The following is a 57,345-nucleotide window of genomic DNA, read 5'->3' as shown; positions in this document are numbered from 1 at the left end:
CGACATCGCGTTCCACCTCCTCCTCCACCGCTCGGTCCGCCGACGACAGTAGCGACCCGCACCCACTCAGGTGTGCACGAGAGTCGCTTCACCCGGGTGGACCACTCACCACCCGGATGCGCCGACCGACGCGGTCCGACCGGGTGACGCGAGCGCCGTCTCCTCAGGCAACGGCTCGCCCGTTCGACCGGAACCTCGGGAGGTGTCTGCCTCCCGCGCGGGCGACGACGGCTGCGGCGGTACGACGAGAGGCCGGTCGATGACGGCGACCCACGACCACGCGACGACGCGAGCGCTCCCCCGGGTGGGCGGGCTCGACACCCTGCCGACCCCGGCGGCGGGCGGCCACGACCGCCTTCCTGGTGCGGCGCCGACCACGGCCCGCCGGGACCGCGGTCTGGGCTTCACCGGCAAGATCCTGCTGACGGTGTCGATCGCGGTCGCGATGACGGGGCTGCTGGGCTGGGTGTCGATCCTGACCCTCTGGCAGAGCACGGACCGCACGGAGCGGATGTACTCCGAGCACGTCGCGGGGCTGACCCTGGCGAGCCAGGTGCGCTCGGAGCTCGGCGGTGCGCAGGAGCTCGGCACCGCGACCCGGATCGCGGTGGAGAACGGCGACCCGTTCAAGGCCGAGGGCCTGGCGTCGGACCAGCAGGACGCGGTCGCACAGGCGGTGGCGACGCTGGACGAGTACGCGGCGATGCCGTCGCTGACCGAGGACCAGCAGGCCGCGACCGCCCTGGTGCGCACGGCGCTGACGACCTACCAGAGCCTCGCAGGCGCCTCGGAGGCGGCGGACACCGCCGCGCAGGCCGCCGCGGACCGGATCGACGACCTCATCACCGCCCAGGCGGGTCTGGCGCGGGAGGCGGCGCGGGAGGCGACGGCGGCGGGCGACCGCAGCGTGCTGATCGAGTTCATCGCGCTGGGTGTCGCGGCCGTGCTGCCCGCCGTCGTGGGCGTGGTCGTGGCGCGGCGCCTGAGCCGGCGCCTGGACCGGGTGGCGACGACCGCGCAGGCCCTCGCGGGCGGCGACCTCACGGTGCGCAGCGAGGTCACCGGGGCGGACGAGATCGGCCGCACCGCGGCCGCGCTGGACACCGCGACCTCCGCCCTGCGGGACACGGTGAGCGGCATCGTGCTGACGGCGCAGACCGTCGCGGACGCCGCGGGCCGGCTCGAGGGCTCGGCGCAGCAGGTCGTCGCCGGGGCCGACCAGACGTCCGGGCAGGCCGGGGTCGTCGCCTCGGCGGCCGAGCAGGTCAACCGGGACGTGCACACCGTGGCCGCCGGTGCCGAGCAGATGGGCGCGTCGATCCGGGAGATCGCCCGGAACGCCGCCGAGGCCGCGCAGGTCGCGGGCCGGGCCACCACCGCGGCGGCCACGACCAACGAGCAGGTCGCGCGCCTGGGCGTCTCGTCGGCGGAGATCGGCAACGTCGTCAAGGTCATCACCAGCATCGCGGAGCAGACCAACCTGCTCGCGCTGAACGCCACCATCGAGGCCGCCCGCGCAGGCGAGGCGGGCAAGGGCTTCGCCGTGGTCGCCGGGGAGGTCAAGGAGCTCGCCTCCGAGACCGCGAAGGCGACGGAGGACATCGCCCGCCGCGTCGAGGCGATCCAGGCCGACACCGAGGGCGCCGTCGCCGCCATCGCGGAGATCGGGCACGTCATCGCGCAGATCGACGACTACCAGACGACGATCGCGTCGGCCGTCGAGGAGCAGACCGCCACGACCTCGGAGATGTCCCGGTCGGTGGCGGACGCCGCCAGCGGCTCCGGCGAGATCGCCACCACCATCACCGGTGTGGCGACCGCCGCCGCGACCAGCACCGAGGTGATCGGGCAGATGAGCACGGCCATCGCCGAGCTCGCCCGCGAGGCCGACGACCTGCGCAGCCGGGTGGCGCAGTTCCGGCACTGACCGCCCCCGGACACGACGAGGCCCCCGCACGCTCGGCGTGCGGGGGCCTCGGGGCTTCGTGGGCGGTCAGCCCTGCGCGGCGCCCGCCGCGGCGATCTGCGCACGGACGTCGTCCATGTCCAGCGCCTTGACCGCGTCGACGACCTGCTGCAGCGCCGGGGCCGGGAGGGCACCCGCCTGGTTGAACACCAGGACGCCCTCGCGGAACGCCATCAGGGTCGGGATCGACGTGATCTGCAGCTCGGCCGCCAGCTGCTGCTCGGCCTCGGTGTCGACCTTCGCATGGACGATGTCGGGGTGCTGGTCCGACGAGTCCTCGAAGATCGGGCCGAAGCGCTTGCACGGCTGGCACCAGTCCGCCCAGAAGTCGACCAGAACGATGTCGTTCTCGGTGATCGTCTTCTGGATGGTGTCGGCCGTCAGCTCGGTCGTGGCCATCAGTCGCCTCCTGTTGTCGTGATTGACGCCAGTAGAGCGCCCGTCCGCCCTCCAGTATTCCCGCTGCCCGCGCACCCCGCCGCCGGGGCCGCCCGCGCGCCCGCGCACCAGCCGGGAAGCGCCGTCCCGCGCGTCGGGGTGTCGCCGGGCCCGGTGACCGGGGTACAACTGCCAGGTGACCGACACGGCTGACCTGCCCCGCGAGCCCGAGCGCCCCTCCGGGTGGCTGAGTCCCGAGGGCATCGCGGCGGCGCGCCGCTCGCTCCCGCTGCTGTACGTCGACGCGGTCCCGGTGCGGGTGGACGACTCCGGCGACGTCGTCGCCGTCGGCCTCCTGCTGCGGGTGACGCCCGAGGGCGTCATGTCGCGGGCGCTCGTCTCCGGCCGCGTGATGTACCACGAGCGGGTGCGGGACGCCCTGCTGCGGCACATCGAGAAGGACCTCGGACCGGTGGCGCTGCCGCAGGTCCCGCCGACGCCGCAGCCGTTCACCGTCGCGGAGTACTTCCCGACGCCCGGCGTGACGCCGTACCACGACCCCCGGCAGCACGCGGTGTCGCTCGCCTACGTCGTGCCGGTGACCGGCGACTGCCGGCCCCAGCAGGACGCCCTCGACCTGGCCTGGCTGACGCCGGAGGAGGCGTGCAGCGAGCAGGTGCAGATCGAGATGAACGGCGGCCAGGGCCTGCTGCTGCGCCAGGCGATGGCGCACGTCGGCCGGATGCCCTGAGGATCCGGTGACCACCGACGCCGCTCCCGCGACCCCCGACGCCGTCGGCCGGGGCTGGACCGCGTCCGCCCGGGTGCTGCACGCGCTGCTGGCGCTCGCCGCGCTGACCGGCGTCGCCCTGGAGGTCAGCCGGGCCCTGGCGTTCGAGCCCACCACGGACCTGAGCGGCACCGAGCGGCTGGTCCGGCTGTTCTCGTACTTCACCATCCAGTCGAACCTGCTGGTGCTGGTCGCCTCCGCCCTGCTGGCCCTCCGCCCGGCGCGGGCGGGGCGCGTGATGGCCGTCCTGCACCTCGACGCGCTGCTGTGCATCGCCGTGACCGGCGTCGTCTACCACGCGGTGCTCGCCGACGCCGGGGCTGACCTCACGCCGTCGGGTGACCTCGCGAACTTCCTGCTGCACACCGTCTCCCCGATCGGCACGTGGGTGGTGTGGCTGCTGGTCGGGCCGCGCCCGCGGTTCCGCACCGCGACGGTGGCCTGGTCGGTCGTGTACCCGCTCGGCTGGATCGCGTACACGTTCGTGCGCGGCGGGATCACCGGGTGGTACCCGTACCCGTTCCTCGACGCGGGCGCCCTCGGGCTGGCGGCCGCGGCCCGGAACACCGCGCTGGTCGCGGTCGGGTTCCTGGTGCTCGCGCTGCTGGTGCGGCTGCTGGAGCGCGTCCTGCCCGCGACGCCGGGGCCGACCGGGCGAGGTCCCTCCGATCCCCGGGGGCGCGGACGGGGGTGACCGGTCGTCACCACCGGGCGGCGCACCCGCCACCCGGTGGCGGTGGTCCGGGCGCGGCGGTGGCGCGGCCCGCGGAGCCGCAGCCCGGACGTCGTGATGACGCACCGACCACCCGTCCGGGAGGGTCCCCTCGGGGTGGCCGGTGCGTCGTGCTCAGCGCCGGGGTCGGAGGACCGACCGTCCGACACGGAGGGTCGTCCCCGTCGTCACGAGCAGCAGAGCAGCAGCAGCGGCCAGCACGAGGCCGGTGACACCGGTCAGCGCGAGGACGCCACCGTGTCCGCCCGTGTCGACCCTGTCGACGCCGGTCTGCTCACCGGGGCCGCCGCCCTCACCGAGGTCGCCGTCCGCACCCGGGCCGCCGTCCCCACCCGGCTCACCGTCCCCACCCGGCTCACCGCCCTCACCCGGGCCGCCGTCCCCAGCCGGCTCACCGTCCTCACCCGGGCCGCCGTCCTCACCGGGGTCGGGTTCCGTGACCTGGTCGGCCTCCCGGACGACCAGGGTCGCGGGGAGCGTGGCGGTCCCGGCCGTGTTCTCGGCGTGGACGAGGAAGGTGAACTCGCCCACCTCGCCCGGGGTCCCGGACAGGACCCCCTCGGCGGACAGGTCGAGACCCGGCGGCACGACACCCTCGGCCACCGTCACCGACGGCGACGGCTCCCCCGCCACGTCGAACGCGAACCAGTACGCCTCACCCAGCACCGCCTCGACCGGCGTACCACCCAGCACCGGCGCGACCCCGACCGGCTGCGACCCGTCGACCTGCACCTCGATGCTCGTCGACAGCCGAGCCGTGCCCACCGAGTTCGTCGCCTCGACGTCGAACGCGAACACACCGACCTCGGTCGGGGTCCCGGTCACGCGCCCACCCGCGGACAGCACCAGCCCACCGGGCAGGTCCCCCCCGACGACCGAGACCACCGGAGCAGGAACGCCCTCGACGTCGAAGTCGAACGCGTACACCTCACCGACCACGGCCGCACCCGGCACACCACCCAGGGTCGGGCGGCTCTGCACGACCAGCACCACGTCCAGGTGCTCGGTCCCGACCACGTTCGTCGCCGACACCCGCACCGGGAACTCACCCACCACCTCCGGAGTCCCCTCCAGGACACCCTCCACCGACAGCGACAGACCCGCCGGCAGCACACCGGACGACACCGCCACCGTCGGAGCAGGCTCACCCGCCACCGCGAACACGAACCGGTACGCGTCCCCCACCACACCGGACGGCGGAGAACCCACCAGCGACGGACCCACCGTCGGCACCTCGGCCGCCCGGACCAGCACCGTCGCCTCGTGCGTGGCGGTCCCGGCCGTGTTCTCGGCGTGGACGAGGAAGGTGAACTCGCCCACCTCGCCCGGGGTCCCGGACAGGACCCCCTCGGCGGACAGGTCGAGACCCGGCGGCACGACACCCTCGGCCACCGTCACCGACGGCGACGGCTCCCCCGCCACGTCGAACGCGAACCAGTACGCCTCACCCAGCACCGCCTCGACCGGCGTACCACCCAGCACCGGCGCGACCCCGACCGGCTGCGACCCGTCGACCTGCACCTCGATGCTCGTCGACAGCCGAGCCGTGCCCACCGAGTTCGTCGCCTCGACGTCGAACGCGAACACACCGACCTCGGTCGGGGTCCCGGTCACGCGCCCACCCGCGGACAGCACCAGCCCACCGGGCAGGTCCCCCCCGACGACCGAGACCACCGGAGCAGGAACGCCCTCGACGTCGAAGTCGAACGCGTACACCTCACCGACCACGGCCGCACCCGGCACACCACCCAGGGTCGGGCGGCTCTGCACGACCAGCACCACGTCCAGGTGCTCGGTCCCGACCACGTTCGTCGCCGACACCCGCACCGGGAACTCACCCACCACCTCCGGAGTCCCCTCCAGGACACCCTCCACCGACAGCGACAGACCCGCCGGCAGCACACCGGACGACACCGCCACCGTCGGAGCAGGCTCACCCGCCACCGCGAACACGAACCGGTACGCGTCCCCCACCACACCGGACGGCGGAGAACCCACCAGCGACGGACCCACCGTCACCGCCTCCGCGGTGACGGTCACCGGGTCCGTGGCGGCTTCGCCGTTGGCGTTGCTGAACACGGCGCGGTACGTCTCCGTGCCGGTCGCGGTCAGGTCGAGGGCCAGCGTCGTGGTGGTGACCTCACCCTCGTGCGCCCAAGTCACCCGGTCCGCGTCCTCCTGGGGCTGCCAGGTGCCCGCGCGCTCGACCTCCCACTCGACCTCCGGCACCGGGTCACCCGACGCCGCCGCCGTGAGCTCGACGGTCTGCCCGACGAGCGCCCCGAGGGGCGCGACGGGGTGCTCACGCACGACCGGGCCGATCCCGAAGGTGTAGGCGTCCCGACCGTCTCGCGTGACCAGCGGGTAGCTCCCTGCTCCGCCCACCCGCAGCTCGACGTCGACGGTCCCACCCGGGTGCGCGGGGGTGACGGCACGCACGGTGCCGGCGTCCACCCGCGTCACGTCGGTCGCGGACGTCCCGTCGAACCGGACGTCGAGATCGGGCATGTCCACCGGGCCCCAGGGCGCGCTCTGCGTGCTCGAGATGACTCCGTTGCCGAGCTGACCGCTGTGCTGTGCGCCCCACGCCTGCACGGAACCATCGGGGTTCAGTGCGTACGCGGCGCCGGAGGACGCCGCGATCGGCAGGACGTGCGGGTTGCTCACGTCCGGCTCCGCCACGGCCGACGTCGTGACCCACTCCGGACGGTCGGTCCCCGTGCCGTAGTCACCACCGAGCTGTCCCTGGCGGTTGTCCCCCCAGCCGAAGACGTGCCAGGTCCGGGTCCCGGCGTTCAGGGCCGGGCCGACCGCCAGCGAGTAGTCGGCCCCGGCCACGACGGCCTCCACCGCGCTCAGCAGCGGCACCCCGGCCTGCGACGTCCCCAGCCGCCGGATCCGCACCGGGCTCTGCGCGGTGCCGCCGTCGGCGACCGACGCGTCATCTCCCAGCTGCCCGGACGAGTTGCTCCCCCATCCGTAGAGGTGGCCCAGGTCGGTCACGGCGAGCGTGTGCGTCCACCCCGCGGACACCTGGGTGATCCGGCTGTAGCCCTCGCCCGCGACGAGGGGCGCCGTGTCGACGATGCCGGGGGTGGCCTGGGAGTCCGTGGGCCGCAGGCCGAGGCCCGAGCCGAGCAGGTCGCCCATCCCCCAGGTGAACGGGACCCCGGAGGCCGCCAGGGCCACCGAGTGGAACTGCCCCGCCGAGATCTGCACGACGGTCCCGTTGGTGCTGCCCGGGCCGAGCTGCCACGTCGTCGCGACCGCCACCGGCGTGCGGGCCTCGGTGACGCCGAGATCACCGTTGCCGAGCTGCCCGTGCGCGTTGCTGCCCCAGGCGTACACGGTGCCGTCCTCCGCGAGCGCCAGCGCGTGCTGGTGCCCGGCGGCGATCTCGACCAGCCGCTTCCCGGTTCTCGCACCGGCCGCGACGGCCACGGGGACGTTCGAGCTCCCCGTCGCCCCGTTGCCCAGCTGCCCGGAGCCGTTGTCGCCCCAGGAGTAGACGGACCCGTCGTCCGCCAGCGCCAGGGAGAACCCGCCCCCGACCGCGGTACGGACGACGGTGACCCCGTCCAGGCCCACCACCGGGGTCGGGCTGGGGACGGAGGCCAGGGCGGAGCCGATACCCAGCTCGCCGCTGGTGTTGCTGCCCCACGCGTACACCCGACCGTCGGTGGTGAGGCCGAGGGCGTGGGCGGCGCTCGCGCCCGACGCGACGTGCGCGAAGCCCACCGGGCCCTCGAGGGTCACGACTGTTCCCCCCTGCGTCGGTCCGGAGCGGGGTGTGAGCGGCAGCTGCGTGTCGTCCGCCGCGGCAGGTGAGGGGACGAGCGCGAGCGCGAGCAGCGGGGAGAGCAGCAGCGCGAGCACGACGAGGAGGACCACCGTCCCGCGCGCGCGTGCTGGGAGGAGCGTTCTGAGGTGTGTGCTGTCGAGCATCTGTCAGCTTTCTGTGCGAGTGGACATGGGAAGGGTGGTCTCCGACCGCGGCGGCTCAGGAGGCAGGCACGAGCCCTGTCGCACCGGGCGACAAACCGTCCGGGCCCGCAGCAGCCGGCACCGTCGCACCGGGCGGGTCACCCGACGGCGCTGCGACCGGCACCACCACGATCGGCGCCTCGGACGTCTCCGCTGCGGGAGCGGTCGACGGGGTCTCGAGCGCCGCACCGTCCCCCGGGGCCTCGCACCCGTCGGCGCCGTCGTCCCTGGGGTCGGGGCGCCGGGGGAACGCCTCGTGGTAGAGGTCGTGGATCTGCCAGGACAGCTCTCCACGGTCGGCCACGGAGTGGCCGGTTCTCCGTGCCCACGCCCGGATCAGCGCGGCCGGGCAGTCACAATGTCGCGTCGCCATCTGCTCCTCGATCTCCTCAGTCCGTCACCGGCAGGGCGGACCTCCGTGCGCGCCGCAGATCGCGTCGAGCGGCGTTCCGGTCGACCTCCGGCCTCGGCCCGTCCGGGGCGGCGATCACGTCGGGCCCGCCTCCGCGACGCGCCCACGCATCCCGGGTGGCACTCCGAGCTCGGACCGGTCGGTTCACCGGCTTCTCCCCTCGTCGTGCCAGACCAGGTTCGAACCGGCCCGGTGGCGACCACGTGCGCAGGCGCACCCCCCAGCGCGCGCACGGCCGAGAATCAGGTACCGCTCGCGGAGAACAGCGCGAGTTCGCCGCGTCGCCACGCCGCACACCCGGGACCTAGGGCCTGCGGCCGACCCGTGCATCTCACGATGCGGGATCACCGCAGCGCCCCTGCGCCGCTCGTCGAGCCGTCCCCCGGGAGTGGCCGCCGTGCACGACCAGCTCCCCGACGCGCGCGGTCCGCGCCCTCGGCCGCCGGGACCTACGGCCCACGGGGCGAGCGTGCGCGACAGCGGGTGCGCACCTGGCCGCGGCCCCCGGCACGTGCGCATCGCGGAGTGGTCCACGTGTCACGCGTGGACGTGTCACTCACCCCCGGCGACCGTGGTCCAGTCTGTCGTTGACGTGCACCTGCACATCGGGCGTCCTGCCCCGCAACCACCGGCCGCGCCCTGGCGGCTGCGCCCCCGGTTCGGACCCGAGACCGGCCCGACCCCGCCGCTCGGGGGGGGCAGACCGCCACCCCCGTGGATCGACCTGGCGCCCCCGGTGCGGGTCCCGGCCGCTCATGCTCTCGGCGAAGGAGAAGCTCGTGCTTGGCGATGGAGCAAGGGGGTTCGCGATGCAGCCGCGTCCGCGCGTGTGGGGCCCACCCCCGGGCGGACTGGTCGGCAGGGACTTCGAGGTCGGGCGGGTCGTGGACCTGGTCGGCCAGACGCAGAACGTCGCGCTGGTGGGGCCGCACTGGTCCGGGAGGACCACCGTGCTCGAGGTGGTGTGCCGTGCGCTGGAGGACACCGGACGCCACACGCACCTGCTCCCGGCGTCCTGGCGCTGGTCGCGCCCGCGACCCACCCACGCGCCGCCGGCCGGGGCGTCGTTGGAGTCCTTCCTCGACCAGCTCGACGTCCGCGAGGTGATGGACCTGGGCTCCCCGCAGACCGACGTGCTGGTCGTCGACGACCTGGAGCACCTCGGCGCGCGCACGGCGCAGGTGCTCGGCAACCTCGCGCGCCGCACGGGGGTCCCGGTCCTCGTCTCCCGGCTGCCGCGGGACCCCGGCTCCGGGATGGAGTCCGACCTGAGCACGTCGTCCACCTGGGTCCAGGTCGACCTCGACCCCCTGGCCTTCGAGGACCTGCACCGTCTGCTCAGCGAGCGGCTCGGGGACACGCTGTCGCCGGAGGTCACGGCCGAGATCCTCCACGAGTCGGGAGGGTTGCCCGGGCTGGCCATCGCGGTGCTCGACGCCGCCCTGGCTCACGGGCGTGTGCGTCGCTCGGACGGCCTCTGGGAGGGGACCGCGGGGTGGGAGCGCGAGCTGAGCGCCATGTTCGCCCTGCTGCTCGACCCGCTGACGGCCGAGCAGCGCGGGGCCGCGGCCGTCCTGGCCCGGACCGGCGCCCTGCCCGCCGACCTCGCCGGGGAAGTGCTGACCCCGGACGCGGTCGCGGCCCTGCACGACCACGGTCTGCTGCACACGTCCACCGCGGTCGAGGGCACCCCGATCTCCCTGTTCCCCCCGGGCCTGGCGTCGCACCTCCTGAGCCAGGTCGATCCTCGCCTGGCCGTCGCGGCGTCCCAGGCGGCGCGGGCGGCCCAGTCCTCCGGTGCCGCTGACGTCCGCCGCGCCCGCGTCGCGGACCGGCTCACCAGCCCTGCGCCCCGACCCGCGCCCTCGCACGCCCACCACCCCTCGGGCATGCCGCTCGCGCTCACCGGGCTGGACACCGAGGGCCCGGTCGTCCGCCACGACCTCGCCTCCGCCGTCGAGGCCTGGCAGCGCTCGCACGGACTGCGCGACGCGCTCAGGCTGCTGCGCCTGACCACCCCGGACCCCCGCGGGGCGGGCATCGTCGAGTCCGTGTTCGCGAAGACGGACACCGCCACCGAGCGATCGGCATCCGCCCACGTCGAGTTCCGGTACGCCGCCGCCCGGTGGTCGATCATCCAGGGCGACGATCCCCACGCCGTCGCCGACCGGCTCCGCGAGGCCGACGAGCCCGAGGCCGCCGTCCGCGAGTCGCTGTGGCTGCTGGGCTACCTGCTCGACGTCGAGTTCGGCATCCTGCCCGAGGAGTACGAGCGCACGCTCGCCCCGTACGTGAGGGGACACGGTTCCGGGGCCGCGACGGCCCGCCTTGTCCTCGCGGCCTGCCACACGCTCGCCGGACGCCAGCCTCCCGCGCGGAGCCTGCTGGACGTCGACCGCTCGAGCTGGCCCGACTGGCTCGACCGGACCGCCCAGCTGCTGCTCGGCCTGTCGTCGTACGCCACGGGAGACCTCGCGGGAGCGATCGAGCACGGCATCGCCATGCGCATCCGCGCCAAGCGCGACCTGTCGACGTCGTCCTGGGCCCACGGCACCTACGTCGCCGCCCTCGGACTGGCCGCCCGCGGGTGGATGGACGACGCCCGGGGGCACCTGCTCGGCCTGCTCTCCGTCCCGCACTCGTGGACCGACCCGTTGCCCGCCCAGCAGGCCAGCCGCAGCATGCTCGTCCTGCTGTCCGTCCTGACGTCCCACAGCGCGCTCGCGCCGGGACTCGTCGAGAGCGCCACGTCGGCCACCCACCAGGGCCACGCCCTGCCCTGCAGCGGGAGCACGTTCTTCCACGCGATGAGGGCGTACGCGCAGGGCGACGTCGCCTCCGCCGCGACGGCTCTCCGACGCAGCGCGGACGACCTGCGCCGGGGCGGGCTGGTGCTCCCGGCGGAGACCCTGGAGCTCACCCGGCTCCTCATCGACCGGGAGGCGGCCATCCCCGACCCGACCGGCTCGGGCCCCTCGCGCATCGCCGGTCCCTACCTGCGGGCCCTGCTCACCGCCCGCACCGCGCTCACGCGCGAGGACCCCGAGATGCTGCTCTCGGCGGGCGCGCAGTTCGAGCTGCTCGAGATCCCCGTGGAGGCGGCCCGGTGCTACACCTCGGCGGCGGAGCTGTTCCACCACGCCGACCAGCCGGACCGCACCGCCCAGGCCACGGCCTCCGCGGCCGCCCTGCACCACACCGCCCTCGCCTCCCTGACCGCCCGCCCACGGCACCGGCTCAGCAAGCGCGAGACCGAGATCATCCACCTCATCGCCCAGGGCCGCACCAACCCCGAGATCGCCAGGGTGCTCTTCATCAGCGTGCGCACCGTCGAAGGGCACATCCGCCAGATCCGCCGCAAGACCGGCGCCACCGACCGCACCTCGCTCGGCGACCTCAGCGCGTTCTCCGCCTGACCCGCACGCGCGCCGACGGCGCGGAAGGGGTGGACGCCACGCCGCCCCCGAGCGCCGACCCCGGGGCGGCCGGCCTCAGAGGTCCAGCGTCGGCCAGTCCGCCAGGTCGGCGCGCATCGCCCGGTCGTGCGTGGCGACGACGACCGCCGCCGACGTCAGCCGCAGCGCCTCGGTGAGCGCGTCCACCAGCGCGATGGACAGGTGGTTCGTCGGCTCGTCCAGCACGAGCACGTGCGGCGCGGCGACCAGGGCGGCGGCGAGCTCGAACCGGCGCCGCTGCCCGACCGACAGCTCGCCGAGCGGCCGGTCCAGGTCGGTCTCCTCGACCAGGCCGAGGGCGGCGACGGGCAGCACGTGCGCGGGGTCGAGCGCGCCCGCCTCCAGCAGGTCGAGCGCGCGCCGGGCTGCCGCCTCGAACCCCGTCATCCGGCGGCGCTCGGGGCTGTCGTCGTCCTGCGTGAGGACGCCGAGGCGGACCCCGTGCGCGACGGCGCGGTGGCCGCGGTCCAGGTCGAGCCGTCCCGTCATCGCGGCGAGCAGCGTGGACTTGCCCGCGCCGTTGGCCCCGGTGACGAGCAGCCGCCCGGCCGGGGGCAGGTCGACGCGGACCCCGGCGAGGTCGAGGCGACCGGCGACGCGCGGGGCGCGGACCTCCAGCAGCGGACCACCGGTGTACCCGGTGGGGATGCTCGGCAGGTCCGGGAACGCGAGGGCCGGGGGCGGGACGGGGACCTCGACGGCCTCGGCCTCGAGCTTCTGCACCAGCCGGTCGGCGGCCTTGACGTGGATGCGCGCGCGGGTGGCGCGGCGGTGCTTCTGCGAGCCCTTCGCGGGCCGCCACTCGTCGGACAGCCCCTCGTAGGACTCGTCCAGCCGCCGGGCGAGCTTCTCGGCACGCTTGCGCTCCTGCGCGTACCGGGCGCGCCAGCGGCGCAGCGCCTGGTCCTTCGCGAACCGGTACGTCGCGTACCGGGTCGCCCCGTACAGCACCGGGCGGCCGTCCATCGACGGGTCGAGGTCGAGGATCGCCGTCATGACGTCGTCCAGCAGCCGGCGGTCGTGGGTGACGATCACGACGACGCCCGGCCAGTCCTGCAGCTGCGCGGTGAGGTAGTCGATCCCGGCGGCGTCGAGGTGGTTCGTGGGCTCGTCCAGCAGCAGGACGTCGGCCCGCTCGGCGACGTGGCACGCGAGCCGGGCGCGGTACGCCTCGCCGACGCTGAGCGTGTCGAGGCGGCGGTCCGGGTCGCGCGGGGCGCCGAACCGGGTCAGGGCCTCGTCCACGCGCCGGTCGACGTCCCACGCGGCCAGGTGCTCGGCGGCGGCGATGGCCTCGGCGAGCGCGGTGAGGTCGCCCGCGTCGTGGTCGAACCCGGCGACGACCTCGTCGAGGTGCTCCGCGGCCGCGCGCACGTGGCCCGCGGTGCGGCGCACGAGGTCGCCCACGGTGGTGCCGGGCTCGACGTCGAGCTGCTGCGGGACGACCGAGACGGTCCCGGCCCGCCGGACCTCCCCCGAGGTGGGCACGAGGTCGCCGGCGAGCAGCCGCAGCAGCGTGGTCTTGCCCGCGCCGTTCTCCCCCACCACGCCGACGCGGTCCCCCGCCGACGCGGACAGCCCGACGGCGTTGAGCACGGGCCGCCCCGGGTACCCGAAGGTCAGCGCGTCGGCGACGAGGTGCACCCGTCCCGTGGCGCCGACCGGGGCCGCGTCCCGGCCGGCCGGGGGCCGGGGGGACGACGACGGGACCGAGGGACCGGGCACGCCGCGCTCAGCCCCGCAGGGCCGCGACGACGACCGGGACGAGCGCGCGGAACGCCTGCCCGCGGTGCGAGATGCGGTTCTTCTCCTCGGGCGCGAGCTCCGCGCAGGTGAGCGCGCCGCCCGCCGGGACGAGCACGGGGTCGTAGCCGAAGCCGTGCTCGCCACGCGGCGCGGTCGCCAGGGTGCCCTCCAGGTGCCCGAGCTCGACGTGCTCGGCGCCGTCCGGCGTCACGAGCGCGGCGGCGCAGGTGAACCGCGCGGCGCGGTGCTCGGGCGCGATGTCGGACAGCTGCGCGAGCAGCAGGTCGAGGTTCGCGCGGTCGTCGCCGTGCCGGCCCGCCCAGCGGGCGGAGAAGATGCCCGGGGCCCCGCCGAGCACGTCGACGGACAGCCCGGAGTCGTCGGCCACGGCGGGCAGCCCGGTGGCGCGGGCGAGCGCCCGGGCCTTGATCAGGGCGTTCTCGGCGAACGTCACGCCGTCCTCGACGGGCTCCGGGGCGCCGACGTCGCGGGCGCTGACCACGGACTCCGGGTCCAGGCCCGGCAGAGCGGGGACGAGGATCGCGCGCAGCTCGCCGAGCTTGTGCGCGTTGTGCGTCGCGAGGACGAGCCGCGCGGTCACGCGTCCGACCCGCCGCGCACCGTGACGGGGCCGCCGACCGCGGGCAGGGCCAGGACCTCGTCCTGCACGCGCGCGAGCTCCTTGGTGCCGACCAGGGCGAGGTCGAGCAGCGCGTCGAGCTCGGTGCGGTTGAACGGCGCGTGCTCGGCCGTGCCCTGCACCTCGACGAAGTCGCCCGAGCCGGTGACGACGACGTTCATGTCCGTCTGCGCGCGCACGTCCTCGACGTACGGCAGGTCCAGCACCGGGTGGCCGTCCACGATGCCGACGCTGACCGCGGACACGGAGTCGCGCAGCACCGACCGGCGGCCGTCCACCGAGCCCTGGGCGATGCCCCACGCGACGGCGTCCGCGAGCGCCACGTAGGCGCCGGTCACCGAGGCGGTGCGGGTGCCGCCGTCGGCCTGCAGCACGTCGCAGTCGAGGACGATGGTGTTCTCGCCCAGCGCGGCGACGTCGATGACGGCGCGCAGCGAGCGGCCGATGAGCCGGGAGATCTCGTGCGTGCGGCCGCCGATCTTGCCGCGCACGGACTCGCGGTCGGAGCGGGTGGTGGTGGAGCGCGGCAGCATCGCGTACTCCGCGGTCACCCAGCCCTCGCCGGAGCCCTTGCGCCACCGGGGCACGCCCGCGGTGAACGACGCCACGCACAGCACCTTGGTGCCGCCGAACTCCACGAGCACGCTGCCCTCGCCCGCGTCCAGGTAGCGGCGGGTGATCGAGATCGGGCGCAGGGCGTCGGCGGCGCGGCCGTCGGCGCGGGCGGGCGTGCGGGCGGAGTCGGAGGTCATCCCCCGAGCCTAACGACACCACTCAGGTAGGCCCGCCAGCACCACTCAGCCGGGGCCGGACGGGCACCCTCGGTGGTCGCGGGGCTGCCACGCTGCGGGACGCGAGCCGCACCACCGGTCCGGTGCGGCCGCCGGCACCCCGAGGAGACCCCCGCATGATCTGGCTGCACCTGCTCGTCGTCCTCGGGGCGATCCTGCTCGGCGCGCGGCTCGGCGGCATCGCGATCGGCTACGCGGGCGGCCTCGGCGTCCTCGCCCTCGCGGTGCTCGGCGTCACGCCCGGCGACATGCCCCTCGACGTCGTGTCGATCATCATGGCCGTGATCGCGGCCATCGCCGCGATGCAGGTCGCGGGCGGCATGGACTGGCTGGTCGACGTCGCCGCGCGGCTGCTGCGGCGCAACCCCCGGCACCTCACCTTCCTCGCCCCCGTCGTGACGTTCCTCATGACCGTGATGGCGGGGACGGGGCACACGGCGTTCTCGACGCTGCCCGTGATCGCGGAGGTCGCGAAGGAGAACGACCTGCGGCCCGCCCGGCCCCTGTCCATCGCGGTGGTCGCCTCGCAGATCGCCATCACGGCGTCCCCGATCTCCGCGGCCGTCCTGTTCTTCTCGGGGCTCCTGGAGGAGAGCGGGACCGGGGTCGACTACCTCGGGCTCCTGGCCGTGGCGATCCCGTCGACGTTCTTGGCGTGCCTGGCGACGGCGGCGGTCCTCACCGTCGTCGACCGCGCCCGGGGCCGCACCCGGCTGTCCGACGACCCCGAGTACCAGCGGCGGCTCGCCGCGGGCACGGTCGTCCCGCCCCGACCCGCCGGGCAGGCGCGCGAGGTGCGCCCGGGCGCCCGGCTGTCGGTCGCCGTGTTCGGGGTCGGCCTGCTCGCGGTGATGGCGTACGCGACCCTGATCTCCGAGAAGGCCGGCGTCATCACGGACCCGGTCATGGGTCGGGACCAGGCGATCATCGCGATCATGCTGAGCGTCGCGGCGGTGATCGTCCTCACCTGCCGGGTCGAGCCCGCGCAGGTCCTCACCGCGTCGACCTTCCGCTCCGGGACGAGCGCCTGCCTCTGCGTGCTCGGCGTCGCCTGGCTGGGGCTGACGTTCTTCGCCGCCCACGAGGACGCGATCCAGCACGCCGCCGGGGACGTGCTCGCCGGGCAGCCCTGGCTGCTGGCGGTCGCCCTGGTCCTCGCGTCGGCGCTCATGTACTCGCAGGCGTCCACGGCCCGCGCCCTGATGCCGACCGCCCTGGCGATGGGCGTCGCCGCCCCCGCGGCCGTCGCGGCGTTCCCGGCCGTGTCCGCGCTGTTCGTGCTGCCCACCTACCCGACGCTGCTCGCCGCCGTCGAGATGGACGACACCGGCACCACGCGGATCGGGAAGTACGTCTTCGACCACCCGTTCCTGGCGCCCGGGATGATCGCCATCACGCTGTCCGTGGCGTTCGGGTTCGCGATCGGCGCCGTCGTGCTCTGACGGCCGCGTCGAGTCAGAGCGTGACGACCATCCCCGGCACGGCCAGGTCGACCGGCCCGCCGTAGACCGCGCGGGCCTCGTCCAGGCTCTCCTGCGGGTCGTTCCACGCCACGAGGTGCGTGAGCAGCAGGCGGCGCGACCCGCCGCGCTCGGCGGCCAGGCCCGCCCGGCGGCCCGTGAGGTGCACACCGCGCGGCGCGGCGGGCAGCGACTCCACGTACGCCGCCTCGGCGAGCAGCAGGTCGGCGTCGCGCGCGAGGTCGTCCAGACCGGGGCACTCGTCGGTGTCCCCGGTGTACGCGAGGGTCACGGTGCGCCCGGGCTCGACCGACGACGGCCCGGTGACCCGGAACCCGAACGCCGGGACCGGGTGCTCCACCGGCACCGGCTCGACCGTGAACGGCCCGACCCGCACGGCCTCGCCCGCCCGCCAGGTGCCCAGCGCGAGGTGCTCGGCGGTGTCGGTGGCCGGGTCGTGCCCGGAGAGCTGCGCGAGCCGCTCGCGCACGCCCTCGGGGCCGTGCAGCGGCAGCGGCTGCTCCCGCAGCCCGCGCGGGTCGTACCGGAGCATCACGCCCAGCACCACGACGTCGGCGACGTGGTCGGCGTGCAGGTGGCTGATCGCGACCGCGTCGAGGTCCGCGGGCGGCAGGTGCCGCTGCAGCGGTCCCAGCGCCCCGTTGCCCAGGTCGAGCAGCAGGTTCCACGTGCGGGTCCCGCCCGCACCGTCCGGCCCGTCCGCCTGCAGCAGGTAGCAGGACGCGGCGGAGTCCGGGCCCGGGAACGAGCCCGCGCTGCCCACGACGACCAGCCTCATCGGCACCTCTCCCCTGAGTCGGGCACCGACGCGGCGACGGTGACCCGGGTTCATGATGCCGTGCCCGCCCGGACCGTGCCGGGCCGTTGCGCCCGGCGGTGACGTGTCGCTCGTCACCCCGCCGGGCGGCGCGAGCGGCTCAGCGCAGCGCGCCGCGCGCCTCCACGTGCCGGACCTCGGGGCCCAGGAACCGGCGGGCGAGCGCGGCGAACGGCTCGGGGTCGCCGGTGGCGAGGAACCGGTGCTCGGGCGCCCCGGCGGCGGGGTCGCGCTCCAGGTCGTGCGCGACGAGCGTGCGGTAGACGTCCTTGGCGGTCTCCTCCGCGCTGGACACCAGCGTGACGTCCTCGCCCATGACGTAGGAGATGACGCCGGTCAGCAGCGGGTAGTGCGTGCAGCCGAGCACGAGGGTGTCGACGCCCGCGTCCTTGACCGGCGCCAGGTAGGTGTCGGCGACGCTCAGCAGCTCGGGCCCGGAGGTCACGCCCGCCTCGACGAACTCCACGAACCGCGGGCACGCCTGCGTCGTGAGGTGCACGCCGGGCGCGACGGCGAACGCGTCGTCGTACGCCCGGGACTCCACCGTGGCCTTCGTGCCGATCACGCCGATCCGCCCGGACCGGGTCGCGGCGACCGCGCGGCGCGCCGCGGGCAGGATCACCTCGACCACCGGGATGCCCTTGCGCAGCGTGTACCGCTCGCGGGCGTCGCGCAGCACCGCCGAGGACGCCGTGTTGCACGCGATGACCAGCATCTTCACCCCGGCGTCGACCAGGTCGTCCATCACCTCGAGGGCGTGGGCGCGCACGGCCGCCAGCGGCTTGGGGCCGTAGGGGGTGTTGAGGGTGTCGCCGATGTAGAGCACCGACTCGTGGGGCAGCTGGTCGATGATCGCGCGGGCGTTCGTCAGACCTCCCACCCCGGAGTCGAAGATCCCGATGGGAGCGTCGTTCACGACGTCGAGCCTAGACCTCCGGCGGGACCGGCACGTCCGGGAAGGTCCGGCAGGTCCGGACCGGCGTCGTCCGGCAGCTCGGGGAGGTCCGCGAGCAGGCAGGCCATCAGCGTCTCCTGCCACCAGCCCAGGGCCAGGAACACCGAGCCGAGGTACTGCCGGGCCTGCGCGGCGTGGTCGTCGGCGCCCGGGCGGGTCGCGACGACCTCGTCCTCCAGCCGGGCGCTCGCCTCCTCGTCGGTGACGCCGAGCCGCTCGCCGAGCACCAGGCGCACGTCGGTCAGCGTGGCCGCGAGCGCCGGCGCACGCGCGACGTCCACCCGGACCACCGCGGCGGCCTCGTGCCGACCCCGGGTGCGCCGCGACCGGCGCGAGCCGGCCGCACCGTCCCCGGCGTCCGCGCCGTTCGCCAGCGCGTCCACCGCGAGCGCGTCGAACAGCTCCGCGAGCCGGTCGATCTTCTGCTGCCGCAGGTCGTCCTCGGTCAGCCGCCGGAACTCCTGCGACACGGCGGCGTCGTCGCGCGACGCGTCGGGCAACAGCCGGTGCACGGCGGGGTCGTCGGGCGAGGGCAGCGGCTCCAGCCGCAGCCGCATCAGCAGGGACGCCTCGGCGTCGGCCGAGGCGTCGGCGCGGTGCGCCCGCCCGGTCTCCCGGGCGCGCTCCTCGAACCGGCCGCCGCCCAGCAGCTCGGCGACGTCCGCGACCACGGTCGCGAGCACCTCGCGCTCGCCCGGGTCGACCTCGGCGACCAGCGCGTCGCCCTCGCGGAGGAAGGCGCGCACCTAGTCGTCCGCCCGCTGCAGCGTGGCCCACAGGCCGAAGGAGTGCATCGCCTGCACGTCCACCTCCATCTGCTCCCGGTTGCCCGTCGACACCGCGGACCGGCCCTCCTCGTGCACCTGCATCATCAGCTTCTCGGCCTTGGCCTGCGGGTACCCGAAGTACGACCGGAACACGTACGTGACGTACGACATGAGGTTGACCGGGTCGTTCCACACGACGGTGACCCAGACGTCGGCGAGGGCGCCCTCCGCGTGGGCGGTCTCCTCGGGTGCGATCTCCACGGACACCCGTCCACTCTAGGTGCCCGGCGGGACCCCGGCGGGCGTGCCGCTTACGGTGTGCGCATGACGTCGAGCACCGCGCTGCTGACCGACCGCTACGAGCTGACCATGCTGGGGGCCGCGCTGGCCGACGGCACCGCCGACCGCCGCTGCGTCTTCGAGGTGTTCACGCGGCGGCTCCCGCACGGCCGCCGGTACGGCGTGCTCGCGGGGACCGGGCGGGTGCTGGAGGCCCTGGCGGACTTCCGGTTCGGCGACGAGGAGCTCTCCTGGCTGGAGCGCGAGGATGTCGTCGACCAGCGCACGCTGGCCTTCCTCGCGGACTACCGGTTCACCGGCAGCATGACGGGGTACGCCGAAGGCGAGATCTTCTTCCCGCACTCCCCCGTGCTCACGGTCGAGGGGACCTTCGCCGAGGCCGTGCTGCTGGAGACCCTGGTGCTGTCGGTGCTCAACTACGACTCGGCCATCGCGTCGGCGGCGTCCCGGATGACCAGCGCCGCGATCGGCCGTCCCGTGCTGGAGATGGGGGCGCGGCGCGCGCACGAGCAGGCCGCCGTGGCCGCCGCGCGCGCCGCCGCCGTCGCCGGGTTCGCCGGGACGTCGAACCTGGAGGCGGGCCGCCGGTACGGCATCCCGACGATCGGGACCGCCGCGCACGCGTTCACGCTGCTGCACGACGACGAGGAGACGGCGTTCGCCGCGCAGGTCGCCTCCGCGGGCCCCGGGACGACGCTGCTGGTCGACACGTACGACGTGAAGCGCGGGGTCGAGCGGGCCGTCGCGGCCGCCGGGACCGGCCTCGGCGCGGTGCGGCTCGACTCCGGGGACCTCGGGGTGCTCGCGCAGGAGGTGCGCGCGCAGCTCGACGGCCTCGGCGCCCGCGACACGAAGATCGTCGTGACGTCCGACCTGGACGAGTACGCCATCGCCGCCCTCGCGGTCGCGCCCGTCGACTCCTACGGCGTCGGCACGTCGCTGGTGACCGGATCCGGCGCACCGACCTGCGGCATGGTCTACAAGCTCGTCGCCCGCGAGGGCGCGGACGGCCGCCTCGCCCCCGTGGCGAAGGCGTCCACCCAGAAGACCTCCGTCGGGGGGCGCAAGACCGCCGCGCGCCGCCTCGACCCGGCGACCGGGCGCGCCGTCGCCGAGGTCGTCGTCACCGGCGACGACGCCGCGGTCACCGCGTGGCAGCCCGGCGCGGGCCTGCGGGGGCTCGTCGTGCCGCTCGTGGTCGACGGCGTGGTCCAGCCGGGGTGGACGGGTGCGGAGGGCGTCGCTGCCGCGACGGTCCGTCATGCCGCCTCCCGGGACGAGCTCCCCCGCGGCGCGCGCCGGCTGTCCGCCGACGAGGCCGCCCTGACGACCGAGACCCGCACCGTCTAGAACCCCCACGCACGACGACGCCCGCACCACCGGGAGGCGGTGCGGGCGTCGGCGACGTCTGGAGCGCGTGTCGCTACACGCTCGCCTTGCCGCGTCGCAGCAGGCCCAGGATCAGGCTGACCACGAGCACGGCGATACCGATCCAGATGAGGATCTTGGCGGCCTCGACCGCCACGCCGACCACGAGCAGGACGGCACCCAGGATGATGAGGATCAGCCACGTGGGCATCTGACGGCTCCCTTTTTCGTCGAACCAGCAGGGTCACGAATGCCCTGCTCACAGCGACGACACTGACACCGGTTCACCCGTTCCGCACGTCGAGCGCCGAGGTGCGGGAACCACCTCCCGGTGCTACGGGGCCGGTGTCAGCGCTGGCCGACGAACCAGCGGCGGAGCATCGCCACGCGCTGCTCCAGCTGCGCGGGGTCCGCCAGCGCCACCTCGGGTCCGCCGCACCGGCGCCGCAGCTCGGCGTGCACCGCGCCGTGCGGCTGCCCGCTCTTGCGCGACCACGCACCGACCAGCGTCGCGAGCTCCTTGCGCAGCTCGGCCTGCTTGCGGTGGTCCATCTCGGCGAGGTCCTCCAGGGCCTGCGCCTTCGTCTTCTTCGCGCTCTGCTGACTGGCCTGCCGCTGCCGCAGCAGCGTCGTCACCTGGTCGGGGTCGAGCAGCCCGGGCAGGCCCAGGAAGTCCAGCTCCTCGTCCGAGCCGACGTCGCCGCCGGTGCCGAACTCGCCGCCGTCGAACAGCACGCGGTCGAACGACGCCTGCGCCTCCAGCGCCTCGAACGTGCCCTGGAGCGCGTCGGAGCCCTTCTCGGACCGGTTGGCCTCCGCGACCAGGGCGTCCTCGGGGTTGTAGCCCTCGCCCTGCTCCTCGGCGGTCAGCGGCCGGTCGAGGGCGTGGTCGCGCTCGACCTCCATGCTGTTCGCGAGCCCGAGCAGCGGCGCGACGCTCGGCAGGAACACCGAGGCCGTCTCGCCGCGCTTGCGGGCCCGGACGAACCGGCCGACGGCCTGCGCGAAGAACAGCGGCGTCGAGGTGCTGGTCGCGTACACGCCGACCGCGAGGCGGGGCACGTCGACGCCCTCGGAGACCATGCGCACCGCGACCAGCCAGCGGGAGTCGTCCGCGGAGAACTCGTCGATGCGGGCGTTCGCCCCGTCGTCGTCGGACAGCACGACCGTCGGGGACGTCCCGGTGATCCGGGCGAGGTGCCCGGCGTACGCGCGGGCGTCCGTCTGGTCGGTCGCGATGACCATGGCGCCCGCGTCGGGGACGCTGCGCCGCACCTCGGTGAGGCGGCGGTCCGCGGCGGCCAGCACCGACGGGATCCACTCGCCGTCCGGGTTCAGCGCGGTGCGCCACGCCTGGGCGGTCATGTCCTTGGTCAGCGGCTCGCCGAGGCGGGCGCTGACCTCGTCGCCCGCCTTGGTGCGCCAGCGCATCGCCCCCGAGTACGTGAGGAACAGCACGGGCCGCACGACGTGGTCGCGCAGCGCCTCGGAGTAGCCGTACGTGTAGTCCGCCTTGCTGCGGCGGATGCCGTCGGCCCCGCGCTCGTACTGCACGAACGGGATCTGCGCGGTGTCGGACCGGAACGGCGTGCCCGTCAGCGACAGGCGGCGCGTCGCGCCCTCGAACGCCTCGTGCACGGCGTCGCCCCAGCTCAGGGCGTCACCGCCGTGGTGCACCTCGTCGAGGATGACCAGCGTCGGGGCGGCCGTGGTGCGCGCGGCGTGCAGCGCGGGCTTCGACGCGACACCGGCGTAGGTCAGCGCGACGCCGTCGAACCCGTGACCGTGGCGGCCCTGGGAGTTCTTGAAGTTCGGGTCGAGCTTGATGCCGACGCGCGCCGCGGCGTCCGCCCACTGGTGCTTGAGGTGCTCGGTCGGGGCGACCACCGTGACCCGGCGGACGATGCCCGCCTGCAGCAGCTCGGTCGCGATCCGCAGCGCGAACGTCGTCTTGCCCGCGCCCGGCGTCGCCACCGCGAGGAAGTCCCGCGGCGCGGTCGTCAGGTACTGCTCCAGGGCCTGCGCCTGCCAGGCGCGCAGCTTGCCCGCCGTCCCCCACGGCGCACGCGACGGGAACGCCGGCGGCAGCTGCGATGCTGCCGACGTCGACGCGTGCGTGGTGGGTGCGGAGTGCGGGCGGTCCGCGGCGCTCACTGTCCGCCGGAGGAGTCGCCGGAACCCTTGCCACGGCCGAAGCCCCAGCGGCGACCGCCGCCGGACCCCTTGCCGGAGTCCCCGTCGCCGCCGTCCTGCGGCTCCCGGAGGCCCTCGAAGATCTCCTTGCAGACCGGGCAGACCGGGAACTTGTTCGGGTCGCGGCCCGGCACCCAGACCTTCCCGCAGAGCGCGACCACGGGCTTGCCGGACATCGCCGACTCCATGATCTTCTCCTTGCGCACGTAGTGCGCGAAGCGCTCGTGGTCGCCCGGCTCGCCGAGCTGCTCCTCCGGCCGCTCGAGGAGCCCGGTCGACCCGGCGGTCCCGGGGTCGGAGAGCCGGTCGGGCTCGGTGCTCGGCGGCAGAGGCTCACTCATGCCGCCCACGATACGCGCCCCCACCGACGTGCCCTTCCGTGCACGAGGTCGAGGGTTTGCTCGGATCACGCGGCCTGAACCCCTCGAACTCTCGGCAAACCCTCGACCTCACTGGTGCGACGCAGGGCAGCGGCCGCTCGGGTGGCGAGCGTCACGGGTGAGCGCAGGTCGTCCCAGGTGGTGCGGAGGATCCGCCAGCCGGCCTCCTCCAGCGCGTCCTGGCGCTGCTTCTCCGCAAACACGGCCTCCGCCGCGGTGCTGCCGAGCTCCCCCGAGTACTTCACGAACCCGTCGAACTCCACCGCGACCCGGGCGTCGCGCCAGCCGAGGTCGACCCGGAACCGGCCGCGTCGGGTCGCGACCTCCACCTGCGGCTCCGGGGACGGCAGCCCGTGCTCGTGCAGCGCGAGCCGGACGAGCGTCTCGCCCGGCGAGTCGGCCCGGGCGTCGGCCAGCGCCAGCACCGATCGGGCCCGCGCGGACCCCCGGCGGCCCGCTCGCGAGGCGATCAGCGCCGTGATCGCGTCGCCGTCCGCGCCGCGACGCAGCGCGGAGTCCGCGATGACCAGCGCGCGGTCCCGGGTCAGGGCGGCCGCGCAGTCGGCGACGGTCCGCTCCAGGCTCGTCACCGGCACCTCGTGCTGCCAGGCGCGCTCGAGCGGCGCGACCTCGCCGTGGTGCCGCACCACCGGGTCGCGCCCACGCCGGGAGGGTCGGGTCTCCTGGACCAGGTGAACGGCGTCCGCGAGCCGGTACGTCGCGCAGCCCCAGAGCACCGCGGCCGTCTCGTGGCTGAACCAGTGCGGCACCTGCAGCTGCGCGTGCACGGCGAGCGTCCGGGCGATGACGCGCCGCCGCAGGTCGCGAGCAGGTCCCTGGGACGGCGCTGTCGGTGCGTAGGCACCCCACCGCACGCGCTCGACCTGGCCACGGGCGTGCAGGCTCGCGAGCCGTGCGGGGTCGCCGTGGCGCGCGAGCAGGACCTCGGGCAGCACCTCGGAAACGGTCACGCCCCCCACCTTGCCCGCTCCCGCGCCCGCACTCCCAGCTCACCCCTCCCCCTGTGGACAGCGTGAGGCCGAGGTCGAGGGTTTGCGGCGAGATCGAGGGTTCCCAGGCCCGATTTCCGGGCAAACCCTCGACCTCGCGGGCACGGGCTACGCGCGGAGGATGGACTGCATGCGCTTGCCTCTCGCCACCTCGTCGACCAGCTTGTCCATCCAGCGGATCTGCTGCATGAGGGTGTCCTCGATCTGCTCGACGCGGATGCCGCAGATGACGCCGGTGATGAGGTCCGCCGCCGGGTTCATCGCGGGGGCCTGCGCGAAGAACGCGCGCAGGTCGCGCTCGTCGGCGACCGCCGCCGCCAGGCCGTCGGCGTCGTAGCCCGTGAGCCACGTGATGACCTCGTCGACCTGCGCGCGCTCACGCCCCTTGCGCTCGACCTTCGTCACGTAGAGCGGGTAGATGCTCGCGAAGCTCGTGCCGTAGATGCGGTGCTCGGCCACGCTGTGCTCCCGGTGCGTCAGATGCCCTGCCAGGACGGCTTGGCGGCGAAGGTCTCACGGTAGTAGGTGCCGAGCTGCAGGCGGCCCCCGGCGGCCTCGTCCACGAGGATCGTCACGTGCGGGTGGTGCTGCAGCACGGTGCCGGGCCACATGGCGCTGACGGGGCCCTCGACGAGCTGGTGCACGGCCTCGGCCTTGTGCTTGCCCTGCGCGAGCAGCACGACGTGCCGGGCGGACATGATGGTCGCGAGCCCCTGGGTGAGGCAGTGCGTGGGGACCTGGGCGACGTCGCCGTCGAAGAACCGGGCGTTGTCCTCGCGGGTCTGCCGGGTGAGCGTCTTGATGCGGGTACGCGACGCGAGGGACGACCCGGGCTCGTTGAACGCGATGTGCCCGTCGGTGCCGACGCCGAGGATCTGCACGTCGACGCCGTCGGTCTCGGCGATGGCCGCCTCGTAGGCCGCGCACGCGCCGGGGATGTCGGTCGCGAGGCCGTCGGGGCCGTGCACGTCGGCGGGGTCGATGTCGACGCGGGACGCGAACTCCGTCTCGATGACGTTGCGGTACCGCTCGGGGTGCTCGGCGGGCAGGCCGACGTACTCGTCGAGCATGAAGGCGCGGACGCCCGCGAAGGACAGCCCCTCCTCGGTGTGCCGCCGCGCGAGCTCGTCGTACACGGCGAGCGGGCTGGACCCGGTCGCGATGCCGAGCACGGCGGGCCGGTCCCCCGCCGCGGCGTGGGCGCGCACGACGCCCTCGACGGCGTCGGCGGCGAGCCGCGCGAGCTCGGGTCCGGGGGCGATGACGACCTCCATCAGGTCTCCTTCCGTCCGGCCAGCGCGGCGCCCACGGCACCCACCGGCACTCCGGGCGGGGCGAGGGTCACCCGCTCCGCCATGTGCATCGCGGCCAGGAACGCGGAGTCCCGGGCCGCACGGTCCAGCGCGGCGCGCACGACGTCGAGCAGCGGCGTGCCGAGCTCGCTGACCCCGCCGCCGACGACGACGTGAGCGACGTCGGTGGTCAGGACGAGCACCCGCACGGCGGCCGCGACGGCGTCGGCGAACCGGTCGCGCACGGCGACAGCACCAGCATCCCCTGCCGCGGCGGCCTGGAACAGGGCCACCGGTCCGGGGCGGTCCCCCGGGCCGGGCCACGCGGCGGTCAGCGCCCCGCCGGACGCGTACTGCTCGAGGCACCCGCGCTGCCCGCAGGGGCAGGGCAGCCCGTCGATGACGTGCACGAGGTGCCCGATCTCCCCCGCGGCGCCGGACGCCCCTCGGCGGAGGCGTCCGTCGAGCACGAGCCCGGCGGCGAGCCCGGTGCCGAGCGCGAGGAACGCGAGGTCGGGCTCGGGCTCGGGCAGCAGGTGCGCGGCGCCGAGCGCGGCGGCGTTGAGGTCGTTCTCCAGCGCGACGGGCACGCCGCCGACCGCGCCGGAGACGAGGTCGGCCAGCGGGACGCCCGCGTCGATGCCGAGGTTGACGGCGTGCTCGACGCGGCCGGCTGTGGTGTCGACGATGCCCGGCAGGCCGAGGCCGACGCCGACGAGGTCGGTGGTGGCGAGCCCGGCGTCGGCGAGCAGCCGGTGGACGGCGGCGGCGGCCGTGGCGGCGACGGCGTCCGCGCCGCGGGTGGTGGGCAGCCGCAGCCCCGGGCCGGCGGTGCCGTCGGGGGCGACGAGGACGCCGAGGGTCTTGGTGCCGCCGACGTCGAGCCCGACGGACCAGCCGCCCGCCCCCCCGGCGGCGTGCCGCCCGGCACGCGCCACCGGTGCCGCGACGGGCGCGACCGTGATCAGCTCGTCCACGTCAGCCCTTCACCGCTCCGGACACCAGCCCGGACGTCATCCGGCCCTGCACGAGCAGGAAGAACACGATGACGGGCACGGCGATCAGGGTGGACGCGGCCATGACCTCGCCCCAGTCGACGCCGCGGCTGGCGGACGACGCGAGGAACGAGCGCAACCACAGCGGCAGGGTGCGCGCGGACTCGGCGGGCAGCGCGACGAGCGCGACGGTGAACTCGTTCCACGCCTGCAGGAACGCGTACACCCCGGAGGCGACGAGCCCGGGAGCGAGCAGCGGGAACGTGATCCGCAGGAACGCCTTGGTGCGGCTGAGCCCGTCGACCATGGCGGCCTCCTCGAGCTCGATCGGCACCCCGGCGACGAAGCCCCGCAGCATCCAGATCGTGAACGGGACGACGGCGGCGGTGTAGAGGATCGAGACGCCGACGACGCTGTTCAGCAGGTTCGCCGACGACAGCATCCGGTACTGGGCGATGAACAGCCCCTCGGCGGGCAGCATCTGCACGAACAGCACCGCGACGACGAAGGTCAGCCGCCCGCGGAACCGGAACCGGCTGATCGCGAGGGCCGCGAAGAACGCGAACACCAGCACGGCGACGACGGTGAGCCCCGTGATCGCCAGGCTCATGCCGAGCGCGGAGGTGAAGGAGTCGCCGGACAGCACGGACCGGTAGTTGCCGAGGGTGGCGCCGGTCGGGAAGAACGTCGGGGTGGTGGACCGCAGCCGCGCGTTGGGCAGCAGCGACGACAGCACCATCCAGTAGACGGGGAACGCCCAGAGCAGGGCGATGACGACGGCGAGCAGGCCGAGCAGCACGCCGCGCACCCGGCGGGCGACGCGCGCCCCGGTGAGTGGCGCGCGGGCGTCGGTCCCCCGCGCACCGGCCGACGGCGGGGCGGGGGTGGCGGGCGCGGCGACGGTGGCGCTCATGCGTCCTCCTTGAGCAGGTTGCGGACGTAGGGCCAGCTGATGAGCACGGTGAGGGCGAGCACGAAGATCGACACGGCCGCGGCCCCGGCGAAGTCCTGGCGCCCGATGCCGAGCTCGAAGATGAAGTTGCCGAGCAGGTTCGTCTCGGACACGGGTGCCCCGGCGTCCTGGAGCAGCCGGATCTGGGCGAACACCCGCAGGTCCCAGATGATCTGCAGCAGCAGCACGATGGACAGCACGGGCCGCACGAGCGGCAGCGTGATGTGCCAGAAGATCCGGGTGGGCCCGGCGCCGTCGATGCGGGCGGCCTCGAGGACCTCGTCGGACACCTGGGTGAGGGCGGCGTAGACGGACAGCGCGACGAACGGCACCGACATCCACACGATGATCACGGTGGCGACGAAGAAGAACGACAGCGGCTGCGCGAGCCAGGTGTGCCCCTCGTACCGGTCGAAGCCCATCTGGACGAGCACCCAGTTGATGACGCCGGTGCGCCAGTCGAACAGCCACTTCCAGACGGTGACGGCCGCGACCATCGGCATGGCCCAGGCGAGCAGCAGGCCGATCTGCAGCACGATCCGGATCGCGGGGTGCACGGCCTTCATGAGCAGCGCGAGCAGCACGCCGATGCCGACGGTGGCGAACGCGTTGACGAGGCAGAACAGGATCGACCGGACGACGACGGCCCACAGCCGCTCGTCGGAGAAGATCCGGGCGTAGTTGTCGAGGCCGACGAAGGTCGGGGGCTGACCGAACTGCTGCGCGAGGCCGAACTCCTGCAGCGAGGTCACGGCCTGCCAGAACAGCGGGTAGCCGAGGCCCGCGAGCAGGACGGCGAGCGCGGGGACGATCAGGACGTACGGGGCGGCGCCGGGGCCGCGGCGACGTCGGCGCGGGGTGGGCCGCGCGGGGGGCGCGGCGGGCGGCGCGGTGGGCGCCTCGGTGCTGGGCATGCGGGGGTCTCCGGGCTCTCCGGGGGTGCGGGTGGTGCGACGTCGCCGGCCGCGGGGCGGGTGGCCCCGCGGCCGGCGCGGTGCGGGGTGCGTCAGCTGCCGTTGAGCATCGGCGTGATGCGCTCGTCGTACTCGGCGGCCAGCGCGGTCACGTCACCGCCCTCGGCGATCGCCTGGAACAGCTCCTCGTAGACGAAGGCGGCCTCGACGGCGGCCCAGCCCGGCGCGGCCGGGGTGAGCTTGGACGCCGCGGCGGTCTCGATCATCGTGGTGGCGAACTCGTCGTCGCCGAGCGAGTCGACGTACTGGGCGTTGGCCGGGCCGAGCCCGTTCTCGCCGAGCATCGTCTGGTACTCCTCGGAGAAGATGATCCGCAGCAGGTTCTCGGAGAGCTCCGGGTGCTGGGACTTCGCCGAGATGGCGATGTTGGAGCCGCCGGCGAACACCGGGGCGAGTCCGCCGTCGGTGCCGGGCAGTGCGAAGATGCCGAACTTGCTGGTGTCCGCCATGCCGTCGCGCACCTCCTCGCCGTCGTCGTTCGTGGTGAGGTCGCCGATGGACCAGCGGGCCCAGCCCGGGGCCATGATCGTCGCGGCAGCCGGGGCGGCGCCGTCCGTGCCGTCGTTGAGGAAGTCCCAGTAGGCGACGTCGCGCTCGGTGGCGGGGACGTTGGACGCGCCCTCGTAGACGGCCTGCCACTGCTCGAGCCCGGTGATGGTGTTCGGGTCGGAGAGCGTGGAGGTCCACTCGCCGCCGTCCTCGGTGGCGAGCTCGCCGCCGTTCGCGAACACCCAGGAGATGCCGTTGCGCCAGTCCTGGCCGCCGATGGCGAACCCGGACTGCGTGCCGTTGTTCAGCGCGGTCACGGCGTCGCCGAACTCGGCGAGGGTCGTCGGCTTCTCGACGCCCGCGGCGGACCAGACGTCCGGGCGGTAGAACATGTAGCGCGAGCCGAAGTAGTACGGCAGCGCGTAGTTCTTGCCGTCGGCCTGGCCGACCTCGACGAAGGACGGCAGCAGGTCGTCGCCGCCGAGCTCGTCGTACAGCGGGGTCAGGTCGCGGAACGCGCCGATGGTGGTGAACGTCGGCGACTGGGTGTTGCCGATCTCGACCACGTCGGGGGTGTTGTTCTCGTCCGGCAGGGCCGTCGTGAGCTTGGTGACGAGGTCGTTCCAGTCCTGCTCCTCGATGGTGAGCGTCGAGCCGGGGTTCTCCTCCTCGAAGGTCGTCTTGAGGTAGTCCCGCAGCTCGTCGGGCGTGTCCGCCCCGGCGAGCCAGAGGGTGATGTCGGCGGCCTCGGCGGTGCCGTCCGACCCGGACGAGCCGCCGTCGTCACCTGACGAGCACGCGGTGAGGGCGAGCGCGACGGCCGCACCGGCGGCCGCGATCCGTACGATCTTCACGTGGGTGTTCCTCCCTGGGAGAAGACGGGTCCTGCAAGACCCGCCTGGGGTGGGGGTACCGGCACTGCAGGCGGTCGGCTCGGGGTCGTCACGTGACCCCGAGCTGACCGGACAGCACGAGGGCGGCGGCGCCGGAGAGCGCACCGTCCTCGTCCAACGAGCTCATGCCCAGCGCGAGGTCCTGCCCCAGCAGGGGCATCGTCCGGGCCCGGACGGTGGCGAGCGCCTCGGCTCTGAGGGCTCCGTCCAGCAGCTCGGCGGGTCCGGAGAGCCGGACTTCGGCGAGGTTGAGCGCACTGACGACGGGAGCGAGGGCGAGGCCCAGCTTCCGTCCGACCGACGCGAGCACGGCGTCGGACTCCTCGGGGGTGGTGCCCGCGGTGGCGCGGCGCAGCGCGGGCAGGGAGAGCAGCGTCTCCAGGCACCCGGCGCGCCCGCAGGCGCAGGGCCGGGGCTGGGGGTCCCCGGCGCGGACGTCGCGGTCGTCCACGACGGTGACGTGGCCGATCTCCCCGGCGGCGTCGGCGCGGCCGCGCACGAGGGAGCCGTCGAGCACGATCCCGGCGCCGACGCCCTGGCCGACGGTGACGACCATGAGGCCGTCGCCGGGGGCGCCGCCGTAGGTGTACTCCCCCAGCGCGTGGGTGTTGGCGTCGTTGGCGACGTGCACGGGCAGGCCGAGCCGGGTGGTGAGGTGCTCGGCGAGCGGCAGGTCGTACCAGCCGCGGTTGGGGGCCTCGACGACGAACCCGGTGGAGTCGATGACGCCGGGCGAGCCGATGCCGACGCCGACGACGGGGCGGTCGGCGGCGGCGAGCAGGTCGCGGCAGAGGTCCTCGAGGACGGCGACGGCGTCGTCCCCGGTGCGGCCGTCGAGGGCGGCGGTGCGTCGGGCGACGACGACGCCGGTGAGCGTCATGACGGCGCCGCGCAGGCTGGCGTCGTCGGCGAGGTCGACGGCGACGACCTGCAGGTCCTCGGTGCGCATCCCGACGAGGGTCGCGGGCTTGCCGACCCGGCCCTCGGGGCGGACGCCCAGCTCGGCGACGAGGCCCTCGGCGATGAGCACGGACACCAGGTCGGAGACGGTGACCCGGGTGAGCCCGGTGGCCCGCGCGAGGTCGGCGCGGGACGACGGGCCCTGGTGGAACAGGTGCTGCAGCACGAGCGCGCGGTTGTGCGCCCGCGCGTGCTCGGGGAGCACCTTCGCGGTCGGGCGCAGCGCGCGTCCCACTCCCCGCAGGGCCGGGGCCCCGGGGCGGGACGACCGCGTCGTCTCGGTGGCTGACATGTTTGTTAGTAGACCTTCCTTACTAATGGCCGTCAAGGAGTTCGTGTGACCGTGACCACATCGTGACCGGGGGTTCACGAGCCCGACATCGACGCCGGGAATGCGCCGCCCGGTCCGGTCGCTGGGACCGGCATGGAGCTCGGCCTGTACACGTTCGGGGACGTCCACCCCGACCCCGTCACCGGCGCGGTGACCTCCCCCGCGCAGCGGCTGCGCGACGTGCTGGAGCGCGTGCGCCTGGCCGAGGAGGTCGGCCTCGACCACGTCGGCATCGGCGAGCACCACCGCCCCGACTACGCGATCTCCTCCCCCGCGACCGTCATCGCCGCCGCGCTCGCCCAGACGTCGCGGATCGGCGTCGGCAGCGCCGTCACCGTGCTGTCCACCGAGGACCCCGTCCGCGTGTACCAGCAGTTCGCCACGATGGACCTGCTGTCCGGCGGCCGCGTCGAGCTGCTGGCCGGGCGCGGCTCGTTCATCGAGTCCTACCCGCTGTTCGGTGCCTCGCTGGACGACTACGACGACCTGTTCGACGAGAAGATCCGGCTGCTGCTGCGGATCGACCGCGGCAACCCCGTCACCTGGTCGGGCCGGTTCCGCCCCGCCCTGCACGCCGCGGAGGTGCTGCCCCGGCCGCTGGACAAGCCCGGGCTCGGCGAGCACCTGCGGATCGCCCTTGCCACCGGCGGCAACCCGGCCTCGTCCGAGCGCGCCGGACGGCTCGGCCTGCCGGTGTCGTACGCGATCATCGGCGGGCGGCCCGCGGACTTCGCCGGGCTCGTGCGGCTGTACCGGCGCGCGCACGAGGAGGCCGGGCACGACCCCGCCACCCGCCGGGTCGAGGTCGCGGGGATGGGATTCGTCGCCGACGACGGGCGCGCGGCCCGGGACTTCTTCTTCCCCTACTGGCTGGACTCGATGCGCCGCATCGCCGCCGAGCGCGGGTTCGCCATCCCGAACCGGATCGCCTTCGAGTCCGGCTCGGCGAAGGGCGGCGCGTTCCTCGTCGGCGGCCCGGAGGAGGTCGCCGAGCGCATCGTCGCCCTGCACGGCGTCCTCGGCCACGACCGCCAGATCCTCCAGATGGACCTCTCTGGGGTCCCCCAGCGCGAGTCCCTGCGCGCCATCGAGCTCCTCGGCACGGAGGTCGCCCCGCTCGTCCGCGCGGCGCTGGGTAGGTGACTCCAGGGTGCGGCTGATGTCGGAGGCATGAGGCAAGATCTGGTGCAGGACGGCGAGGAGGAGCCGATGACACCGATGACCATCGTGGTGACGCGTGACGAACTGGTCGCGCGCCGGAACCGCATCCTGCAGTCGCTCGGCACCTCGATCGAGGCCCTCCGCGAGCGGGCAGAGTCGGGCAGCCCGTCCGCGGAGGAGTGGGAGGCGATCGCCGACCTGGAGGAGATCAGCTTCCTGCTCGACGACTCCGCCGATGACTTCTGAGCTGGAGGTCCGCTCCAAGGCATTCGCCGGCGAGATCGGAAGCGTGCTGAAGGACTCGCTCGGCACGGACACGCAGATCGTCTCGATCCGGTACGGCGATCGGTACGCCATCCGACCGGCAGGCGAGACGCCTGCTGAACGTCGGATCCCGCTGACCGTGAACGGCCAGCATCTTGCCGATCTCGCGGTTGCGCTCTACCAGACCCTCGATCACTCCGGCGCCCATCTGAAGACGACCCGCACGGACTTCGGCGTGTTCTCGACCCTCGATCGGACACCACTACTCAGGCTCGAGTACCGGAGCGACATGCGGGAGGACCCGGTCTGCCACTGGCAGTTCCACGCGGAACGTGGAGCGTTCACGCACCTTCTGTCGATCGCGAACTCCTCCGACGCACGTCGTGTGCCGAGCCCGCACGACCTGTCGAAGGTGCACCTACCTGTGGGTGGCGAGCGCTTCCGCCCGTGCCTGGAGGACTTCGTCGAGATGCTGATCCGGGACTGCGGCGTGGATGCCGCACCCGGGTGGCAGTCCGCGCTGACAGCCGGACGAGAGCGGTGGCGCCGACGACAGTTCCGGACCTCGGTACGCGATCTCCAGGACGAGGCTGCTGCCGTGCTCGAAGCGCACGGATGGACGCTCACACCCCCGACGTTCGCGTACGAGCCGCACCTTCAGCCGTATCGGTCCTGGTGAGGCGGTCGCCACCACGCTCCTCGGCCCAACCGAGCGCGCCTGGGTACCGCACCGAGCGGGTCGCCACCCGGACACCCTCGGCTAGGGCCTCCGCGACGCCGGCACCGCGCGCCAGGGACGCCGCCAGGGCGCCGTGCAGGACGTCGCCCGCGCCGAGGGTGTCCACCACCTCCGCCGCGGGGACCTCCTCGACCGGCACCTCCCGCACCTCGCCGCCGCGCTCGACGTAGCGCAGCGGGCCGCCGCCCGCGGACCGGGCGGCCGAGCGCACCGGCCAGCGGGCGAGCACGGCAGCGAGCAGGGCGTCCGGGTCGGGTCCTGCGGGGCGGCCCGCCTCAGGCGCCGTCGCGGCGGCTTTCACGTCGTGGGCCGGTCCGGGCACGTCGGGCAGCCGGAAGTCGGCCGACACGACCGCGTGGTCCACGTGCGCCAGCAGGTCGCCGAGACCGGGCTTCCACGAGCCGCCGTCCAGCGCCACCGGGACCCCGGCCGCATGGGCCGCCGCCGCCAGCGGGACCGCCGCCCCGAGGTGGTGGCCGTCGACCAGCACGGCGGTCGCCCCGGCCAGCACACCGGGCCCTCCCGGCACCGGGTCGGAGGGGCGGACGGCGGCATCACCCGGACGGGCACCGGCGGCGTGCGGGACCCCGCCCGCGAGCGCCGCACCCACCGCGACCGTCAGGTCCGGGGTGCCCGCGCCGTTCACCGAGACCACGGCGCGCTCCCCGGTGCCGCGCGTCACCAGGACCGTCGACACGGGCGGGGTCGCCGCCGTCCCCGCCGCGAGGTCCACGACCTCGACGCCCGCGTCGCGCAGCCCGCCCCGCACCAGGTCCGCCACCGGGCCCGAGCCGATGGCCGTGACCAGCCGGGTCCGCACCCCGAGGGCGACCGCCGTGGCGGCGGCGTTCGCGGCGGGCCCACCGAACCGCACGTCCAGACCGTCCGCCACGACCTTCTGGTTCGGGCCCGGGACCGCGTCGACCACCTGGACGACGTCGAGCGTGACGAGGCCGCAGCACACCAGCACCGGAGAGTCCACGCCCCCATCCTGCCCGCGACGCGGGGGCGCCAGGGCCGACGTCCCGTCCGCCCCCGGTGGCGGACTCGATACGGTGTCCTCTGTAGACCTGAGATCTCGAGAGGGACGACTGTGAGCACTCCCGTGGACGCCACCACCACCGGCGCCTGGACCGCCCTGACCGCGCACCGCGACGCGCTGACCCCGGACCTGCGGGCCTGGTTCGCCGCGGACGCCGAGCGCGCGACCCGCCTGACCCGGCAGCTGGGCGACCTGACCGTCGACCTGTCGAAGAACCTCGTCACCGACGAGACCCTGGCCCTGCTGGTCGCGCTGGCCGAGCAGGTGGACCTCAAGACCCGCACGGCCGCGATGTTCGCGGGCGAGCACATCAACGTCACCGAGGACCGCGCCGTGCTGCACACCGCGCTGCGCCGCCCGGCCGACGCCGAGCCGCCGCTGGTCGTGGACGGCCAGGACGTCGACGCCGACGTGCAGGAGGTGCTCGCCAAGGTCGCCGCCTTCGCGGAGAAGGTCCGCTCCGGCGAGTGGACCGGTGTCACCGGCGAGCGCGTCGAGACGGTCGTCAACATCGGCATCGGCGGCTCGGACCTCGGCCCCGTCATGGCGTACGAGGCCCTGAAGCCGTACGTGCAGGACGGCCTCGAGGTGCGGTTCGTGTCGAACATCGACCCGACCGACCTGGCCGAGAAGGTCAAGGACCTCGACCCGACGACGACGCTGTTCATCGTCGCGTCCAAGACGTTCGGCACGCTGGAGACGCTGACCAACGCGCGGCTCGCCCGCGACTGGCTCTGGCAGGGCCTGGTCGTCTCCCGTGCCATCGAGGACACCGACGAGGCACGCACCGCCGCCGTCGCGAAGCACTTCGTCGCCGTGTCGACCGCGCTGGACAAGGTCGCCGCGTTCGGCATCGACCCGGAGAACGCGTTCGGGTTCTGGGACTGGGTCGGCGGCCGGTACTCCGTCGACTCCGCCATCGGCACGTCGCTGGCCATCGCGATCGGCCCGGACGCGTTCGGGGAGTTCCTCGAGGGCTTCCACGTCGTCGACGAGCACGTCCGCACCACGCCGTTCGAGCAGAACGTGCCCGTCCTCATGGGCCTGCTCAACGTCTGGTACGTGAACTTCCTCGACGCGCACACCCACGCCGTCCTGCCGTACGCCCAGTACCTGCACCGGTTCCCGGCGTACCTGCAGCAGCTGACCATGGAGTCCAACGGCAAGTCGGTCCGCTGGGACGGCACCCCCGTCACCACGCAGACCGGCGAGGTGTTCTGGGGCGAGCCCGGCACCAACGGCCAGCACGCGTTCTACCAGCTGATCCACCAGGGCACCCGGCTGATCCCGGCGGACTTCATCGCCGTCGCGAACCCCGCGCACCCGCTCAAGGACGGCGGCACCGACGTGCACGCGCTGTTCCTGGCGAACTTCTTCGCGCAGACCAAGGCGCTGGCGTTCGGCAAGACCGCCGACGAGGTCCGCGCCGAGGGCACCGCCGAGGAGATCGTCCCCGCGCGGGTGTTCTCCGGGAACCGCCCGACGACGTCGATCCTCGCGCCGTCGCTCACCCCGTCCGTGCTCGGCCAGCTCATCGCGCTGTACGAGCACATCACGTTCGTGCAGGGCGTGGTCTGGGGCATCGACTCGTTCGACCAGTGGGGCGTGGAGCTCGGCAAGAAGCTCGCGCTCGAGATCGCCCCGGCGGTCGAGGGCGACGCCGCCGCGCTGGCGGGCCAGGACCCGTCGACGCAGGCGCTCATCGCGAAGTACCTGGAGCTGCGCACCGTCTGACGTCGCGCCCACCGCGCACGTCGCACCCGCGGGCCCGTCGCCGACCTCGGTCGGGGCGGGCCCGCGGTGCGTCTCAGCCCGCGCGCGGGCCCGCGCCGGTCAGACGCCCGTGAGCGGCCGGGTCCGCGGGTCGCCGTCGGCGTCGCGATCGTCCACCACGGTCGCGACGGGCTCGGACCCCGTGCCGTACGTGACGGACGGCAGCAGCGGCATCGCGACCGGGGTGCCCTGCGGGGCGGCGGTGCCGCGCACACCAGCGCGGCCGCGGTCGGCGGCGGTCTGCGCACGCCGGCGCCCGCGGGCGTACGCCATCAGCCCCCACCCGGCGAGGGCGAGCAGCACGACGGCGGCCTCGACGGCCAGCACCACCTGCGCCCGCAGCGTCACCCAGACCTGGGCGGCGAGCACGGCGAGCAGCAACGCCACGAACCCGGTGCGCCTCATGTCCACGTCCCCCCAGACGGTGCCTCGTCGCACGACGGTCCCTCAGCCTCCCGCCCCCGGCGGGGCGGGGTCAAGCCCCGGACCAGCGGCCGAGCGACTGCGCCAGCAGGGCCAGCGCCACGGGCCCGGCGGTGGAGGTGCGGAGCACGTGCGGGCCCAGCAGCACCGGCTGCGCACCGGCGTCGACCAGCGCGTCCAGCTCGCGGGCGGAGATCCCGCCCTCGGGGCCGACGACCACGAGCACCTCGGCGGTCGTCCCGGCGGCGGGCACGGCGGCGGCCGCGATGGGCGTCGTCGCCTCCTCGTGCAGGACGAGCACCGCTCCCCCGGCGGCCACGACCTCGCGGGTGCGCCGGGCGAGGGCACCCGAGTCGAGCGCGAGCGCCACCTCGGGGACGTGCGCCCGGCGGGCCTGCTTCGCGGCGGTCCGGACGGTGCCGAGCCAGCGGGCGCGGCTCTTCGCCGCCCGGTCCCCGCGCCACACGACGATGGACCGCTCGGCCTGCCACGGCACGACGCCGTCGGCGCCGACCTCGGTCGCGGCCTCGATCGCCATCTCGTCCCGGTCGCCCTTGGCGAGCGCCTGCACCAGCACCAGCGCGGGCGCCGGGGCGGGCTCGCGCACGACCTCCCGGACGCGCAGGTGCACGCCCTCGGCGCCGACGGACTCGACCTCGCCGACCACGCGCACCCCGGCGCAGTCGACCACGTCGACGCGCTCGCCGACGGACTTGCGCTGCACGACGCCCGCGTGCCGTCCCTCGGTGCCGTCGAGCAGGTAGGCGTCACCGGCGGCGAGCGCGTCCAGCGCGCCCGGCTCCGCCAGGAAGACCGGGGCCGTCACCCTCAGCGCCCGGCGAGCTTGTCGCGGAGCTTCGCGAACACGCCGCCGTTCTGGGCGGACAGCCGCGCCTCGGGCCGCTCCTCCTCGCGCAGGGTCGCGAGCTGGCGCAGCAGCTCTGACTGGGCGTCGTCGAGGCCGGTGGGCACCTGGACGTCGACGTGCACGTGCAGGTCGCCGCGACCCCCGGCGTGCAGGTGGCCGACGCCGAGGTTCTTCAGCGTCACGACCTGCGCGGGCTGCGTGCCCGGGCGCAGGTCGACCTCCTGCGGTCCGTCCAGGGTGTCCAGGGTGAGGACGGTGCCGAGCGCGGCGGCCGTCATGGGCACCTGGAGGGTGCAGTGCAGGTCGTCGCCCTCGCGGACGAACGTCTCGTGGCGGCGCTCGCGCACCTCGAGGTAGATGTCGCCCGCGGGACCGCCGGCGGGGCCGACCTCGCCCTGCGCGGTGAGCTTGATCCGGGTGCCCGTGTCGACGCCGGCGGGCACGTCGACCTCGAGCGTGCGGCGCGAGCGGACCCGGCCCTCGCCCGCGCACTCGGTGCAGGGCTCGGGGATGACGGTGCCGAAGCCGTGGCACGCGGCGCACGGCTGCGAGGTCATGACCTGGCCGAGGAAGGATCGCGCGACCCGCTGCACGGTGCCGCGGCCGCCGCACACGTCGCAGGTGCGCGGCGAGGTGCCCGGGCGGCAGCAGGAGCCGTCGCAGGTCGGGCAGACCACGGCCGTCTCGACCGGGACCTCGCGGTGCGTGCCGAACGTCGCCTCGGCGAGGTCGATGTCGAGGCGGACCAGGGCGTCCTGCCCGCGCCGGGCGCGCGGGATCGGGCCGCGCTGGGCGGTGCCGCCCGCGGCCGCGCCGAAGAACGTCTCGAAGATGTCCTGGAACCCGAAGCCCCCAGCCCCGCCGCCCATGCCGCCACCGGGCGACGACGGGTCCGCGCCCATGTCGTACATGCGGCGCTTCTCGGGGTTGGAGAGCACGTCGTACGCGCGCGAGACGTCCTTGAACCGGTCCTCCGAGCCGGCGTCCGCACCCGCGACGTCCGGGTGCAGCTCCCGGGCGAGGCGGCGGTACGCCTTCTTGATCTGCTCGGGCGTGGCGTCGCGGTCGACGCCGAGGACCTCGTAGTAGTCGCTCACTCGTCACTTCCTGTGCGGGTCGGTCGCGCGCGCCTGCGCGGGTCGGGGCTGTGGGGAGAACGTGCGCGGGCCCGGATGAGTGCCCGGCGTGCGGTCACTGGGCGAGGATCCGGGACAGGTACCGCGCGACGGCGCGCACGGTCGCGATCGTCCCGGGGTAGTCCATGCGCAGCGGGCCGACGGAGCCGATGCGGGCGACGGCACCGCCGGGGGCGGCACCCCCGTCCGCGCCGCCGTAGCCCGTGGTCACGAAGCTGGTCTCCACGAGGCCCTCGTGCTGGGTCTCGCGGCCGATGCGGACGGACACCGTGCCCTCGTCCTCGGCCATCTCGGTCAGCAGGCGCAGCAGGACGACCTGCTCCTCCAGCGCCTCCAGGACCGGGCTGACGTGCCGGGCGAACTCGGGACCGCCGCCGCGCACGAGGTTCGCGGTGCCCGCGAGGACGACGCGCTCCTCGCTCTCCTGCGCGAGCGTGTCCTCCACCGCGGCGACCACGGCGTGCACCAGGGGTCCGTCGGCGGGGACGAAGTCGTCCGCGAGGTCGTGCAGGGCGCTGCCGAGCTCGGCGAGCCGGCGGCCCGCCGCGGCGGTGTTCAGGCGGGTGCGCAGCCGGGCCACGGTGCCGACGTCGAGCGGCTGCGCGAGCTCCAGCGTGCGCTGCTCGACCCGGCCGTGGTCGGTGATGATGACGACCAGCAGGTGCCGGTCGCCCACGGGGACGAGCTCGACGTGCCGCAGGGCCGTGCGCCGCAGCGACGGGTACTGCACGACCGCGACCTGGTGCGTGAGCTGCGCGAGCAGCCGGACCGCCCGGTCGACGACGTCGTCCAGGTCGGCCGCGTCCTCCATGAACGTCTCGATCGCGCGGCGCTCGGGCGAGGACAGCGGCTTGATGGTCGCCAGCCGGTCCACGAACAGCCGGTAGCCCTTGTCCGTGGGCACGCGGCCCGCGGAGGTGTGCGGCTGCACGATGTAGCCCGCGTCCTCCAGCGCCGCCATGTCGTTGCGGATCGTCGCCGGGGACACCCCGAGCGAGTGCCGCTCCACGAGGGCGCGGGACCCGACGGGCTCCCGGGTCGCGACGTAGTCCTCCACGATCGCGCGCAGCACGTCCAGCCTGCGGTCCTCGCTCATCGTCACCTCCCGGTCCCGTCCGCGCCGCGGCGTGCGCGGGGCGGGTAGCACTCCCCTGACCCGAGTGCCAATCCTACGCGCCTCCCGGCGGGGCGGCTCAGGCGGCGGCCGGGGCGCGGCGCGCGCGCAGGTCCACGACCGCGACCACCAGGGCCACCGTGACCAGCGCCACGGTGAGCAGCAGCGCGCGGCCCGCCGCCGCCCCGCCCTCGACGCCCGCCGCGAGCGCCGCGTAGTACGTGGACAGGGCCACCGCGACGCCCAGCGCCGAGCCGACGCGCTGCCCGACCTGCAGCATGCTGCCCGCGACCCCGGCGCGGTCCAGCGGCACCCGGGCGAGCGTGAGCGTCTGGTTCGGCGCGATCACCAGGCCGCTGCCGGCGCCCGCGACCATCTGCGTCGCGGCCACCGCGAACGCCACGGCGGGCGGGTCGACCAGCCGGATCACGACGTCCGTCCCGATCAGGCCGAGCACCACCAGCACGAGGCCGACCACCACGACGGCGCGCCCGTGCGCCGCCACCAGCCGCCCCGACTGCTGCGCCGCGACCGCCGACGCCACCGCGAACGGCATCCCCACGAGCCCGGCCTGCAGCGGCGTGAACCCGGCGATCTGCTGCAGGTACAGCGTCACCACCAGGAACACCGCCGTGAACCCCGCGAAGTACGCCATGCCCAGCAGGGCGCCGTTGCGGAACGACGGCTCCCGGATCACCCGCGGGTCGAGCACCGCCGCGCCCGTGCGGCGCTGGTACCGGCGCTCCCAGAGCACCGTGGTCACCGCGAGCGCCGCCGCGACCGCGAGCCACCACCAGCGCGTCGAGTCGTCCCCGGACTCCCCGGTGGTGGTGACGAACGGCACCATGACCGCCGTCGTGGTCAGGGCGATCAGGGCCAGCCCCGGGACGTCGAGGCGCGGGCGGCCGGTCTGCGTCGCGGCGGCGGCTGTGCTCGGCGCGCGGCGCGGCAGGAACCTGATCGCGAGCGGCAGCACGACCGCGATGACCGGGACGTTCACGAAGAACACCCACCGCCACCCGTGCTCGGCGCCCGCGACCTGGATGATCAGGCCGCCGAGCGCCGGGCCGATGGCCGTCGACACGCCGATCGTGGCCCCGAAGTAGCCGAACGCCTTCCCACGCTCGTACCCCGTGAACAGCTGCTGGATGGTCCCGACCACCTGCGGGTTCAGCAGGCCCGCGCTGGCGCCCTGCAGCAGCCGCATCCCGGCCAGCACCTCGTCCGACGGCGCGAAGCCCGCCCCGAGGCTGGTCAGCGCGAACCCGATCAGGCCGATCAGGAACAGCCCCCGCCGCCCGCGCGCGTCGCCGAGCCGGCCGGCGGGCACCAGCACCAGCCCGAACGCCAGCGTGTACCCGGCGACGATGAGCTGCAGCTGGCTGGCGCCCGCGTCCAGGCTCCGCTCCAGGGACGGCAGCGCCACGTTGACGATGGAGACGTCGAGCATCGTGATGAAGCCGATGGACAGGCAGACCGCGAGCGCGCGCCAGCGGTCGGGGTGGGGCTCGGGGCGGGTACCGGGGTCGGTCGCGGGCTGCTGGTCAGGGCTCGACGTCACCGTCGTGTCGTACCACGGCCGCGTCCGGTCGGCACCTAGGCTGCCGCGGGTGACCGACCGCTACGGCCCCGACGTCCTGTCCTCCGGCTCCGCCCGCACGCACCGGCGACCCACCTCGCGCCCGCAGCCCGCGGAGCACGGCCTGGTGGTGGAGGAGGTCACGACCGGCTGGGTCGGCGCCGTCGTCCGGGTCGAGAAGTCCGGCGGCGAGCACGTCGTCGTCCTGGAGGACCGCCGCGGCAAGACCCGCACGTTCCGGCTCGGCCCGGGGTTCTGGGTGGACGGGCAGCCCGTCGAGCTCACCGCGCCGAAGGCCGCGCCCGCCGCCACCGGCCCGCGCCGCACCGCGTCCGGCTCCCTCGCCGCCCCCGACCAGCGGGCCCGCGTCGCCATCGGGTCGCGGATCTGGGTCGAGGGCAAGCACGACGCCGAGCTGGTCGAGAAGGTCTGGGGCGACGACCTGCGCGCCGAGGGCGTCGTGGTCGAGCTGCTGGAGGGCGTCGACAACCTCGTGGACGCCCTGCGCGACTTCGCCCCCGGACCCGGTCGCCGGGTCGGCGTCCTCGTGGACCACCTCGTGCCGGGGTCCAAGGAGCAGCGCATCGCCGACGAGGCGCTGCGGTCCTGCCCGCGCGGCACCGTGCTGGTGCTCGGGCACCCCTACGTCGACGTCTGGCAGGCGGTGAAGCCCGCCCGCGTCGGGCTCACCGCGTGGCCGACCATCGAGCGCGGCACCGAGTGGAAGCACGGCATCCTGCGCGAGCTCGGCTGGCCCGCCGACGAGCAGGCCGACGTCGCCCGGGCGTGGCAGCGCATCCTGCGCAGCGTCCGGTCGTTCGCCGACCTGGAGCCGTCCCTGCTGGGCCGGGTCGAGGAGCTCATCGACTTCGTCACCGCCCCCTGACACGCGCGACGGCGCCGGAACCCTCGGGGTACCGGCGCCGTCGGCGCGTCTCAGCGGGTCAGGGCGCGACCGGCTGCTCCTGCAGGCGGCGGTACGCGTACGTCGTCGCGAGCAGCCCCACCGGGATCGACACCAGCTGGCCGACGCCGCACAGCGCCGAGCCCACCAGGTTCGCGGCGTACACGCCCAGGAACAGCAGGAACACGATGCCGATGTTCCGGTTCACCAGCGAGAAGCTCGCCTTCAGCGCATCCACCGGGGACAGGCGCCGGTCGATGACGAACAGCAGCGTGAACTGCGCGAAGAACGCGAACACCAGACCCGGGATCACGAACAGCAGCGCACCCACGGCCGTCCCCGCACCGACCAGCAGCGCGGCCAGCAGGATCTTGCCGAAGTCGTCGAACCGGAAGAACGTCCCGACCTCGACCCGGCGGCCGTTCGCGATCTCGAACGTCGCGCGCAGCACGCCCGCCTGCATGAACACCGACAGCAGCAGGTAGACCGCGATCAGCAGCAGGTACCCGAACGCCAGGCCGACCCCGGCACCCGAGCGCAGCTCGCCCGTCACCGGGTCGACGCCGACGGCCGCGCCGCCGATCAGCACCGAGAACAGGACCACCGAGACCACGAGGATCACCGCGAGGTACGCCAGGACGCCCAGGAGCAGCGTGCCGACGTTCTGGGTGAACTTCGTCCAGCCCCAGGAGAACGCGTCGCCGATGCTCGTGCTCGCACCGCCGGGCGGGGCGTAGCCGGGAGCACCGTAGGCGGGAGCGCCGTACGGCTGGCCGTAGGGCTGCTGCGGCGGAGGCTGCTCGCCGTACCCGGCCTGGCCGTATCCAGGCTGGCCGTATTCAGGCTGGCCGTAGCCCGGCTGGCCGTACCCGGGCTGCTCCGGTGCGCCGGGCTGCCCGTAGCCGGGCGGCGGCGGGTAGGCGCCGGGGCCCGGCGGCGGGTAGCCACCCGCCGGCTGGCCCGGCTGACCGGGCTGACCCGGCTGACCGGGGTGCACCGGCGGCTCGGGCGCGGGCGGCGCGCTCGGCGGTTCCGGCTGACCCGGCACCGGCGGGACCGGAGGCACGGGGGCCGCGGGCTCCTCGGGTGCGGGCGGCGGCGGGGTGGGCGGGGTCGACGGAGCCGCGGGCTCGTCGTCGCGCGGCTTCTCGCCGCCGGTGTTCTCGGACATGGGCTACCCCCTCCAGCTCGGGCGCCGTTCGCCCGTCGCGCCAGCGAACCGAAGTGCACGACTCCGTGTCAAGCACCACACGGTCGAGGGACGATTAGGACAAAAGGCCCGGTCACCCCGCTACGCTTCGACCGCCGTAGCATCACGACACCGATCGAGGAGACCCATGTCCTACGCCCCGCAGCCGCCCGCAGCCGGCCCGACGCCGCTGCGTCCCGACGAGGAGCGCACCTGGTCCCTGCTGTCCCACCTCGGCGGGATCATCTTCGGGTTCATCCCGTCGCTGGTGATCTGGCTCGTCTTCAAGGGCCGCGGCCCCTTCCTGGAGGACCAGGCCAAGGAGGCGCTGAACTTCCAGATCACCGTGACCATCGCCGCGATCGTCGGGTTCGTCATCTCGTTCATCATCCCGCCCATCGGCCTGCTGGTCTGGCTCGCGAACATCGTGTTCTGCATCCTCGCCGCCGTCGCCGTGAACAAGGGCACCTGGTACCGCTACCCGGCCACGCTGCGCCTGGTGAAGTGACGCCCCGCCCCTGAGGGGGTCGGGACCGGCGGGGTCCCGCCCGGCACGCCACGTGCCCGGGCGGGACCCCGCCGTCGTCAGCGGTCGTCCGCCCCGACCCGACCGCAGCCGGGATCAGGCCGTGAGGCTCCGCACGACCGTGTCCGCCAGCAGTCGCCCCCGACGCGTGAGCCGGACCCGGCGGTCGCCCTCGGCATCGCCCGCCAGGGCGGGACCCGGGTCCACCAGGCCGTCGGCCACCAGACCCGCGACGGCCGTCCGCGCCCGCTCGTCCAGGGCTGCCAGCGGCAGCCCCTCGTCCAGGCGCACCCCGAGCATGACCCGCTCCAGGCGCGCGGCGTCGTCCGCGACGGTCTCGCGCCCGGCGGCGGGGCTCAGCCCGTCCGCGAGGCGGGCGGCGTAGGTGCGGGGGTGCTTGACGTTCCACCAGCGCAGGCCGCCGACGTGGCTGTGCGCGCCGGGGCCGATCCCCCACCAGTCGTCGCTGCGCCAGTACGCGAGGTTGTGCCGGCACGCGTCGGCGGGGGTGCGCGCCCAGTTGCTGACCTCGTACCAGTGCAGCCCGGCGGCGGTGAGCAGGTCGTCGGCGAGCTCGTACTTCGCGGCCTGGTCGTCCTCGTCGGGCAGCGTGAGGTCGCCGCGCCGCACCTGCACGGCCATCTTCGTGCCCTGCTCCACGACCAGCGCGTACGCGGACACGTGGTCGACGCCCGTGGCGAGGGCCGTCTCCAGGGAGGTGCGCCAGTCGGCCAGCGACTCCCCCGGCGTGCCGTAGATGAGGTCGAGCGACACGGCCAGACCGGCGTCCCGCGCCCAGCGCACGACGTCGGGGATGCGGCGCGGGTCGTGGGTGCGCTCCAGCGTGGCGAGCACGTGCGGGACGGCGGACTGCATGCCGAACGACACCCGCGTGAACCCGCCGGCCGCGAGCGCCGCCAGCGACTCGGGGGTCACCGAGTCCGGGTTCGCCTCGGTGGTGACCTCCGCGCCCGGGGCCAGGCCCCAGGTGTCGCGCAGGCCGTCGACCATCCGCATCAGGTCCGAGGCGGGCAGCACCGTGGGGGTGCCGCCGCCGACGAACACCGTCTGCACCGGTCGCTCCGGCAGCCCGGCGTCGCGCAGCACCCGGCCCGCGAGGGCGATCTCGGTCAGCGCCGTGTCCGCGTACGACGCCTGCGACGCCCCGCCGCCGAGCTCCGTGGCCGTGTACGTGTTGAAGTCGCAGTACCCGCAGCGCACCGAGCAGAACGGCACGTGCAGGTACACGCCGAACCCCCGGTCCCCGGCGCCGTCGAGCACCGAGGCCGGGAGCGCGCCGTCGTCCGGGGCGGCGTCGCCGTCCGGGAGCGCGGGGCTCACTTCTTCTTCGCGTCCTTGGCGTCCTTGCCGCCGCCCGCGTCGGACGACAGCGCGGCGATGAAGGCCTCCTGCGGCACGTCGACCCGACCGATGGTCTTCATGCGCTTCTTGCCCTCCTTCTGCTTCTCGAGCAGCTTGCGCTTGCGGGAGATGTCACCGCCGTAGCACTTCGCGAGGACGTCCTTGCGCATCGCGCGGATCGTCTCGCGGGCGATGACCCGGCTGCCCACGGCCGCCTGGATCGGCACCTCGAACTGCTGGCGCGGGATCAGGTCCTTGAGCTTGGACGCCATCATGACGCCGTACGCGTACGCCTTGTCCTTGTGCACGATCGAGCTGAACGCGTCGACCTGCTCGCCCTGCAGCAGGATGTCGACCTTCACCAGGTCCGCGACCTGCTCGCCGACGGGCTCGTAGTCCAGGCTCGCGTAGCCGCGGGTCCGGGACTTCAGCTGGTCGAAGAAGTCGAACACGATCTCCGCGAGCGGCAGCGTGTAGCGCATCTCGACGCGGTCCTCGGACAGGTAGTCCATGCCCAGCAGGTCGCCGCGCTTGCCCTGGCAGAGCTCCATGATCGCGCCGATGAACTCGCTCGGCGCGAGGATCGTCGACTTCACGATCGGCTCGCGGACCTCGCGGATCTTGCCGCCCGGGAACTCGCTCGGGTTGGTGACGGTGACGACCGTGCGGTCCTCCATCGTCACCTCGTAGACCACGTTCGGCGCGGTCGAGATGAGGTCGAGGTTGAACTCGCGCTCCAGCCGCTCCCGGATGATCTCCAGGTGCAGCAGGCCGAGGAAGCCGACGCGGAACCCGAAGCCCAGCGCGACCGAGGTCTCCGGCTCGTAGTTCAGCGCGGCGTCGTTGAGCTTGAGCTTGTCGAGCGCGTCGCGCAGCGCCGGGTAGTCCGAGCCGTCGATCGGGTACAGGCCCGAGAACACCATCGGCTTCGGGTCGGAGTACCCGCCGATCGCGTCCGTCGCGGGCTTGTTCGCGTTCGTGACGGTGTCGCCGACCTTGGACTGCCGGACGTCCTTCACACCCGTGATGAGGTAGCCGACCTCGCCGACGCCCAGACCCTTGGTCGGGACGGGCTCGGGCGAGATGACGCCGATCTCCAGCAGCTCGTGCGTGGCCTTGGTCGACATCATCGCGATCCGCTCGCGCGGGTTGAGGTTGCCGTCCTTGACCCGCACGTACGTCACGACGCCGCGGTACGTGTCGTACACGGAGTCGAAGATCATCGCGCGCGCCGGGGCGTCCGGGTCGCCGACCGGCGACGGGACGAGCTGCACGATCCGGTCGAGCAGCGCCTCGACGCCCTCACCGGTCTTGCCCGAGACCTTGAGGCAGTCCTCCGGGTCGCCGCCGATCAGCCCGGCGAGCTCCTCGGCGTACTTCTCCGGCTGCGCCGCGGGCAGGTCGATCTTGTTCAGCACCGGGATGATCTGGAGGTCGTTCTCCATCGCCAGGTACAGGTTCGCGAGCGTCTGCGCCTCGATGCCCTGCGCGGCGTCCACGAGCAGCACCGCGCCCTCGCACGCCGCCAGCGACCGGGACACCTCGTACGTGAAGTCCACGTGGCCGGGGGTGTCGATCATGTTCAGCGCGTACGGGGTGTCACCGACGGCCCACGGCATGCGGACGGCCTGCGACTTGATGGTGATGCCGCGCTCGCGCTCGATGTCCATCCGGTCGAGGTACTGGGCGCGCATCGCGCGCGAGTCCACCACCCCGGTCAGCTGGAGCATGCGGTCGGCCAGGGTCGACTTGCCGTGGTCGATGTGCGCGATGATGCAGAAGTTGCGCAGCAGCTCCGGCGGCGTCGCGGCGGGGCTGATGCGCGCGCTCTGGGCGGCGCTCGGGATCGGGGACACGTGCTCCCTCGGTTTCGCTGGGTCGTGGCTGCCACCATGGTCCCATGCCCGCGCCCCGGACCCGAGCCGACGCCACCCTCGACGCGCTCGCGCGAGCCCAGGAGGCGTTCGCGACGCTGCTCGACGCCGCCGACCCCGACGCCCCCGTCCCCGCCTGCGGCATCTGGACCGTCACCGACCTCGCCCTGCACCTGGGCGGCGTGCACACGTGGGCGGCCGGGATGGCGCGGGGCACCGACGACGGCGGCGACGACCGCACCGGCCCCCGCGAGCCCGCCGCGCTGCGCGCCACCTACCGGGCGCAGGCCGCCGACCTGCTCGCGACCCTGCGGGCGCTCCCCGCGGACGCCCCCGGGCTCACGCTGAACGGGCCCGGACCCGCGTCGTTCTGGCACCGGCGGCAGCTGCACGAGACCCTCGTCCACCTGCACGACCTCGCCGACGCCACCGGCGTCCCCCACCCCGTCACCGACCCGACGCCCTGGGCGGACGCCGTCGACGAGGTCGTCACCGTCCTCGCGCCCCGTCAGGTGCGGCTGGGCCGCGCGACGCCGTGGGTGGCGCCCGTGCGCCTGACGGCCACGGACCTCCCGTGCGCGTGGACGCTCGCTTCCCCGGGTCGGCCCGTGGCGGACGAGGACGCCGTCGCCGCGACCGTGACGGGACCGGCCGCCGCGCTCGCGCTGCTGCTGTGGGGCCGCACGACCACCGCGGACCCCCGGCTCGCGGTGTCGGGTGACGCCGAGACCCTGGCGGACGTGCTGGGGCGGGCGCTCACACCCTGAGGCTGGCGGCTGGCGGCTGGCGGCCGCCGCTCAGCGCGGGCGGGTCGCCGTGAGGGAGAACGTCAGCGGCAGCCGGTCCCGCCCCTCGGGCAGCGCCCACGACGCGCCGTCCCGCACCATGCCGGGCAGCGCGGGCCACGGGATCGTCCGACCCTCCGCCAGCGCGACCAGCGTCAGCCCGGCGTCCAGCAGCGCCTGCACCACCTCCGACACCGGGTGCTGCCACTCGACCGTCGTCGCCGCGTCCTCCGGGACCGCCGCGCCCGCGTACGTCGTCGCGTGGTCGAACCGCTGCGGCGGCCCGGCGAAGTACGGCTGGGTCAGCACCAGCGCCCCGTCCGTGCGGTCCTGGTCCAGCGCCTGCAGCACCGGGTGCGCGTCCCGGACGTGGAACACCCCGCCCGGACGCAGCAGCCCCGCGACGGTGCGCGCCCACCCCGCCAGGTCCGGCAGCCAGCACAGCGCGCCGATGCCCGTGTACACGACGTCGAACTGCCGCCCGCAGGCCGCGACCGCCCCCTCGACGTCGCTGTCCACGAACGAGGCGTCCAGCCCCGCCCGCCGGGCGAGGTCCCGCGCCGCCGCCGTCGCCGCCGGGGAGAAGTCCACCCCCGTCACGCGCGCGCCCAGCCGGGCCCACGACAGGGTGTCCAGGCCGATGTGGCACTGCAGGTGCACCAGGTCCAGCCCCTCGGGCGACCCGCCCGGCAGGTGCGGGGCCATCGCCACCAGGTCGTCGCGCACGACCGAGGAGATCCGCGCGGGATCCGCCGCGAACTCCTCGGCACCGTAGGCCACCAGGTGCCCCGGGACGACCGCGTCCCAGCTGCGCCGGTTGGTCTCGACGTCGTCCCGCTCCGGTGCTGTCCTGGTCATGCGCGCCACGCTAGGGCGCCGGGGCCCGCGGGGGCGAGGACTTTCGAGCCACCCGGACTTCGTGCGAGCGGGGCACGGCTGGTAGTCTTGTCAGTCGCGTGTCCGCCTGGGTCGGCGGGCACTAGTCCGGTGCCTCTCCGCGGGTATCCCCACGCCCCAGTCCCGGCGCCGGACGCGCCCTCACGACCTGTTCCCTTCGCTCCGGCGAACACACGAGAGAGTCCACACCGTGGCCAACATCAAGTCCCAGATCAAGCGGATCCGCACCAACGAGGTCGCGCGCCTGCGCAACAAGGCCGTCAAGTCGGAGCTGAAGACGTTCGTGCGCCGCGTGCGCGAGGCCGTCGCCGGTGGCGACAAGGACGCGGCCACCGCCGCGCTCGTCGTCGCGGGCAAGAAGCTCGACAAGGCCGTCTCCAAGGGCGTCATCCACGCCAACCAGGCCGCCAACAAGAAGTCGGCGCTCGCGAAGTCGGTCAACGCGCTCTGACGCGACCGCACCGCAGCACGCCACGAAGGGCGTCACCCCCGCGGGGGTGACGCCCTTCGTCGTGCCCCGGGGGCCCGCCTCCCCCGCCTCGGCGGTGACGCCCAGCACGGACGCCGGGTGGGGACGGCGTCGGCAACCGTCGGAGCGACCCCGCCGAGCCCCGGCCGCGGCTCGCCGCGACATCAGCGAGTCGCGGCGACGAGTGGAGTCGGCGACCGGAGCGCAGGCGGCGAGCGGAGGCGGGCGAGCGGAGGCGGGCGAGCGGAGGCGGGCGAGCGGAGGCGGCGAGCGGAGGCGGCGAGCGGAGGCGGACGAGCCGCGCGGCGGGAAGGCAGGCGTCCGGACGAGGCCGGACACCGCCGGTCTGAGCCCGCCGACTGAGCACGGACGCGCGATTCCGCTGCGGAGCGCGCCGAGGTCGGGGGTCCCTGACGAGGTAGGTACTACCGAACCACCGACCTCGTCAGGAACCCCCGACCTCGCGGCACCGGGCGTCACGCCCGCATCAGCACGACGGACCCGCTCGCGCGAGCCGCCCTCGCCCGCCCGAGGTGACGCCGCTCGCCCGACGCGATGCGGCTCACCCGAGGTCGTCACTGAGCCGGGGCCGGGGCCGGAGCCGCACAGGATGACGCTCCCGGGGGTGGAGACGCCGGAGGGCGTCACCCCCCCTGCGGGGTGACGCCCTCGGCGCGGGACGGCTCGCGCCGTCTCCGATGGGAACGCGGTCGCTCAGTCCTGGGCGGCCACGCTCCACGCCTCCCACAGCACCGCGGGGACCGCGGGCCGGAACCCTGCCTCGCGCAGCGCCCGGTCGAACGCCTGCGCGGCACCCGTGACGTCCCCGTTGCCGAGGAACCGGTCGCCGAGCTCGCGCCACACCGCCGCGGACTGCCGCGACGCGGACATCATGCCGAGCATGTCGGCAGCCCAGCGGTACGCGCGGGACGCCGCCTCGGTCTCGCCGCGCGAGTGCAGCGCGTCGCCGATCGCGAGCTGCGCGGCGGCGCCGTCGAGCCGCGGGGCGTCGCCGAGCCGGTCGAGCGCGGCACGGCCGTAGCCCTCCGCGGCGACGGGGTCGCCGAGCATGAGGTGCGCGCGGGACCGCTCGACGTCGAGGCGCGCCATCTCCACCTCGGAGCCGGACACGGCGAGCTCGGGGGCGGCACGGTCGAGCTGCTCCAGCGCCGCGACGGGCTCCGCCGGGTCGCTGCGCAGCAGCAGCCACGCGTAGTTGAGGCGCAGACGCGGGATGTCGCGGCTGACCTCGCCCTCGCCCAGCAGGGCGAGCGCGCGCTCGGTGTACCGCTTCGCGAGCGCGTAGTCGTGGCGCTGCTCGGCCACCAGCGCGGCGTTCCAGTACACGGACCCGCGACCGCGCGGCGTGCCGAGGGACTCGGCCTGCCGGATGAGCTCCGAGGCGCGGTGCGTCGCGTAGAGGAGGTCGCCGCGCTCCACGTAGGACCACAGCGTCGTCGACCCGAGCCGCAGGTGCTCGTCGGTGCCGGTGAGACCGGCCTCCTCGAGCTCCGCGAGCTGGCGGTCGCCGAGCTCGATAGCCCGACCGAGGTCGCCGGACTCGACGTAGGACGCGACCAGCGCCGTGGCGGCGGCCGCGGCGTCGAGGTGGTGGGACTCCGCGCGCGCCTGCGTGAGCAGCGGCTCGAGGACGGCGACGGCGGACTCGAGGTCGCCGAGCATCTCGTGCGCCTGCGCGAGGGCGAGCTGTGCCTCGACACGCACCTGGCGCGTGACGAAGTCCAGCTCGAGCGCGAGGATGCGGTCGCGGGCGGAGGACGCCTCACCCGACACGAGGTCGAGGCGGGCGTAGTCCAGGGCAAGCTTCGCGCGCGCCTCTGCCGGACCCTCGTCGCCGTGCTTGAGATACTCGACCGTGGAGCCGAGCCGCTCGGCGAGGACGCCGAGGGCGGCGTCGGTCGGCTCCCGCCGACCGGACTCGATCAGCGAGATGTAGCTCGGCGACAGGGCGTCGCCGGCGAGGGCCGTCTGGGAGAGCCCAGCGGCCAACCGCGCCTGGCGGACGCGGTCAGCAATGGTCGTCATGGGTGTCACTGTACCTGTGACCGCTCGTGACGGCGAGCATGTCACCCGTCCGCCACGCCGGGGTCCTCGGCGTCCCGACCCGCCCTGGTCACCGAGAGCCAGCAGGGCGGGCCGGGGAGGCACCGAGAGGGCTCAGACCGCGGTCCGGCAGCAGCCGGTGGCGCCGCTCTGGATCGAGACGAGGCCGGCAGCGTTCGCGACGCCCGAGGCGCCGAAGGTCAGGGTGAGAGCGACGGCGGCGGTGGCGAGGGCCTTGATCGTGGTGCGCATGGGGGTGTCTCCTGTCACAGCGGATTGACTCTCTGTCACGAAAAGGATGACTGACGCGGAGCGCTTCGCACCAGCCGTTGAGCACTTCCGCACGATCTCCGCCCGAACGGGTGAATTCACCACCCGTCTGCCCCAGAAAAATCGGACATCGTCGCCGGTGGCGCGATCGGGCTCGTGTCATGGCGGCTTCGCTGTGGTGTCATAGTCGACATGACCAGGGGACAGGGCGACGCGCAGCTGGCGGCCGAGGTCGACTCGGCGATCTCGACCGAGCTGCGACGGGAGTGGGAGCGGCACGTCTCGCGCGAGCAGGTGGTCGTGGGTCGCCAGGGGATCTTCTCCCCGCGCCTGCACCCCTTCGGCTACGAGCTGGCCTTCCGGACCCCGGGGGCGACCAGCACCGACGCGGCCGCCTGGTCCGACCTGCAGCACGAGCGCGCCACCGCCGCCGTCCTGCGCGCGACGTTCGGCCGCGCCGACGTGGATGAGGTCGGCCACGGGCGGTGGCTGTTCGTCCGCTGCCCCCGCGCCTACCTCACCGGGGCGCTGGCCCTCCCGGCCCGCCCGGACCGCCTCGTGATCGAGGTCCCCGGCACCACCCGCATCGACGGTGACGTCCTGCGCGGTGTCCGCCGCCTGCGCGAGCAGGGCTTCCGCGTCGCGATGGCCGGGTTCGTGTCCCGCGCCGACCAGCGCACCCTGCTCCCCCAGGCCGACTTCGTGAAGATCGACGCCCGCGACCTCGACCTCGAGGGCGAGCCCGTCGTCGACCTGGCGCGCTCGCACGGGGCGCTGCTGGTCGCCGAGTTCGTGGAGTCCAGCGTGGAGCTCAAGGCCGGGCGGCGTCTCGGCTTCGACCTCTACCAGGGCAACCTGCTGGAGCGCAGCCTCCTGCTGGACCGCTCGGCCGCTCCCCTGCTCCAGCCGGACACGGACGCGCTGGGGCAGCGCTTCCTCTGAGCGGCCGTACCGGCGCCTGAACGGGGTCCTCGACGGGTCGCGTGCCCCGCGCCCGGGATCTAGCTCCGGACGGCGCCCGCGATCCGCAGCACGGCCCGCTCGACGGCGAACTTCGGGTCCCGGCTCGCGCCCTTGACCTCGGCGTCCGCCTGCGCGACGGCGGTGATCGCCGCCGCCAGCGCCTCGGGAGTCCAGCGCTGGAGCTCCTTGCGCGACCGGTCGACCTGCCAGGGCGCGAGCCCGAGCTCGCGCTCCGCACCGGGGCCGCGACCTCGGACCGCGGACACCTTGGCGAGCACGCGCAGCCGGGCCGCGAGCGCCGCGACCATCGGCACCGGGTCGACGCCGGTGGCGAACGCGTGCCGCAGCAGCGCGACCGCCTCCCCCGCCGCACCGTCCACGGCGGCGTCGGCGACACGGAAGCCGGTCGCCTCGATCCGACCGCCGTAGTACCGCTCCACGACCTCGACGCCGATGACGCCGGTGGTGTCGGCGACGAGCTGGCTGCACGCGGCGGCGAGCTCGCGCAGGTCGCTGCCGACCGCGTCGACCAGCGACCGCACCGCGCGCGCCTCCATGCGTCGTCCGGCCCGGCGGAGCTCCTGCGTGACGAACGCGGCCTTGTCCGCGTCCCGCTTGATCGGCTCGCACGCCGCGACGGGGTGCTTCGCCGCGCGGACGGCGTCGAGGAGCCGCTTGCCGCGCTGACCGCCGCCGTGCCGGAGCACGAGGACGACGTCGGGCTGCGGCGACGCGACGTAGTCGGTGGCCTCGAGGATGAGGTCGTCGGTGGCCTTCTCCACGCCCTCGACGACGACGACCTTGTCCTCGCCGAACAGCGACGGGCTCGTGGCGAGCATGAGCTCGCCCGCGCCGTACGCGGCGGCGTCGACCCGGGTGAGCTCGATCTGCGGGTCGCGCTCCCGGGCGAGCGCCACGAGGCGGTCGACGGCGCGCTCGGCGAGCAGGTCCTCCGTGCCGGTGACCAGCACCACCGGGGCCAGCCCGACCTCGTCCCAGGCGAGCCCGGCCGGGGCCGACGAGCGGCCGCCCCCGCGGGCGGGGCGGCGGGCGGCGGACGGAGCGGGAGGCACGACCCTAGGGTGCCACGTCGGACCGACGCCGCAGGACCAGCACCAGCAGCGCCGCGCCCGCGACCGCGAGCAGCAGCACACCGAGCCACCCGTCGGCCCACAGCACCTGCGCCCCGGGTGCCGCGGCGGTCGTGCGCGCGACCGCCGCGACCCACCAGCACGCCGCCCCGGCGACCCGCGCGCCGAGAGCGGCCGCAGCCGGCCACCACGGGCCGATCAGGACCGCCAGCAGCCCGCCGAGCGTCGCCGGGGCGACGACCGGGGCGACGAGGACGTTGGCGAGCACCCCGTACGTGGGCACCTCGGGGCGCAGCACCAGGATCACCGGCGCGCACACGACCTGCGCCGCGACGGGCACCGCGAGCGCGGACGCCAGCACGGACCGCGAGTCCCGGCCCCGACCGCCCGCCGCCGCGCCGCGGACGGGCGCCGTCCACCGGCGGGTCAGCGGCCCGGCGAGCAGGGTGATGCCCGCCGTCGCGACGACCGACAGCACGAACCCGACGTCCCGGGCGAGCCACGGGTCCACGACGAGCAGGACGACCACCGTCACGGCGAGCGCGGGCACCGACCGCGCGGGCCGCCCGGCGACCAGCCCGAGCAGTCCGACGGCGCCCATCACGGCGGCGCGGACGACGCTCGCGCCCGGCTGCACGAGGACGACGAAGCCGAGCATCACCGCACCCACCGGCAGCCACCGCCACCGACGCGGTACGCCGCACCACCGCGTGCCCGCGAGCGCGACGCCGCCGACCAGCGAGAAGTGCAGGCCCGAGACGGCCGTCAGGTGCGTGAGCCCCGCGACCCGCATCGGCTCCGCGAGGTCCCCGAGGTCGCGGGTGTCCCCGACGACCACCCCCGGCAGCAGCCGGCCCGCGTCGCCCGGCAGTCCCGCGGCCGTCGCCCGCAGCCCGGCCCGGAGGTCGTCCGCGACCCGCAGCACCGCAGGGGGCGGCGCGCGCACGACGACGTCCTCGGTCGCCCGCGCCCGGACGACCGCCCGGCCCGCGGGGTCGCGCGCGGGGGCGAGGCGGGCGACGACCTCCACCCGGGTGCCGTAGGAGAGTCCCGCGGCGGACGCCGGCGCGTACACCTCCACGGCCGCGCCGGTCGCCACCACCGCGCCGGACGGCGTCCCGACGGACTCGGCGGCGAGCAGGAACCGCACCGTCCGGGGTACCCGGGCAGGCTCGTCGTCGGCGGCCGGGCGCTCCCCCACCGGCTGCGGCGTCGACCGCACGACGCCCGTCACCCCCACCCGCGCACCGTCCTCGGCGAGCGTCCGGAGGTGCCCGGACTCCCGCGCCCGGACCTGCGCCGCGAGCGTGAGCAGCAGCACCCCGACGACACCCAGCGCGAGCACGGCCTGCCCGGTGCCCGGACGCCCGGTGACGTGCCCACGTGCTGCGCCGTCCGGAGCGCACCGCTCCGGAGCCGGGCCACCCGGAGCGGGGCCACCCGGAGCGGGACCACCGGGTGGGCGGACGTGGCGGGGCGCGGAGCGGCTGCGCGCGACGAGCACGACGCCCGCACCGATCAGGAACGCCGCACCGCTCCACGCTGCGACAGGTGCCGTAGCGGTGACCCCGACGGCAGCGGCGGCCCACGCGGCGAGCGCGGCGGGCACGAGCCGCACGTCGACGGCCTCGCCGTCGTGCGCCACCGTGGGCACCGGGCCGGACGTGGTGCCGGTCGCCGTCGTGGCGGCCGGTGCCGCGACGGCGCCCGCCACCGGCAAGGTGGCTGGCGTCGCCACGGCACCCGCCACCGGCGAGGTGGCCGACGTCGCCACGGCGCCCGCCACCGGCGAAGCGGCGAGGGCTGACGTGGTGGGGACGGCGGACGGGGTCGTCACACGTGCACCAGGTCCGCGAGCCGGGACAGCAGAGCCGGACCGATCCCGGACACGTCCCGCAGGCTCTCGACCGACGGGAACGGGCCGTGGTCGGTCCGCCACGCGACGATGCGGTCCGCGAGGACGGGGCCGATCCCGGGGAGCGTCTGCAGGTCCGCCGCGCTCGCCCGGTTGACGTCGACCGTCCCCGACCCGCTCGCCGGACCGCCTGCGGGAGCGCCGCCGGTCGCGTCGACGCCGGTGGTGACGAGGGCGGCGTCCACGGGCGGTTCCTCTCCCGGTGCGGGGACCCGGACCTGCGCGCCGTCCGGGACGACGGCGGCGAGGTTGAGCGCGGCGACGTCGGCGCCGGGCAGCACCCCACCGGCGGCCTCGACGGCGTCGGCGACGCGTGCTCCCGCGGGCAGGGCGACGACGCCCGGGGTGAGCACCTGCCCGACGACGTGCACCCACACGCGGTCCGCGTCCGGGTCGCCGTCCGACGCGGCACCGCCCGGGTCGGGCGCGTCCGCGCTCCCCGACGCGGCCGGTCCGGAGGCGAGCGGTTCCTCCACCGCGACGGCCGGTCCGGTCGCTCCCGGTCCGGCGCGCAGCGCGACGCCGCCGCCGAGCAGGGCGAGCACGACCACAGCGGCGACGGCGGTGGGCGGCGACACCCGCCAGCGCGGGATCCCGGTCCGGCGTCGGGGGCGCGCCCGTCGTCGGCCGCTCGGGGGTGCCGGCGCGGTCAGGGGCTCGTCGGGTCCGCGAGGCGCACCCGCGCGCGGGGACGTGCGTGACCACTCGTCGGCGACGGCCCTGACGGAGGCGCCCGGCCACCCGGCGGCTCCCGGCCCCTCGGGGGCGCCCGCCCGGTCGAGCGCGCTCGGCACCCCCGGGCTGCCCGGCCGCCCAGGGCCGCTTGGCCACCCAGGGGCGCCCGGCCGCCCGAAGGCGCCCAGCAACCCTGTCCGGCGGGGATCCCCCGGGTCGGACCAGCGCTCGGGGTCCGCCTCCACCGGGGAAGCCGCGCGCCGGAACCGCGACCGGTGCGCGGTCCGCACGGCTCGCGCCTGCTCCCGCGTGAGCCCCTCGACGTCCACGGGCAGCGTGCCGACGGTGAAGTCCGCCAGCACGTCCGCCACCACCTCGTCACCGAGCGCGACGGGGTGGTGCGGACGGGGTGTCGTCGGGTCGTGCCGGACCGCGCCGTCGTACCAGGTCATGCCGGGACGCTAGGTCCGGCGGTTCCCCCGCCGTCGACGCCGGACGCCCGCGCTGGGGACCGTGCACGCCCCGCCGCCCTGTGGACGGTTCGGCGACAGGTCACGACCGCTCGCCGGGCGCTCGCAAGCCCCTCGACGGTCCGAGGACCTCACCTCGGGCGACGTCACCCCACCACGCCCAGCCCCTGCCCGGCGGAGCCCGCTCACCGGTCGGTGACGACCACCGCCAGCGCCCCCACCCCGAGGTGCCCGCCGAGCACGGCCCCCACCTCCCGGACGACGACGTCACCCGTGCCGCTGCTGGCCCGGATGCGCTCGGCGAGCGCCTCGGCGACGTCGGGCCGCGCGAGGTGCTGCACGGCGACGCGCGCGCCGGGTCCGCGCTCCCGGAGGTCGGCGACGGCGAGGTCGTGCAGCCGGTCGCGGGCGTGCCGGCGGCTGCGGACCCGCTCGGCGACCTCGATCCGCCCGTCGGTGAGCACGAGCACGGGCCGGAGCCCGAGGACGGTGCCGACGGCGGCGGCCGCGCCGGAGAGCCGCCCGCCGCGCCGCAGGTGGTCGAGGGAGTCCACGACGAACCACGCGGCGGTGGAGCGTCCGACCTCGGCGGCGACGGCCGCGACCTCGGCGCCGGTGGGTTCGTGGCCCCAGACGCCGCCCGCGGCGACCTCGGCGGCGGCGAGCGCGGCGAACCCGAGCCCGGCGCCGGCGCTGCGGGAGTCCACGACGTGCACGGGCAGCGGGGCGAGCTGCGCGGC

52 protein-coding genes are annotated in these 57,345 nt (G+C 74.9%); 15 read left to right on the top strand and 37 right to left on the bottom strand.

All coding sequences use genetic code 11. From position 1 onward, the window contains the following. Positions 1–259 precede the first annotated feature (259 nt). The gene (locus EBM89_RS01180) at positions 260–1,927 is read left to right on the top strand and encodes a methyl-accepting chemotaxis protein (RefSeq protein WP_147463416.1); all 1,668 of its coding nucleotides are present in this window, start codon (positions 260–262) and stop codon (positions 1,925–1,927) included. A gap of 66 nt (positions 1,928–1,993) precedes the next feature. Here EBM89_RS01180 and trxA read toward each other — a convergent pair whose 3' ends face one another. Then, positions 1,994–2,365: a thioredoxin gene (gene trxA, locus EBM89_RS01175; RefSeq protein ID WP_122147632.1), complete on the bottom strand. Its 372-nt coding sequence runs from the start codon at positions 2,363–2,365 to the stop codon at positions 1,994–1,996. A 175-nt stretch (positions 2,366–2,540) separates the two neighbouring features. Between trxA and EBM89_RS01170 the strand changes: the two genes are divergently transcribed. Together EBM89_RS01170 and EBM89_RS01165 are read left to right on the top strand one after the other, a co-directional pair. Then, complete coding sequence (locus EBM89_RS01170) at positions 2,541–3,095, top strand: NUDIX hydrolase family protein (RefSeq protein WP_122147631.1); 555 nt, start codon at positions 2,541–2,543, stop codon at positions 3,093–3,095. Between the two features lie 7 nt (positions 3,096–3,102). Next, positions 3,103–3,828, top strand: a complete 726-nt coding sequence (locus EBM89_RS01165) for a Pr6Pr family membrane protein (RefSeq protein WP_122147630.1) — start codon at positions 3,103–3,105, stop codon at positions 3,826–3,828. 153 nt (positions 3,829–3,981) lie between these two features. Here EBM89_RS01165 and EBM89_RS01160 read toward each other — a convergent pair whose 3' ends face one another. Beyond that, complete coding sequence (locus tag EBM89_RS01160) at positions 3,982–7,758, bottom strand: RCC1 domain-containing protein (protein WP_158609431.1); 3,777 nt, start codon at positions 7,756–7,758, stop codon at positions 3,982–3,984. A 109-nt stretch (positions 7,759–7,867) separates the two neighbouring features. Beyond that, entirely contained in the window at positions 7,868–8,224 is a 357-nt protein-coding gene (locus EBM89_RS22585; RefSeq protein WP_122147628.1) for an Lsr2 family DNA-binding protein, read from the bottom strand. Between the two features lie 848 nt (positions 8,225–9,072). Here EBM89_RS22585 and EBM89_RS01150 point away from each other — a divergent pair. Continuing rightward, positions 9,073–11,679 (top strand): helix-turn-helix transcriptional regulator, encoded by a 2,607-nt coding sequence (locus EBM89_RS01150; RefSeq protein WP_147463415.1) that lies wholly within the window; start codon positions 9,073–9,075, stop codon positions 11,677–11,679. Positions 11,680–11,754: 75 nt separating this feature from the next. On the opposite strand, the gene EBM89_RS01145 is transcribed toward EBM89_RS01150, so the two are convergent. The 3 genes from EBM89_RS01145 to rph form a co-directional block, all read right to left on the bottom strand. Beyond that, on the bottom strand, positions 11,755–13,362 hold the full coding sequence (locus tag EBM89_RS01145) for an ABC-F family ATP-binding cassette domain-containing protein (RefSeq protein WP_122147647.1): 1,608 nt from the start codon (positions 13,360–13,362) through the stop codon (positions 11,755–11,757). 88 nt (positions 13,363–13,450) lie between these two features. Beyond that, positions 13,451–14,065 (bottom strand): RdgB/HAM1 family non-canonical purine NTP pyrophosphatase, encoded by a 615-nt coding sequence (gene rdgB, locus EBM89_RS01140; RefSeq protein WP_122147626.1) that lies wholly within the window; start codon positions 14,063–14,065, stop codon positions 13,451–13,453. Next, entirely contained in the window at positions 14,062–14,856 is a 795-nt protein-coding gene (rph, locus tag EBM89_RS01135) for a ribonuclease PH (RefSeq protein ID WP_122147625.1), read from the bottom strand. The genes rdgB and rph overlap by 4 nt, the downstream gene beginning before the upstream one ends. A 155-nt stretch (positions 14,857–15,011) precedes the next feature. Between rph and EBM89_RS01130 the strand changes: the two genes are divergently transcribed. Continuing rightward, complete coding sequence (locus EBM89_RS01130; RefSeq protein ID WP_122147624.1) at positions 15,012–16,337, top strand: anaerobic C4-dicarboxylate transporter; 1,326 nt, start codon at positions 15,012–15,014, stop codon at positions 16,335–16,337. Positions 16,338–16,350: 13 nt separating this feature from the next. On the opposite strand, the gene EBM89_RS01125 is transcribed toward EBM89_RS01130, so the two are convergent. The 4 genes from EBM89_RS01125 to clpS form a co-directional block, all read right to left on the bottom strand. Continuing rightward, positions 16,351–17,154 carry an MBL fold metallo-hydrolase gene (locus EBM89_RS01125; RefSeq protein ID WP_122147623.1) on the bottom strand — a complete coding sequence of 268 codons (804 nt, stop codon included), beginning with the start codon at positions 17,152–17,154 and terminating at the stop codon, positions 16,351–16,353. 139 nt (positions 17,155–17,293) lie between these two features. Next, the gene (gene murI / locus EBM89_RS01120; RefSeq protein WP_122147622.1) at positions 17,294–18,109 is read right to left on the bottom strand and encodes a glutamate racemase; all 816 of its coding nucleotides are present in this window, start codon (positions 18,107–18,109) and stop codon (positions 17,294–17,296) included. Beyond that, positions 18,106–18,894 (bottom strand): DUF2017 family protein, encoded by a 789-nt coding sequence (locus tag EBM89_RS01115; protein ID WP_122147621.1) that lies wholly within the window; start codon positions 18,892–18,894, stop codon positions 18,106–18,108. The genes murI and EBM89_RS01115 overlap by 4 nt, the downstream gene beginning before the upstream one ends. Then, complete coding sequence (gene clpS, locus EBM89_RS01110) at positions 18,895–19,182, bottom strand: ATP-dependent Clp protease adapter ClpS (RefSeq protein ID WP_122147620.1); 288 nt, start codon at positions 19,180–19,182, stop codon at positions 18,895–18,897. 57 nt (positions 19,183–19,239) lie between these two features. Here clpS and EBM89_RS01105 point away from each other — a divergent pair, with 57 nt between their 5' ends. Further along, the gene (locus EBM89_RS01105) at positions 19,240–20,565 is read left to right on the top strand and encodes a nicotinate phosphoribosyltransferase (protein ID WP_122147619.1); all 1,326 of its coding nucleotides are present in this window, start codon (positions 19,240–19,242) and stop codon (positions 20,563–20,565) included. Between the two features lie 73 nt (positions 20,566–20,638). Here the strand turns inward: EBM89_RS01105 and EBM89_RS21745 are convergent, their stop codons facing one another. From EBM89_RS21745 to EBM89_RS01055, 11 genes are all read right to left on the bottom strand, one after another. Beyond that, positions 20,639–20,794 carry a hypothetical protein gene (locus EBM89_RS21745; RefSeq protein ID WP_199731927.1) on the bottom strand — a complete coding sequence of 52 codons (156 nt, stop codon included), beginning with the start codon at positions 20,792–20,794 and terminating at the stop codon, positions 20,639–20,641. A gap of 137 nt (positions 20,795–20,931) precedes the next feature. Then, positions 20,932–22,737, bottom strand: a complete 1,806-nt coding sequence (locus tag EBM89_RS01100) for a DEAD/DEAH box helicase (RefSeq protein WP_122147618.1) — start codon at positions 22,735–22,737, stop codon at positions 20,932–20,934. Further along, a complete protein-coding gene (locus EBM89_RS01095) occupies positions 22,734–23,117 on the bottom strand; it encodes a DUF3039 domain-containing protein (protein WP_199731926.1) in 384 nt (127 codons plus the stop codon). The genes EBM89_RS01100 and EBM89_RS01095 overlap by 4 nt, the downstream gene beginning before the upstream one ends. Positions 23,118–23,182: 65 nt before the next feature. Beyond that, complete coding sequence (locus tag EBM89_RS01090; protein ID WP_122147617.1) at positions 23,183–24,127, bottom strand: hypothetical protein; 945 nt, start codon at positions 24,125–24,127, stop codon at positions 23,183–23,185. A 147-nt stretch (positions 24,128–24,274) separates the two neighbouring features. Next, positions 24,275–24,625: a DUF2200 domain-containing protein gene (locus tag EBM89_RS01085; protein WP_122147616.1), complete on the bottom strand. Its 351-nt coding sequence runs from the start codon at positions 24,623–24,625 to the stop codon at positions 24,275–24,277. 17 nt (positions 24,626–24,642) lie between these two features. Further along, on the bottom strand, positions 24,643–25,440 hold the full coding sequence (nagB, locus tag EBM89_RS01080; protein WP_122147615.1) for a glucosamine-6-phosphate deaminase: 798 nt from the start codon (positions 25,438–25,440) through the stop codon (positions 24,643–24,645). Continuing rightward, complete coding sequence (locus EBM89_RS01075) at positions 25,440–26,435, bottom strand: ROK family protein (protein WP_369408610.1); 996 nt, start codon at positions 26,433–26,435, stop codon at positions 25,440–25,442. The genes nagB and EBM89_RS01075 overlap by 1 nt, the downstream gene beginning before the upstream one ends. Position 26,436: 1 nt before the next feature. Next, complete coding sequence (locus EBM89_RS01070) at positions 26,437–27,366, bottom strand: carbohydrate ABC transporter permease (RefSeq protein ID WP_122147614.1); 930 nt, start codon at positions 27,364–27,366, stop codon at positions 26,437–26,439. Continuing rightward, on the bottom strand, positions 27,363–28,319 hold the full coding sequence (locus EBM89_RS01065; protein WP_122147613.1) for a carbohydrate ABC transporter permease: 957 nt from the start codon (positions 28,317–28,319) through the stop codon (positions 27,363–27,365). The genes EBM89_RS01070 and EBM89_RS01065 overlap by 4 nt, the downstream gene beginning before the upstream one ends. A 92-nt stretch (positions 28,320–28,411) precedes the next feature. Next, complete coding sequence (locus tag EBM89_RS01060; RefSeq protein WP_122147612.1) at positions 28,412–29,722, bottom strand: extracellular solute-binding protein; 1,311 nt, start codon at positions 29,720–29,722, stop codon at positions 28,412–28,414. An 88-nt stretch (positions 29,723–29,810) separates the two neighbouring features. Continuing rightward, positions 29,811–31,013, bottom strand: a complete 1,203-nt coding sequence (locus EBM89_RS01055) for an ROK family transcriptional regulator (RefSeq protein ID WP_122147611.1) — start codon at positions 31,011–31,013, stop codon at positions 29,811–29,813. Positions 31,014–31,145: 132 nt separating this feature from the next. Here EBM89_RS01055 and EBM89_RS01050 point away from each other — a divergent pair, with 132 nt between their 5' ends. From EBM89_RS01050 to EBM89_RS01040, 3 genes are all read left to right on the top strand, one after another. Next, the gene (locus EBM89_RS01050) at positions 31,146–32,195 is read left to right on the top strand and encodes an LLM class flavin-dependent oxidoreductase (protein ID WP_122147610.1); all 1,050 of its coding nucleotides are present in this window, start codon (positions 31,146–31,148) and stop codon (positions 32,193–32,195) included. Between the two features lie 75 nt (positions 32,196–32,270). Beyond that, positions 32,271–32,459: a hypothetical protein gene (locus tag EBM89_RS01045; protein WP_199731925.1), complete on the top strand. Its 189-nt coding sequence runs from the start codon at positions 32,271–32,273 to the stop codon at positions 32,457–32,459. Further along, entirely contained in the window at positions 32,449–33,156 is a 708-nt protein-coding gene (locus tag EBM89_RS01040; RefSeq protein ID WP_122147608.1) for a hypothetical protein, read from the top strand. Before EBM89_RS01045 ends, EBM89_RS01040 begins: the two co-directional genes overlap by 11 nt. On the opposite strand, the gene EBM89_RS01035 is transcribed toward EBM89_RS01040, so the two are convergent. Beyond that, complete coding sequence (locus EBM89_RS01035) at positions 33,101–34,198, bottom strand: PfkB family carbohydrate kinase (RefSeq protein ID WP_233571457.1); 1,098 nt, start codon at positions 34,196–34,198, stop codon at positions 33,101–33,103. The two genes, EBM89_RS01040 and EBM89_RS01035, sit on opposite strands and share 56 nt — an antisense overlap. A 111-nt stretch (positions 34,199–34,309) precedes the next feature. Between EBM89_RS01035 and pgi the strand changes: the two genes are divergently transcribed. After that, positions 34,310–35,992, top strand: a complete 1,683-nt coding sequence (pgi, locus tag EBM89_RS01030) for a glucose-6-phosphate isomerase (RefSeq protein WP_122147606.1) — start codon at positions 34,310–34,312, stop codon at positions 35,990–35,992. Positions 35,993–36,091: 99 nt separating this feature from the next. On the opposite strand, the gene EBM89_RS01025 is transcribed toward pgi, so the two are convergent. From EBM89_RS01025 to EBM89_RS01005, 5 genes are all read right to left on the bottom strand, one after another. Next, positions 36,092–36,436 carry a hypothetical protein gene (locus EBM89_RS01025; protein ID WP_147463413.1) on the bottom strand — a complete coding sequence of 115 codons (345 nt, stop codon included), beginning with the start codon at positions 36,434–36,436 and terminating at the stop codon, positions 36,092–36,094. Between the two features lie 70 nt (positions 36,437–36,506). After that, positions 36,507–37,280: a 16S rRNA (uracil(1498)-N(3))-methyltransferase gene (locus EBM89_RS01020; protein WP_122147604.1), complete on the bottom strand. Its 774-nt coding sequence runs from the start codon at positions 37,278–37,280 to the stop codon at positions 36,507–36,509. A 2-nt stretch (positions 37,281–37,282) separates the two neighbouring features. Beyond that, positions 37,283–38,419 (bottom strand): molecular chaperone DnaJ, encoded by a 1,137-nt coding sequence (gene dnaJ / locus EBM89_RS01015; protein ID WP_122147603.1) that lies wholly within the window; start codon positions 38,417–38,419, stop codon positions 37,283–37,285. Between the two features lie 94 nt (positions 38,420–38,513). Beyond that, positions 38,514–39,554 carry a heat-inducible transcriptional repressor HrcA gene (gene hrcA / locus EBM89_RS01010; protein WP_122147644.1) on the bottom strand — a complete coding sequence of 347 codons (1,041 nt, stop codon included), beginning with the start codon at positions 39,552–39,554 and terminating at the stop codon, positions 38,514–38,516. A 97-nt stretch (positions 39,555–39,651) separates the two neighbouring features. Next, positions 39,652–41,133 (bottom strand): MFS transporter, encoded by a 1,482-nt coding sequence (locus EBM89_RS01005; protein WP_233571456.1) that lies wholly within the window; start codon positions 41,131–41,133, stop codon positions 39,652–39,654. 49 nt (positions 41,134–41,182) lie between these two features. On the opposite strand from EBM89_RS01005, the gene EBM89_RS01000 reads away from it, so the two are divergent. Next, positions 41,183–42,037 (top strand): DUF3097 domain-containing protein, encoded by an 855-nt coding sequence (locus EBM89_RS01000; protein ID WP_233571455.1) that lies wholly within the window; start codon positions 41,183–41,185, stop codon positions 42,035–42,037. Positions 42,038–42,095: 58 nt separating this feature from the next. Here the strand turns inward: EBM89_RS01000 and EBM89_RS00995 are convergent, their stop codons facing one another. After that, positions 42,096–43,226, bottom strand: a complete 1,131-nt coding sequence (locus EBM89_RS00995) for a DUF2189 domain-containing protein (protein WP_122147601.1) — start codon at positions 43,224–43,226, stop codon at positions 42,096–42,098. 166 nt (positions 43,227–43,392) lie between these two features. Between EBM89_RS00995 and EBM89_RS00990 the strand changes: the two genes are divergently transcribed. Continuing rightward, positions 43,393–43,752 carry a DUF4870 domain-containing protein gene (locus EBM89_RS00990; protein ID WP_122147600.1) on the top strand — a complete coding sequence of 120 codons (360 nt, stop codon included), beginning with the start codon at positions 43,393–43,395 and terminating at the stop codon, positions 43,750–43,752. 114 nt (positions 43,753–43,866) lie between these two features. On the opposite strand, the gene hemW is transcribed toward EBM89_RS00990, so the two are convergent. Together hemW and lepA are read right to left on the bottom strand one after the other, a co-directional pair. After that, the gene (gene hemW / locus EBM89_RS00985; RefSeq protein ID WP_122147599.1) at positions 43,867–45,111 is read right to left on the bottom strand and encodes a radical SAM family heme chaperone HemW; all 1,245 of its coding nucleotides are present in this window, start codon (positions 45,109–45,111) and stop codon (positions 43,867–43,869) included. Continuing rightward, entirely contained in the window at positions 45,108–46,988 is a 1,881-nt protein-coding gene (gene lepA / locus EBM89_RS00980; RefSeq protein ID WP_122147598.1) for a translation elongation factor 4, read from the bottom strand. Before lepA ends, hemW begins: the two co-directional genes overlap by 4 nt. A 44-nt stretch (positions 46,989–47,032) precedes the next feature. Here lepA and EBM89_RS00975 point away from each other — a divergent pair, with 44 nt between their 5' ends. After that, on the top strand, positions 47,033–47,773 hold the full coding sequence (locus EBM89_RS00975; RefSeq protein WP_122147597.1) for a maleylpyruvate isomerase family mycothiol-dependent enzyme: 741 nt from the start codon (positions 47,033–47,035) through the stop codon (positions 47,771–47,773). Between the two features lie 30 nt (positions 47,774–47,803). Here EBM89_RS00975 and EBM89_RS00970 read toward each other — a convergent pair whose 3' ends face one another. Next, entirely contained in the window at positions 47,804–48,649 is an 846-nt protein-coding gene (locus EBM89_RS00970) for a class I SAM-dependent methyltransferase (protein ID WP_122147596.1), read from the bottom strand. Positions 48,650–48,878: 229 nt separating this feature from the next. Between EBM89_RS00970 and rpsT the strand changes: the two genes are divergently transcribed. Further along, positions 48,879–49,139 carry a 30S ribosomal protein S20 gene (gene rpsT, locus EBM89_RS00965; protein ID WP_122147595.1) on the top strand — a complete coding sequence of 87 codons (261 nt, stop codon included), beginning with the start codon at positions 48,879–48,881 and terminating at the stop codon, positions 49,137–49,139. A 732-nt stretch (positions 49,140–49,871) separates the two neighbouring features. On the opposite strand, the gene EBM89_RS00960 is transcribed toward rpsT, so the two are convergent. Together EBM89_RS00960 and EBM89_RS20960 are read right to left on the bottom strand one after the other, a co-directional pair. Next, positions 49,872–51,203, bottom strand: coding sequence for a helix-turn-helix domain-containing protein (locus EBM89_RS00960; protein ID WP_122147594.1), 1,332 nt, complete (start codon positions 51,201–51,203; stop codon positions 49,872–49,874). 132 nt (positions 51,204–51,335) lie between these two features. Continuing rightward, positions 51,336–51,473, bottom strand: a complete 138-nt coding sequence (locus tag EBM89_RS20960) for a hypothetical protein (protein ID WP_158609430.1) — start codon at positions 51,471–51,473, stop codon at positions 51,336–51,338. A gap of 210 nt (positions 51,474–51,683) precedes the next feature. Between EBM89_RS20960 and EBM89_RS00955 the strand changes: the two genes are divergently transcribed. Continuing rightward, positions 51,684–52,433, top strand: a complete 750-nt coding sequence (locus EBM89_RS00955; RefSeq protein ID WP_122147593.1) for an EAL domain-containing protein — start codon at positions 51,684–51,686, stop codon at positions 52,431–52,433. Between the two features lie 59 nt (positions 52,434–52,492). On the opposite strand, the gene holA is transcribed toward EBM89_RS00955, so the two are convergent. From holA to EBM89_RS00935, 4 genes are all read right to left on the bottom strand, one after another. Further along, positions 52,493–53,527, bottom strand: coding sequence for a DNA polymerase III subunit delta (gene holA / locus EBM89_RS00950; RefSeq protein WP_439647153.1), 1,035 nt, complete (start codon positions 53,525–53,527; stop codon positions 52,493–52,495). Positions 53,528–53,531: 4 nt separating this feature from the next. Continuing rightward, entirely contained in the window at positions 53,532–55,382 is a 1,851-nt protein-coding gene (locus tag EBM89_RS00945) for a ComEC/Rec2 family competence protein (protein WP_122147592.1), read from the bottom strand. After that, positions 55,379–56,587: a ComEA family DNA-binding protein gene (locus EBM89_RS21950; protein WP_233571454.1), complete on the bottom strand. Its 1,209-nt coding sequence runs from the start codon at positions 56,585–56,587 to the stop codon at positions 55,379–55,381. Before EBM89_RS21950 ends, EBM89_RS00945 begins: the two co-directional genes overlap by 4 nt. A gap of 203 nt (positions 56,588–56,790) precedes the next feature. Then, positions 56,791–57,345, bottom strand: a 555-nt coding sequence (locus EBM89_RS00935) for a DegV family protein (protein ID WP_122147591.1), incomplete at its 5' end; no start/stop codon positions are given.

The sequence above is a fragment of the Cellulomonas triticagri genome, assembly GCF_003696205.1.
Classification (GTDB): Bacteria; Actinomycetota; Actinomycetes; order Actinomycetales; family Cellulomonadaceae; genus Cellulomonas; species Cellulomonas triticagri.
The sequence above is the reverse complement of the archived record's forward strand: the minus strand, read 5'-3'. Positions and strand labels throughout refer to the sequence as shown.

Bases quoted from the DNA above. Each gene is read 5' to 3' on its own strand.
- EBM89_RS01180 (WP_147463416.1), top strand. From the start codon at position 260: ATGACGGCGACCCACGACCACGCGACGACGCGAGCGCTCCCCCGGGTG.
- trxA (WP_122147632.1), bottom strand. From the start codon at position 2,365: ATGGCCACGACCGAGCTGACGGCCGACACCATCCAGAAGACGATCACC.
- EBM89_RS22585 (WP_122147628.1), bottom strand. From the start codon at position 8,224: ATGGCGACGCGACATTGTGACTGCCCGGCCGCGCTGATCCGGGCGTGG.
- EBM89_RS01150 (WP_147463415.1), top strand. From the start codon at position 9,073: ATGCAGCCGCGTCCGCGCGTGTGGGGCCCACCCCCGGGCGGACTGGTC.
- rph (WP_122147625.1), bottom strand. From the start codon at position 14,856: ATGACCTCCGACTCCGCCCGCACGCCCGCCCGCGCCGACGGCCGCGCC.
- EBM89_RS01130 (WP_122147624.1), top strand. From the start codon at position 15,012: ATGATCTGGCTGCACCTGCTCGTCGTCCTCGGGGCGATCCTGCTCGGC.
- EBM89_RS01125 (WP_122147623.1), bottom strand. From the start codon at position 17,154: ATGAGGCTGGTCGTCGTGGGCAGCGCGGGCTCGTTCCCGGGCCCGGAC.
- EBM89_RS01105 (WP_122147619.1), top strand. From the start codon at position 19,240: ATGACGTCGAGCACCGCGCTGCTGACCGACCGCTACGAGCTGACCATG.
- EBM89_RS21745 (WP_199731927.1), bottom strand. From the start codon at position 20,794: ATGCCCACGTGGCTGATCCTCATCATCCTGGGTGCCGTCCTGCTCGTG.
- EBM89_RS01095 (WP_199731926.1), bottom strand. From the start codon at position 23,117: ATGAGTGAGCCTCTGCCGCCGAGCACCGAGCCCGACCGGCTCTCCGAC.
- nagB (WP_122147615.1), bottom strand. From the start codon at position 25,440: ATGGAGGTCGTCATCGCCCCCGGACCCGAGCTCGCGCGGCTCGCCGCC.
- EBM89_RS01070 (WP_122147614.1), bottom strand. From the start codon at position 27,366: ATGAGCGCCACCGTCGCCGCGCCCGCCACCCCCGCCCCGCCGTCGGCC.
- EBM89_RS01065 (WP_122147613.1), bottom strand. From the start codon at position 28,319: ATGCCCAGCACCGAGGCGCCCACCGCGCCGCCCGCCGCGCCCCCCGCG.
- EBM89_RS01055 (WP_122147611.1), bottom strand. From the start codon at position 31,013: ATGTCAGCCACCGAGACGACGCGGTCGTCCCGCCCCGGGGCCCCGGCC.
- EBM89_RS01050 (WP_122147610.1), top strand. From the start codon at position 31,146: ATGGAGCTCGGCCTGTACACGTTCGGGGACGTCCACCCCGACCCCGTC.
- EBM89_RS01045 (WP_199731925.1), top strand. From the start codon at position 32,271: ATGACCATCGTGGTGACGCGTGACGAACTGGTCGCGCGCCGGAACCGC.
- EBM89_RS01040 (WP_122147608.1), top strand. From the start codon at position 32,449: ATGACTTCTGAGCTGGAGGTCCGCTCCAAGGCATTCGCCGGCGAGATC.
- EBM89_RS01025 (WP_147463413.1), bottom strand. From the start codon at position 36,436: ATGAGGCGCACCGGGTTCGTGGCGTTGCTGCTCGCCGTGCTCGCCGCC.
- hrcA (WP_122147644.1), bottom strand. From the start codon at position 39,554: ATGAGCGAGGACCGCAGGCTGGACGTGCTGCGCGCGATCGTGGAGGAC.
- EBM89_RS00995 (WP_122147601.1), bottom strand. From the start codon at position 43,226: ATGTCCGAGAACACCGGCGGCGAGAAGCCGCGCGACGACGAGCCCGCG.
- EBM89_RS00990 (WP_122147600.1), top strand. From the start codon at position 43,393: ATGTCCTACGCCCCGCAGCCGCCCGCAGCCGGCCCGACGCCGCTGCGT.
- EBM89_RS00975 (WP_122147597.1), top strand. From the start codon at position 47,033: ATGCCCGCGCCCCGGACCCGAGCCGACGCCACCCTCGACGCGCTCGCG.
- EBM89_RS00970 (WP_122147596.1), bottom strand. From the start codon at position 48,649: ATGACCAGGACAGCACCGGAGCGGGACGACGTCGAGACCAACCGGCGC.
- EBM89_RS00960 (WP_122147594.1), bottom strand. From the start codon at position 51,203: ATGACGACCATTGCTGACCGCGTCCGCCAGGCGCGGTTGGCCGCTGGG.
- EBM89_RS20960 (WP_158609430.1), bottom strand. From the start codon at position 51,473: ATGCGCACCACGATCAAGGCCCTCGCCACCGCCGCCGTCGCTCTCACC.
- EBM89_RS00955 (WP_122147593.1), top strand. From the start codon at position 51,684: ATGACCAGGGGACAGGGCGACGCGCAGCTGGCGGCCGAGGTCGACTCG.
- EBM89_RS21950 (WP_233571454.1), bottom strand. From the start codon at position 56,587: ATGACCTGGTACGACGGCGCGGTCCGGCACGACCCGACGACACCCCGT.